Below are 56,752 nucleotides of genomic sequence, written 5' to 3'. Positions count from 1 at the left end.
GAGCGTGGGACGCTCGGCGACCGACCGTGCCTCCAGGTACGGATCGCAGCTGGTGAAGCACTTCACGCACAAGGACCTCGAAGGGTCCTGGGAGGACGATCGCGGGTTCGTCCGCTTCTCGGGCGGCCTGGCGGAGTTCGAGGCGGCACCGGACGCGTTGATCATGCGCGTGGTGGCCTCGTCCGAGGAGGACACAGCCCGTCTGCGCGACGTCGTGGAACGCCACCTCGTCCGCTTCGGCACCCGCGACGAGCTCTCGGTCACCTGGGACTCAGGTAGCGAGAACTGACGCCGCCAGCCCGATGAGAGCGGTCCCGCACGTTCTCTCGAACACCGTCCGCGTCCTCGGCCTGCTCAGCAGGTTCCCGAGCTGACGCGCCGACGGCACGACGACCGCCCAGAACGCCGCGAACACGCCGACCGTGACCGCGCTCAGCAGCGCCGCCTGCGGGAGGGGCGCGGCGTTCGGGTCCATCGCCTGCGGGATGAGGCTCAGGAACGTGAGCATCACCTTGGGGTTCAACAGATCGCACAACAACCCGCGCAGGAACGCGTGGCGCTGCCGCGGCTGCTCGTGCACGGGCTTGCTGGCCGACCTGATGGTCTGGAACCCGATGTAGGCCAGGTACCCCGCCCCGACCGCCTTGACCGCGAACAACGCCGTGGGCGCCGCCGCCACGAGCGCCGACAGCCCGACCGTCGCCAGCGTCGCGTGAACCAGCAGCCCGGTCATCACCCCGAGGGCCGCCTCGACACCCTTCTTCGTGCTCTTGGCGGCGTTGCTCATGATCAGCACGAAGTCCGGCCCCGGCACGATCATGATGACCAGGAGGGCGACCAGGAACGACGTCCACGCGATGTGCATGTCGCCGATCCTTTTCCGTCGTTCGCCTGTGTTCCAGCAGGTCAGTACGATGTTCGGTTATGCGCGAACAAGCCGAACTGGATTCGGTCGACTGGCACATCCTGGAGGAGTTGCAGAACGACGCCACCCTGCCGAACCGCACCCTGGCCGAGGTGGTCGGCCTCGCGCCCTCGTCGTGCCTGCAACGGGTGCGGCGGCTGCGCGACCTCGGCGTGATCACCGGGTGCCACGCGGTCGTGGACCCCGCGTTGACCGGGCTGCCGTTGGAGGCGGTGATCTCGGTGAACGTGCGTCCGCACACCCGTGTCGTGGTGGCCGGCTTTCGGGCGTTCGTGATGGCGCAGCCGGAGACTCGGTCGATCTTCCACGTCTCGGGGCAGGCGGATTTCCTGATCCACATCGCGGTGGCTGATTCGACGCACCTGCAGGCGTTCTTGATGGACAAGATCGCTTCGCGGACGGAGGTGCGGAACTTGACGTCTTCGGTGGTGTTGGAGCGGGTGGAGACTCGGGCTTTGACGCCGCCTTCGAACCTGCGGCCTGCGCACCGCCGCCGGAAGGTTTAGCGCCGGCGAGTCAGCGCGTCGAGGTCGAACGTCAGCGGGGCAGGCCGAGTCAGCTGCACCTCGCCCACACAGTCCCCGACGAGCTTGTAAATGCCGTCCACGAGTTCGAACGCCGTGAGGCTGATCGGGTCTCCGAGCTCCACCAGCCAGTAGTGCGCTATTCCCGCTTCGGCGTACTCCTTGGGTTTGGTGACGCTGTCGACGCGCCCCGACTCCTCGGACATGATCTCGACCACCAGCACCACGTCCTCAGCGGCGAACCGCGTGACGTCGTCGCGAAATGCCCGGCTCGACGCCACCACCACGTCAGGCTTACGCATCAATGGGCAGCCCCTGTCCGCGAGCACCACGTCGAACGAGTGCACTACGTCGAGCTCAGAGGGCAGCTGCCCGTCAAGTTGATGCGTGAACGCCATAAGCGCGCGTTGGTGGTGTGGCGTGCGCGGCGGCATCTCCACGAGAACACCGTGGACGAGTTCGTACCGCCTGCATTCGTCCTCGGCCATCGCGTCGTAAGCGTCCAGCGTCGTGATCACACCCGATCATCGACGCGCCCCGGTTCCGCCTTGATCACTCACATCGGGGTTCGAACGCTTAAGCGAACTCAGACCTCATCGGGTGAAGGTTTGATCACCCGGATCAACCCCTCCTGCACCACAGTCGCCACCAAAGCCCCGTCCTGCGTGAAGAACCGCCCGGTGGCCAACCCCCGATTCCCAGAGGCAGAAGGCGACGAGGTGTCGTACAACAACCACTCATCAGCCCGAAAAGCCCGGTGGAACCACATCGCGTGGTCCAACGAAGCCCCCAGAACCTTGTCCAGCCCCCAATAAACCCCGTGCCGGGCCAAAACCCCGTCCAGCAAGGTCATGTCCGACGCGTAGGTCATGACACAAAGCTGCAACATCGGATCGTCCGGCAGCTTGCCGTCCGCCTTCATCCACACCCGCGACGCGGCCTTGCCAGGACCGTCCTCACGCGACTCCCACGGCGGCTCCGTCACGTACCGCACGTCGATCGGGCGCGGGAACTTCAGGTTCACCAGCGGGTAGGTCGCGGCGGACTCCTGCCACGTCGGCAGCGACTCGGGGTCCGGCACGGAAGGCATCTCCGAGGTGTGCTCGACGCCCTGCTCCTTGATCTGGAACGACGCCGACAGCGAGAAGATCGCCTTGCCGTGCTGCACGGCCACGACGCGGCGCGTGGTGAACGAGCGGCCGTCGCGGATGCGGTCCACCTCGTACACGATCGGCACGCGCGGGTCGCCGGGGCGGATGAAGTACGAGTGCAGCGAGTGCACGCGGCGTTCGACCGGCACAGTGCGGCCCGCGGCCACCAGGGCCTGGCCGGCCACCTGGCCGCCGAACACGCGCACCGGCGACTCGGCCGGGGAGACGCCGCGGAAGATGTTCTCCTCGATGCGTTCCAGGTCGAGCAACGCGACCAGGTCGTCCACTGCGGATTGCCCGCTCAGCCCGGACGGGTGCGAAGCGGCGGCTCGGGCGGCCTCAGTCACGGCAGAACTCTCCTAGCGGAACGGACACGGCGACGGCCCCGCGTCCTCACACGAACAGTATGAGGGCGTGGGGCCGTCGGGCTGACTGAGAGGCCGACCACTTACGCGTGGTCGTCCTCCCCCAGCCTGTGCACGCGGATGAGGTTCGTCGACCCGATCGTGCCGGGAGGCGAACCGGCGACGACGACCATGAGGTCGCCCGCGGAGTAGCGGCCGATCTCGATCATGGCCACGTCGACCTGGCGGACCATCTCGTCGGTGGACTCCACCTTCGGGACCAGGAACGTCTCGGTGCCCCACGTCAGCGACAGCTGCGAGCGGACCGACGGCTCCGGCGTGAACGCCAGCAGTGGCAGGTGCGTGTGCAGGCGGGCGAGACGGCGGACCGTGTCGCCGGACTGCGTGAACGCGACCAGCGCCTTGGCGTTGAGGCGCTCGCCGATGTCGCGGGCCGCGTACGAGATCACGCCGCGCTTGGTGCGCGGGACGTGCGTCAGCGGCGGCACGACGACCGACTCGGTCTCGACGGCCTCGATGATGCGGCCCATGGTCTGCACGGACTCGATGGCGTACCGGCCGACCGAGGTCTCGCCGGACAGCATCAGGGCGTCCGCGCCGTCCAGCACCGCGTTCGCGACGTCGGACGTCTCGGCGCGGGTCGGGCGGGAGTTCGTGATCATCGAGTCGAGCATCTGGGTCGCGACGATGACCGGCTTCGCGTTCTCGCGGGCGATCTGGATCGCGCGCTTCTGCACGAGCGGCACGTGCTCCAGCGGGAGCTCCACGCCCAGGTCACCGCGGGCGACCATGACGCCGTCGAAGGCGAGCACGATGGCCTCGAGGTTGTCGACGGCCTCCGGCTTCTCGATCTTCGCGATCACCGGGAGGCGGCGGCTGCCCGAGCGGTCCATGACCTGGTGGACCAGGTCGATGTCCGCCGGGGAGCGCACGAACGACAGGGCGATGAAGTCCACGCCCAGCGAGAGCGCGAACTCGAGGTCCTCGATGTCCTTCTCCGACAGCGCCGGCACGGAGACGTCCATGCCGGGCAGCGAGAGGCCCTTGTTGTTGCTGACGGGTCCGCCCTCGGTGACCTCGCAGACGACGTCGGAACCCTCGACGTCGACGACCACGAGGCCGACCTTGCCGTCGTCGACGAGCAGGCGGTCGCCGACCTTGGCGTCCTTCGCGAGCTCCTTGTACGTCGTCGACACGCGGTCGTGCGTGCCCTCGACGTCCTCGACGGTGACGCGGACGACGTCGCCGGTGTTCCAGTCGACCGGACCCGCGGCGAAGCGGCCGAGGCGGATCTTGGGGCCCTGGAGGTCGGCGAGGATGCCCACGGCGCGGCCGGACTCGTCGGCTGCCGCGCGGACCATGTCGTAAACCTGCTTGTGGTCGGCATGGCTGCCGTGGCTGAAGTTCATCCTGGCCACGTCCATACCGGCCGCTACCAGGTCGCGGACCTTGTCCGGCGTGCCAGTGGCGGGACCGAGGGTACAGACGATCTTTGCGCGTCGACTCACGTCTAGAGAGAGTAGACCTGGTTCCTGGACCGATCCCGAACTACCCATCAGTAATGTTTTGACAATGGGACGAGTCCTTCCGTTCGTGATCGCGGCGTTGCTCAGTGTCGTCGTGCTGTTCACCCCCGAGTCAGGCGTGCCGAGCTCCCCACCTGGTACGGACAAGGTGGTGCACACCGCGCTGTTCGCGTTGCTCGCCTTCACGGGCCTCTACGCGAGGCTTCGTCACATTCTGGTCGCGCTCGTCGTCTATGCGGGCGTCTCGGAGGTCCTGCAGGCGCTGATCACGCCGTTGCACCGGAGTGGGGACGTGCTCGACGCCCTGGTGGACGTGCTGGGCATCGGCCTGGGCTGGGCTATCTACGCGGCTGTTCGCTCACGCCGACGTGGTCCTCGCACCACGCGTTGAAGTCCCGCAGCTGCCGCCACGACCTGCGCACCCGGTCCAGGCACTCCGGCTCGTGCAGTGCGTCGTCCGGCTCCCACACCTTCCGCACGTAGATCGACCGGTGCTTCAGCAGGTCGAGGTGCGGGTGGTCGTCGGCGAACCCGCGCGGCTTCGACTTCATCACGTCGCCGGCCAGCGTCCAGCCCTGCTTGACGAGCTTGTCCACGATCTTGCGCAGCAGCACGCCGTGGGCGCCGACCGAGGCGCGGTAGCGCGCCAGCTGGTCGGAGGCCATGTGGAACGAGCCGCCGCCGGTCATCAACCCCTCGGGACTGAGCTGCACGTAGTACGCGCCGCCGCCGCGGCCCTTCTCGATGACCGCGCCGCAGTGGTCCTTGTACGGCGTCTTGTCCTTGGCGAACCGCACGTCGCGGTACGGCCGGAACACCTTGCCCTCGCCGAACTCCTTCTCCAGCGCGAGCAGCAGGGCCTCCATCGGTGCCCGCACGTCGCGTTGGTAGGTCTCCTTGTTGTCGTCCCAGTACGCCTTCGTGTTGTCGAGGACGAGTCCGTCGTAGAAGTCGATGGCGTACTCGCCAAAACCGCTGAACGTCACCGAGTCAGCCTAGGCCGACCGCCCAAACGCGTGAAAATTCGTTTGAGGACACACAAGCGGGGCCATAATCCGGTGAATGCCACGCCGTATCAACGCGCTCGCGACCTGGCTCCTCCAACTCGGTCCGGACGAGGTGGCCACCGTCCTGACGCACCGCCGTGACGTGGCTGACCGGTTCCTACGCACGTTGAAGGACCTGGCGACCCAGCTGACCGACTCCGACTCCGTGCACGCCGCCGAGGACACGCTCGACCAGGGCGCTCTCGACGTGCTCGCCGTGATCGTCGCGCAGGGCAACTCCGGCACCATCGACACGGTCTGCACCGAGCTGCGGTGCGCGGTCGACGACTTCGAACGGGCCTTCGGGCAGCTCAAGGACCGCGCGCTGGCGTGGCCGGACGGGCCGCGGCTGGTCGCGGTGAACTCGGTGCGGGCGAGCGGGACGCACGGCCGGCTGACGGTGCGGCCGAGGACCCCGCGCACGCGCAGGGCGTTGGAGATCTCGCCGATCGTGCCCGCGATGTCCACTGTGGACGGAGTGGCGCGGCTGCTGGCGCACTGCGAGCAGGACACGTTCGACGCCCGCTACACCGGTGGCGTGGCGACCGTGGAGATCCGGCGGGTGGCCAAGGCGTTGCGGGTCACCGACGGGACGCTGCGGCTGTGGCTCGAGCTCGGGGTCGAGGCGCAGCTGCTGGGGGTGGACCGGTCGCGCCTGTTACCCACCGGGCGCGGTGACGAGTGGCTCGGCTCGCAGCCCGGCCGCCGGCTCGCCGCGCTCGTCGAGGCCTGGCAGCGGATGGACTGGCGGCCGGAACCGGACCAGGCACGGGCCGCGTTGCGCGACTACACCGGCGCCGCGGGGCTCGAGCTGCGGCGCGGCACCCTCGAACGGTTCTCGGCGCACGAGGCGTTCGCCGACCTGGGCGAGCTGGTGGACGACCTCGTCTGGGAACGTCCGGCCGTGCACGACCCGCGCGCGACGGCGGCGGTGATCGGCGAGATGGAGTCGCTGGCACTGGTGGCGGGTGGCGCGCTGACCGGGCTCGGCGTCGCGGTGCTGGAGGGTGGCGACGTCGAGTCGGCAGCCGCGGCGCTGATGCCGGCGGCGACGGAGAAGGCGGCGTTCCAGACGGACATGACGGCCGTGGTGAACGGCCTGCCGTCGCCGGAGCTGAGCGCGACGCTGAACCTGGTGGCGGACCTGGAGGACAACGACGCCGCCCGCGTGTGGCGGATGTCGCCGGGGTCGGTGCGGCGGGCGCTCGACACCGGGCTGTCCGCCGAGGCGGTGCTCGTGAAGCTGGCGGCGGTGTCGGAGGCCCCGCTGCCGCAGGCGGTCGGCTACCAGGTGCGGGACGTGGCGCGGCGGCACGGGCACCTGACGGTCACGGACGTGCGGAGCTGCGTGCGGGCGGCGGACTCCGCCCTGCTGCAGGAGATCTCGAAGTCGCGGAAGCTGACGGCGCTGAAGCTGCGGTTCCTCGCGCCGACGGTGTTGGCGTCGGACCGGCCGATGGCGGAGACGCTGGAAGCGTTGCGGCGCGCCGGGTACGCGCCGACCGGGGTGGACGGCGGCGACCAGTCCATTGTGGAACGGATCGAGAAGCCGCGGGCGCCGGCCAGGGGTGAGCGCCGGCCGGAGCGGTGGTGGCGGACCGACCTCGACGACGTGGAGCTGGCGCAGCTCGCGATCCGGCTGGTGGAGCAGGAACGGCCGAGCGTCGGGCGGGGGACGCCGCGGGCCGGCGCGGCGCGGATGCTGCGCGACCAGAACGTCTTCCTGCGCGACGAGGAGGTCGTGCTGCTGGCGTCGGCGCTGGTGGACGGCAGCAGCGTCGAGATCCTCTACGCGAGCGGGCCGCGCAGGACCGAGACGCACGTGGTCGTGCCGACCAAGCACCTCGAGGGCGTGCTGAGCGTGGCGTGCGCGGACGGCACGAGCAGGGAGTTCGACATCGGCCACGTCCGCGAGGTCGCCCTGCCCCGCTGAGCGAGGCCCGGTGAACAGCTGGTGAAGTCCCGCGACCCCCGGTGATCACGTGCTGATACTGGGAGGGTGGCCGACCCGATTTCCGCCGGACTGCTGATGGTGCTGGAGACCGTGCTGGAGCGCGTTCTCGTCGGGCTCTTCGACGTGGTCCACAAGGGCGCGCGGGACAAGAAGCGCCGGCGCGAGCTCACCAGGCCGGGGCCGCTGGTCGAACGGGTGTCGAGCGAGCTCGCCCGCGGTGAGCTGAGCTCGGTCGAGCAGCACGAGTGGCAGGCCGCCGTGGACGCCGTGCGCGAGTCGATCGAGGCCGCGCTGCCGCTGCGCGACGACGAGGCGCTGCGGGTGATGCTGACGCCGGAGTCGTTGCGCGCCCACGTGGTGTCCCGGTCGGCGAGGATCCGGCGGGCGGCGGGGCTGTCGGACCACGCGACGGCGGTCTACGACGCCGTGCTGGCGCGGGTCTGCGGCGCCGTGGTCGAGCTGGTCTGGTCGCAGCCGGAGTACGCGCGCCGGCTCGCGGTCGAGATGTTCCGCATGACCCGTGCCACGGCGGACGCCGTGGCGCGGCTCGCGGACCAGGGGCAACTGGCGCTGGCGGCGGCGCACCGCGACTTCGAGGACCGGTACGCCGACCAGGTCGCGCACTCGCTGGGCGGGCTGGAGCTGTTCGGCGTCTCGCGCGGGCGGGCTCCGCGTCGGCACTCGTTCGACACCTCGTACGTGTCGCTGGCGGTGGCGCGGGTCGGAGACACCGACGAGCTGACCGGGGCCGGACTGCCGGTGGGAACCGCGCTGACCGACACACCGCGCGTGCTGATCCGGGGCGGGGCGGGAGCGGGCAAGACGACGTTCCTGCGCTGGCTCGCGATGAACGCGCTGGGCGAGACGCGGACGTCGGGCAACGAGTGGCTGGGACTGGTGCCGTTCTTCGTGCCGCTGCGGCAGTACACGACCCTGCCGAAGCCGGAGGAGTTCATCTCGTCGACGGCCTCGATGATCGCGGAGGAGAAGCCGTCGGGCTGGGTCACCGCGCGACTCAGGGAAGGACGGGCGCTGGTCCTCGTTGACGGCGTGGACGAGCTGGTGTCCGAACGGCGCGCCGAGGCACGGCTGTGGCTCGAACAGCTGGTCAACGCCTATCCGGAGGCCCGCTACGCCGTCACGACCCGGCCCGCGGCGGTGCCGGAGGACTGGCTGGAGGACGTCGGCTTCGAGACGTTCGACCTGTTGCCGTTGAGCGACAAGGGCGTGCGCGACTTCGTGGAGGCCTGGCACACGGCCGCCCGCGACGAGCCGGGCCTGACGCGCGACGCACGGGTGTGGCTGACCGAGTGCGAGACGCGGCTGGTGGGGACGCTCGCGAAACGGCCGGATCTGCGCCGTCTGGCGTCGAGCCCGTTGCTGGCCGGGTTGCTGTGCGCGTTGCACCAGGACCGAAACATGCACCTGCCGCGTGACCGGCGCTCGCTGTACGAGGCCGCGCTGGACCTGCTGCTGGTGCGGTGGGACGAGGACCGCGGTCTCGCGCTGCCGTCGTTCTCGAAGGAGGAGCAGCTCGTCCTGCTGCAACGGTTCGCGTACTCGCTGGTGCGCAACCGGGAGCTTATGGTGCCGCGCGAGGAGGCCGTGCACCGGCTCGGCAACGCGATGCGCGGGCTGCGGTCGCACGAGATCGACCCGGACGACGCGATGCAGCGGCTGCTCGAACGCGCCGGGCTGCTGCGGGAGGTCTCGCACGACCGGGTGCAGTTCGTGCACCGGACGTTCCGCGACTACCTGGCGGCCAAGGAGGTCGTCGACGCGGGTGACCTGAACCTGTTGGTGGACAGGGCACATCTCGACGAGTGGCACGACGTCGTGGTCATGGCCGTAGCGCACGCACGTCCGCGCGAACGGGCCCGCGTGCTGATGGACCTGCTGGCGGGCAACGACGACACGCGCAAGGACGAGCGCGGACGCGACAAGCTGCGACTGCTCGCGCTGGCGTGCCTCGACCAGGCCGACGTGATCGAACCCGAGACGGCACGGGCGCAGGTCACCCAGGCCGCCGCCGCGCTGATCCCGCCGGCGAGCTTCGCGCACGCGGACGCGTTGTCCGAGGCCGGGTCGTTCGTGGTCGACCTGCTGCCCGGCCCGGAAGCCACCAGCGACTCGGCTGTGGCCGCGTACATCGTGCGGACGCTCGCGAACATCGGCGGTGAGGGCGCGTGGGAGCGGATCGCGGAGTTCGTGGCCGTGGACCACGCGATGGTCATCGACGAGCTGCTGCGGGCGTGGCGGAACACACCGGACGCGGAGCAGTACGCGCGCACCGTGTTGTCCAAAGTGGACTTCGGTGACCGCCGGGTGGACGTGCGCGGCTGGCACCGGATCCAGTTCATCCTGCACCTGGAGAAGCTGCGGTACGTGCGCTGCATCGGCAACATCAACCCGCTCGACCCGCTGGCCGCCATGCCGTCGCTGCACCGGCTGGAGCTGTGGCAGAACGAGGTCATGCGCGACCTGTCGCCGCTCGCGCTCTCCCGGTCGCTCAAGGAGCTGCACCTGAGCCGCTGCCGCCCGCTCGGACGGATCGACCTGGCACCGGTGAAGGACCTCGACGAGCTGCACCTGCACTTCAGCAGGGTCGACCTGGCCTCGCTGGACGGCGGCTCGCTGCGGCGGCTGCAGATCCGCGACTCGGCGACCGACGACGGCCTGGCCGCACTGCCGGCGCTGCCCGCGTTGCGCGAGCTGGCGATCGACCACCGCCCGCCCTACCCGCTGGCGGGGCTGGAGCGGTGGCCGACCGTCACGGCGCTGGAGGTGTTCGGCATACCGGCGGCGGACGACGTGCGCGCGTTGCCGGCGTTGGAACACCTGGTCGTGCACCAGCCGGAGTCGCCGGCACGGCTGGCGGAACTGCGTCAGCAGCTGCCGGGAGTCCGCGTCACCACCTGATGTCGGACAGGCTCTCCAGCGGCTCGCGCTCGGACTCGTCGAGCAGCTGGACCGACGCGGTGTCGGCGGCGTGCAGCTCGGCGGGGAAGGTGAAGCTCGTGCGCTTCTCCAGCTCGGTCAGCGACACCTGGAACACGCGGAACTCGTCGAGGTCGAGCGCCTCGGCCAGGACGAGGTTCTGGGTGAGCAGGAACGCGCTGCACCGCAGCTCGCCGTCGACGACGAACGCGATCGCCTTGTAGAACTCGCGCGGGATCGCGACGCTGCGGAAGACCCTGTCGTCGGCGTTGAACACCGGGCCGCCGTAGACGCTGACCTTGAGGTTGTCGACGTCGACGTCGGCGAGCACCGCGTCCTCGAGCCTGCCCCAGAGCCCTTCCTTGGTGCTCTGGTTGAAGTCGTCCATCTGCGGCGTGATGTTCGTGAAGAAGAACGAGTCCCTGTTCGCCTTCTGCGCCTCGGCCTTCGGGCCCCAGCACAGGTCGGCGCGGCGGGCGAGGTGCCCGCGGTCGAGCCGGTTGTCGCGGTAGAGCTCGTCCCCTGTCTGGAACTGCGCCGGGATCCGCGGGTCCTTGACGAACGGGATGTTGCTGCGGCTCAACGCCTTCAGCTCACCGCCGTCGATGTTCCACGCGACCCAGATCGCGAACTTGCGCGACTTGCTCAACGCGAGCGAGAAGTGCGTGTAGTCGATCGTGGTCGAGCCGTCGAGCTCGACGGCGTCGTCCGCGCCCGAGTCGTTCAGGACGGGCAGCCCCGCGGCGGTGCCGAGGAACTTCGCGTCGAATCCCGCACTGGTCATGTGTGTCGCCCCCTACTGGTTCACCTGCAGGGTCGACACATCTCACACCACCGTTAGCCGGGTGCACCCGAACGGCCCAGTGTTCACCGGGACTTCGCCGGGACGACGGAAAAGGCGCCGCGACCGGAGCGGCCGCGGCGCCTCCGTCCTACCTCCCGACCAGCTCGACGGTCCTGCCCGCGCGCCGGGACTCGTCGACCCACTGGTCGATCGCCTGCCCGCAGGCCTGGTCGAGGTGCCGGACCTCGCTCAGGTCCATCCGGACGTGCTCCCGGTCGACCCGCTCCAGCTCGTCGAGCAGCCTCGGCAGCCGCAGGAACGTCGCGTTGCCCCGCAACGCCACCCCGTCGGCCGTGACGACCACCGACAGCCGGGACACGTCCCAGGCCGTCTTCACGACCGCGGCCAGCAGGCCCACGATCGTGCCGGTCAGCAGGTCCGTGGCCACGATGAGGCCCGCGGTCAGCACCAGCACCGCGACCTCCATCCTGTCCTTGCGCCACAACGGGAGCAGCTGCCCGAGACCGAGCAGCTTCCAGCCCGCGTGCACCAGCACCGCCGCCAGCACGGCCACCGGGATCAACGTCAGCAGCCCCGGCGCCGCCACCACGAACACCAGCAGCCACACGCCGTGCAGGACCCTGGACGCCTTCGTGCGCGCCCCGGCCGACACGTTCGCGGAGCTGCGCACGATGACCGCCGTCATGGGCAACGCACCGAGCACACCGCAGATCGTGTTGCCGACGCCCTGCGCGACCAGTTCCTTGTTGTACTGCGTGCGCGGACCGTCGTGCATGCGGTCGACGGCCGCGGCGCTGAACATGCTCTCCGCCGACGCCACCAGCGCGAACACCACGGCCGTGCCGATGACCCCGGTGTCCAGCAACGACAGGTTCGGCAGGTGCACGTCCGCCGACAGCGTGCCGACCACGATCTTGTCGACGTCCGACGCGAACACCGCCGCCACCGCGGTGCTCACGACCACGCCCACCAGCATGCCCGGCACGACCTTCAGCGGAGTCCGCTGCCACCCCAGCATGATCACCACGGTCATCAGCCCGAGCGCGATCGCCACGGGCGACACGACGATCGGCTTGAGCTGGCCGAAGATCAGCACCAGCCCGATGCCCGCGAGCATGCCCTGCACGACAGCCGGTGAGATCGCGCGGAACCACCGGCCGCACCGGGCTAAGCCCAGTGCCACCTGCAAGAGCCCGGCGCCCAGCACGATCACGCCCAACGCCCCGATCCCGTGTCGGCCGACGGCGTCCGCCACCAGCACCGTCAGCCCGGCAGCCGGACCGCTCACCTGCATCGTGCTGCCCGGCAGCAGGCCGACGACGATGCCGCCGACCACCCCGGTCACGATGCCGAGCTCGGCCGGCACCCCGGACGCCACCGCCACGCCGACGCACAACGGCAACGCCACGAGGAACACGACGACCGACGCGCCCAGGTCAGCCCAGTACTTGTTCTTCATCCTGGACCCCTAGAGCGGAAGGAAGGCGTGCTCGTCGCACGCGGAGACCTCGCCGGTCTCGATGTCGTAGAACCAGCCGTGGACGCGCAGCTCGCCCGTCGCCACCTTCTCGGCGACGAACGGGTAAGCCAGCAGGACGTCCAGCTGCGCGCGAACGTGCTGCTGCCCCTCCTGCCGCATGGCCGGATCACTGACCTGACGCGGTTCCGTGGGCTGCAACCAGCCGCGCATCGCGGGCAGGTGGTCGATGCCGCCCCCGGTCAACGCGCCCACCGCACCGCAGTGGGAGTGACCGCACACGACGATCTCGCTGACCCCGAGCTGCAGCACGGCGAACTCGATCGTGGCCATCTCACTGCTCGGGGCGTGCAGCGAGTAGGCGGGGATGACGTTGCCGGCGGTCCGCAGCTCGAACAACGAGCCGGGCTCGGCCCCCGTGATCGCGGCCGTCACGATGCGCGAGTCGGCACACGTGATGAACATCGTGCTGGGCTGCTGCCCCGCCGCGAGCTTGCGGCCGAGCGCACGCGACCGTGAAGCGGCATGTGCGCGGGCATGCTGAACAAAGCGATGGAAGTCCATGGGAGTCCCTCACTGCATTGGAGATATGTGTTCGGTTTGATCGGGTGATGGGGACCGATCAGTTCCGGAACACCTGCAATGCGGGAGGTGTGCGCCAGACGCTTATGGGTTCGGCCGACGACACGGGCACGAAACCCGGCTTGTCCTGCGGCGCGATCGCCATGACCGACGACGGCCTGGCCAGACGTGCCTCGCGGTCCGGCGCGACGACGACGCGCAGCCGGTTCGTCTCACGCTCCTCGCGCGGCGCCTCTTCCTTCGGCACGGAGGTCTTCGACTTCGGCGGCGGCGCACTGACCGACGCGGTCGAGACGGCAGGGGTCAGCACGGCGCAGAGGGCGACCACGATCGCGAGCAGAACGCTGCGCATGGCTCACCCCCGACCGAGTTGATCTACCTTCAACCAGTTTTACCGGAGAAGATGACGCGGTGGTTAACACATGACATGTACCACCGTCTTAGACGCGAAGTTCACCCGAAAGTGTCTTCACTTCTCACTAGGTGGAGCGATTTGACGGTGTCGGGAAGTTCGAAGGCGTCGAGCAGCAGCCGGTGGGCGACCTGCCGGAACTCCTGATCAGGATGGCGCTCCTCGAAATCGGTGAGCAGCCGCCGAAGTGTCTCACTCGGAAACACGGCGTCGGCTATCTCCGCGATGTCCTGAGAAGAGCTCGAGTTTTGCCACGACCAGTCGAAGGTTCGCTGCAGATCCAGGGCGGCACACGCGCGGATCGCAGCGCTGCGAGCCCCTGCTGGACCCAGACCCCGGAGTTGGTCCAGGAGGTAGGGAACCGTGTCGTGTCCATCCTTCCAGCCCCTGACCAGGCTGGACGGTATGACGTGGCGGAGGAGGATGAGGTCCTCGGCCCCGAAATCGTGTTTCGCGAGCCCGAACACGACCTCGCGCGCTTGTGGATCGCCCGCCCACGCCACGGCTAAATGGCTGGCGATCCACCGCGCGTGCTTCATCGAAGTCTCGCGTTCGGCACGCAGTGCGATGGCATGCAGTACGTCACGGCGCCGTGGCCATCCTCGGTCGAGCGCGGCGATGAGCGGCTCGCGGACGCGACTGTTCCCCTCTTTGTACAGGCGGCTCAAGAAGGTCTCGTAGAGGACCTCATCACCGGACTCCCGTTCGAGTGAGGCGATCGCCGCCCTGCGCACGGCCTCGTCCCGGTCCGACAGCCCAGCGAGCGCTGCTTGTCGACGTTCGGCACGTGAGGCGATCGCAAGCTCCAACCGGAAGCCGACGATCCGCTCGCCAAGGGTTGATGAGGCCCGATACTTCTTGATGTCACGGCGCGTGAACTCAGATATGGGAATGCACACCGAGAGGGCTTCAAGAGCGGACACGATCTCGGAGAGGTATTCAGAGTAATAGTCAGCCTTGGGCGACACGAACTCCACGTAAATCACCAGCCGGTGCGCGAGCTCCGATGCCCAGTTCTGATCTGCCGGAGCGACCGAACCAGCCTCCGCGAGGCAACGGGCAGCAAAGGCCAGAGCCCTCACATCAGCGAAGCTCGAGAGGCTGTGCACGATCTCCCTGATCGGAGAGCCCTGACCAGACAGCATCGCCGAGAGCAACAGCAGGGGTTCCCGCCACCGGTCGTCCGACCAATTCAGCCGGAACACCTCTGTCTTGAGCCACTCGTAGTCCGCTCGCCGCTGGTTGAACTCCGATAGCACATGCTTCGCGACGAAGTACTCCATGAAAGTCCGGTGCACGAACCCGAAAACGCCGTCACCGGTCTCCGCCAGGACGAAAGTCCGCTCCCTCAAGTGGTTCAAGATCTCCACGGCGATGGCCCGCGCCTCCCCCGGAGGTTTGGCGTACTGCTTCTCCAGATAGGCCCCGATGATGTCCCGCAACGGCGCGTAGGCGATCGCGTTCAGCTCATGCCCCTCATCACGCCGGCTCGACAGCATGGTCATGGCGATGGACTGGAGGATCTCCGCCTTCTGCTCACCGCCGATGCGGAAGTCCAGCGGTAGCAGCTCCTTGCTGTCGATCTTCTTCCGCTTGACGTCCCAGTCTTCGAGCAGCACGGCGGTGCACCGGTCGTAGAGCTGCCACCGCTTCTCCGGCAGGTCCTGGTGCTTGTACAGGACCGCCATCATGGTGAGCAGCAACGGGTTCCCGGCCAGCTCCAAGAGCCTGGGGTTGTCGGCTATCCGGTGCACCAGGCCAGCGGCGTCGCGCTCGTCGTTGTCGAAGCTGTAGTGCTCGTACCACTTCGGCACAAACTCGCGGATCTCCCTGATCCCGAAGTCGAGCAGCGTGTAGTGCTCGAAGCCGGCCAGCCCCAGCTCGGTCTCGTCATAGCCGACAATCCGGGACGACACGACGACTCGCGCATCCGGATGCATAAGGGTGAACGCGCGGAACTGGTCGGTCACCCGGCTGCGGGCCGCCGGGTCGAAGACCTCGTCAAGTCCGTCGAAGAACACGACGGCGCCGTCGTCGAGCGCCTCCACCAATTGGGTGCCGTCCACCAGGAGGCCGAAGTTCTCCGAGATGCTCGCGATGAGGTAGGTCAGGAAGTCGGGACTGCCGCGCAGCACGTACTCGCGCAACTCCACGAGCAGCACCAGCGGCAAGTCCCGCAACTCGACCGGCACCCGGCTCGCGTCGCTCGCCCCGTCCGAGATCGCCAGCAACGACGCCTGGAAGAGCGTGCTCTTGCCACTGCCCGGCCCACCGAGGACCACCTGCTTCTGTTCCCGGCCGAGGACGACGACACTGTCCTCCGACGGCGCCGGGCCGCCCTCCCCGTCCTCCTCCGGCAGGTCGTAGTCGGGACGTCCGGCGCGGAGTTGCTGCGGCGTGAAGACGTCGAGCAGCGGGATTCGGGCCAACCGGTCGTGCTGGGCGCCGGCAATGACCGAGAGCCGGACGTAGCGGTACTTCTCGACGACCGCCCGGCGGTATGGAGCCCAGTCGACGTTGCTGTCGACGACGCTGTCGTTGCGCTCCCACTTCTGGATGCCCTCCGCCACCTGCCGGGCGAGGTCGTCCTTCGACCCGAAGACGCCCACGACCCGGCTCTCCATCAGCTCGGAGCGGAACTGGCGCACACGGTCGATCTTCTCCAGTTCCATGAGCTTGGGCGCCCACGAGTGGTCTTCGGACAACACGAAGGCCAGTACCGGGATATCCGCGTCGACGGCCGCGCGGTACTCCAGTTCGGTGATCGACTCGCTGTGGCCGGGCGGGATGAAGCCGTACCGCCACGCCATGACCACGACGTAAAGGTCAGCGGAACGCACGTCCGCCAGACAGCGGTCTACAGGTAGGGCGTCCTCCGCCACGTAGTGCTCCATGGCGACGACTTCGTGGTCCAGCCGCTTGAGCGCACGCAGCACGGCTTCGCGGTAGTCGGCCAGATCGCTGAACGTGGAGGAGACGTAGACGCGCGCCATCCACCTATGGTCTCAAACGACCCCGCCGACAACGGCGAACGCCCCGGCCGACGTCGTTGTCGGCCGGGGCGTCATGCTGCTCTCCTCTGACTGACCCCGTTGTCAGACCACAGCGAGCGGAAGCTGGTTCGGAATCACCGGCGACGGCAGGTTCGACGCCCCGGTGAGGAACTTGTCGACGGCGTTGGCCACCGACCGCCCCTCCGCGATCGCCCACACCACCAAAGAAGCACCACGGTGCGCGTCACCACACACGAACACGCCGGGCGACGAGGTCTGCCAGTCGGAGCCGCACGAGATCGTGCCACGCGCCGAAAGAGAGATCCCGAGGCCGTCCAGCAGGCTCATGTGCTCGACGCCCTCGAAGCCGATCGCCAGCAGCACCATGTCCGCGGGCAGCAGCTCGATCTCGTCGGACACCGGCACGACCGAGCGGCGACCGGACGAGTCCTTCTCGACGCGCACCTGCTGCAGCTCGATGAACCGCACGTGGCCCTCGTCGTCGCCCACGAACCGACGGACGGCCACGGTGAAGCGGCGTTCGCCGGCCTCCTCGTGCGCCGGGTAGGTGCGCAGGATGTGCGGCCACACGGGCCACGGCGAGCGGTCGTCGTCGCGCACCGACGGCGGCATCGGGTACTGGTCGAGCTGCGTCACCGACAGCGCGCCCTGGCGGGTCGCGGTGCCGTAGCAGTCGGCGCCCGTGTCGCCACCGCCGATGACGATGACGTGCTTGCCCTCTGCCGAGATCGACGACGGGCCGTCGCCCTCGCACGCGCGGTTCGCGGGCACGAGGTGGTCCATCGCGAGGTGCACGCCGTCGAGCTCACGGCCGGGCGTGGACTTGTCGTCACGGCCGCGCAGCGCGCCCACGGCCAGCACGACCGCGTCGAACTCGGCCTTGAGCTGGTCGACGGTGATGTCGACGCCGACCTCGCAGCCGGTGACGAACTTGGTGCCCTCCCGGCGCAGCTGCGCGAGCCGGCGGTCGAGGACCTTCTTCTCCATCTTGAACTCGGGGATGCCGTACCGCAGTAGGCCGCCGAGCCGGTCGTCGCGCTCGAACACCGTGACCTCGTGCCCGGCGCGGGTCAGCTGCTGCGCCGCGGCCAGTCCGGCGGGACCGGACCCCACGACCGCGACGCGCTTGCCCGAGGACACCGCGGCCTGGGACGGCTGCACGTAGCCGTTCTCCCACGACATGTCCGCGATGGTCTCCTCGACCCGCTTGATCGCGACGGCACCGCCGGCGTCGTGCGAGATCGACAGCACGCAGGCCGCCTCACACGGTGCCGGGCACAGCCTGCCCGTGAACTCCGGGAAGTTGTTGGTGGCGTGCAACCGGTCGGAGGCGAGCTCCCAGTCGCCGCGGCGCACCAGGTCGTTCCACTCGGGGATCAGGTTCCCGAGCGGGCAGCCCGCGGTTCCGCTGTGGCAGAAGGGGATGCCGCAGTCCATGCACCGCGTCGCCTGCGTGCGCACGGCGGCGTTGCGCTCCTCCGGGGACTCCTGGAGGTAGACCTCGTTCCAGTCCTGCAACCGGTCCGGCTTCGGACGCTTCGGCGCCTCGGAGCGGGAGTGCTTGAGAAAACCCTGTGGATCAGCCACGAGACGCCTCCATGACAGCCGCGTCAACGTCCCGGCCCTCGGCGCGGGCGAGGCGCATGGCCTCGAGAACGCGCTGGTAGTCGCCGGGCATGACCTTCGTGAACGCACCGGCCCGACGGGTCCAGTCACCGAGCAGCGACGCGGCGACGGCGGACCCCGTCGCCTGGTGGTGCTTGGTGACGGCGTCCTTGAGCCAACGCAGGTCCTCGGCGCTGAGGCGCTGCAGTTGCACCATCTCCTGGTTCACCGACAACGGGTCCAGGTCGAGCACGTACGCGATGCCGCCGGACATGCCGGCCGCGACGTTGCGCCCGGTCGGACCGAGCACCACCGCCCTGCCGCCGGTCATGTACTCGAACGCGTGGTCGCCCACGCCCTCCGCCACGAGCAGCGCGCCGGAGTTGCGGACGCAGAAGCGCTCGCCGACGCGCCCGCGCAGGAAGACCTCGCCGGACGTGGCGCCGTAGCCGATCACGTTGCCCGCGATCACCTGGTCCTCGGCGCGGAACGGCGCGTCGTCGTGCGGCCGGACGACGATCCGCCCGCCGGACAGGCCCTTGCCGACGTAGTCGTTCGCGTCGCCGACCATCTCCAGCGTGATGCCGCGCGGCAGGAACGCGCCGAGCGACTGGCCGGCCGACCCGGTCAGCTTCACGTGGATCGTGTCGTCCTCCAGGCCCTCGCCGCCGTAGCGGCGGGTGACCTCGGCGCCGAGCAGCGTGCCGACCGTGCGGTTGACGTTGCGGACCGGCAGTTCGAGGGTGACCTTGTGCGCGTCCTCCAGCGCCGCCTCGGCGAGCTGGATGAGCGTGCGGTCCAGGGCCTTGTCGAGGCCGTGGTCCTGGTCGCGGATCTTGCGCTTCGCCGTCGGGTACGGGGTCTCCGGCACCTCGAAGACCGGGTCGAGGTGCAGCCCCGCTGTCTTCCAGTGCTCGATCGCCTCGTTCTTGTCGAGCAGCTCGGCGTGGCCGACGGCCTCGTCGATCGTGCGGAACCCGAGCTCCGCCAGCAGCTCGCGGACCTCCTGCGCGATGAACTCGAAGAAGTTCACGACGTGGTCGGCCTGGCCGGTGTAGCGGGCCCGCAGGTCCGGGTTCTGGGTGGCGACGCCGACCGGGCACGTGTCCAGGTGGCAGACGCGCATCATCACGCAGCCCGCGACGATCAGCGGTGCCGTGGCGAAGCCGAACTCCTCCGCGCCCAGCAGCGCCGCGACGACGACGTCCCGGCCCGTGCGCATCGCGCCGTCGACCTGGACGGTGATGCGGTCGCGCAACCCGTTGAGCAGCAACGTCTGCTGGGTCTCGGCGAGACCGATCTCCCACGGCGTTCCCGCGTGCTTCAACGAGTTCATCGGCGAGGCGCCGGTGCCGCCGTCGTAGCCCGAGATCAGCACGACGTCCGCGTGCGCCTTCGCCACACCGGCGGCGACGGTGCCGACGCCGATGGACGAGACGAGCTTCACGTGAACCCGGGCCCGCTCGTTCGCGTTCTTCAGATCGTGGATGAGTTGCGCCAGGTCCTCGATCGAGTAGATGTCGTGGTGCGGCGGCGGCGAGATCAGACCGACGCCCGGCGTGGAGTGCCGGGTGCGCGCGACCCACGGGTAGACCTTGAAACCGGGCAGCTGGCCGCCCTCGCCGGGCTTCGCGCCCTGCGCCATCTTGATCTGGATGTCCGTGGAGTTCACGAGGTACTCGCTCGTGACGCCGAACCGTCCACTCGCGACCTGCTTGACCGCGGAACGCCGTTCCGGGTCGTACAGGCGCTCGCGGTCCTCGCCGCCCTCACCGCTGTTCGACCGGCCGCCGAGGCGGTTCATCGCGATGGCGAGGGTCTCGTGCGCCTCGGCCGAGATGGAGCCGTAGGACATGGCGCCGGTGTTGAAGCGCTTGACGATCGAGCTCACCGGCTCGACCTCGTCGATCGGGATCGGCGTGCGGCCCTCGGTGCGGAACTTGAACAGGCCGCGCAACGTGCCGCCCTGCCGGGAGATGCGCTCGACCTCCGCCGTGTACTGGCGGAAGACGTCCTCCTTGCGCGTCTTCGTGGCGTGCTGCAACAGGAACACCGTCTCCGGCGTGAACAGGTGCAGCTCGCCCTCGCGGCGGTACGAGTACTCGCCGCCGACCTCGAGGCGGCGGTGCTCGCGCGCGGTCGGGTTCTCCGGGTGCGCGCGGCGGTGGCGCACCGCGACCTCCTCGGCCAGCACGTCGAGGCCGGCGCCGCCGAGCTTCGACTGCGTGCCGGTGAAGTACTCGTCGAGCAGGTCGTTGGACAGGCCGACGGCCTCGAAGATCTGCGCGGCGGTGTAGGCGCCGACGGTCGAGATGCCCATCTTCGACATGATCTTCAGGACGCCCTTGACGAGCGCCTTGACGTAGTTGCGGACCGCCTTGTGCGCCGGGACGCCGGTGATGGCGCCCTGGCTGATCAGGTCCTCGATCGTCTCGAACGCGAGGTACGGGTTGACCGCGGCGGCGCCGTAGCTCAGCAGGGCGGCGACGTGGTGGACCTCGCGGCAGTCACCGGACTCGACGACGAGCGCGACGCGCAGGCGTTCCTTGGTGCGCACCAGGTGGTGGTGCACCGACGACACCAGCAGCAGCGACGGGATCGGCGCCATCCGGTGGTCCGAGTCGCGGTCGCTCAGCACCAGCGTCCGTGCGCCGTTCGCGATGGCCTCCGACGCCTCGCGACGCACGCGCTCGATCGCGGCGGTGAGCGCCTCGCCGCCACCGTCCACCTCGTACAGTCCGGACAGGACGGTGCAGGCGAAGCCGGGCAGGTCGCCGTCGTCGTTGATGTGGATGAGCTTCGCGAGCTCGTCGTTGTCGATGACCGGGTAGTCGAGCGTGACGTGGCGGCACGAGACGGGTCCGGGGTCGAGCAGGTTCTGCTCTGGGCCCATCACGCGCTTGACCGACGTGACGATCTCCTCGCGGATCGCGTCCAGCGGCGGGTTCGTGACCTGCGCGAAGTTCTGCACGAAGTAGTCGTAGAGCAGCCGGGAGCGCTGGCTCAGCGCCGCGACCGGGGTGTCCGTGCCCATCGACGCGAGCGGTTCCATGCCCGAGACCGACATGGGCGTGAGCAGGATCCGCAGCTCCTCCTCGGTGTAGCCGAAGGTGAGCTGGCGGCGCACGACGGACTCGTGGCTCTGCAGGACGTGCTCGCGGTCCTGCAGGTCGGCGAGGTCGAGCAGGCCGGCGTGCAGCCACTCGTCGTAGGGCTGCTCCGACGCGAGGTTCGACTTGAACTCCTCGTCGTCGATGATCCGGCCCTCGGTGGTGTCCACCAGGAACATGCGGCCGGGCTGCAGGCGGCCCTTCGCGACCACCTGGTCGGACGGCACGTCGAGCACGCCGGTCTCCGACGCCAGCACGACGCGGCCGTCGGCGGTCTGCCACCAGCGGGCGGGACGCAGGCCGTTGCGGTCCAGGACCGCGCCGACGAGCTCGCCGTCGGTGAACGTGACGCAGGCGGGACCGTCCCACGGCTCCATGAGCGACGCGTGGAACTGGTAGAACGCCCGGCGCTTCGGGTCCATCGTGGCGTGGTTCTCCCACGCCTCCGGGATCATCATCAGCACCGCGTGCGGCAGGCTGCGGCCGCCGAGGTGCAGCAGCTCCAGCACCTCGTCGAAGCTGGCGCTGTCGGAGCCGTCCGGGTTGCAGATCGGGAACAGCCGCGCGAGGTCGCCGGGGACGAGCTCGCTGTCCAGCAACGCCTCACGGGCGCGCATGCGGTTGCGGTTGCCGCGGACGGTGTTGATCTCACCGTTGTGCGCGACGAAGCGGAACGGGTGCGCGAGCGGCCACGACGGGAAGGTGTTCGTGGAGAAACGGCTGTGCACCAACGCGATCGCCGAGTAGAGGCGCTCGTCGTGCAGGTCGGGGAAGAACGCCGGCAGCTGCTCGGTCGTCAGCATTCCCTTGTAGACGATCGTGCGCGCCGACAGCGACGGGAAGTAGACGCTGCCCTCGTGCTCCACCCGCTTGCGCAGGCAGAAAGCCAGCCGGTCCAGGGCGATCCCCGCCTCGTCGCGGGTGCCCTTCACGAACAGCTGGGCGAAGTGCGGTGCCACCGACAGCGCGGTCGGGCCGACGCCGGCCTTCTCCGGGTCGACGGGAACGTCGCGCCAGCCCAGCACGACAAGGCTTTCCTCTTCGGCGATACGCTCGATCTGCGCCATCGCGTCGGCGCGTTCCTCGGGCTCGAACGGCAGGAAGGCGATGCCCGCCGCGTACTGCCCGCGCTCGGGGAGGTCGAACTCCACGACAGCGCGCAGGAACTCGTCCGGCAGCTGCAGGAGAATGCCCGCACCGTCACCCGACGTGGGCTCGGCGCCGGCCGCACCGCGGTGTTCCAGGTTCGCCAGCGCTGTCAACGCATCGCTCACGATGCCGTGGGAACGCCTGCCCTGGATGTCGGCCACCATGGCGACACCGCAGGCGTCGCGCTCGTCAGCGGGGTCGTACAGACCCTGGGGGCCGGGGATGGCGGAGAAGATCACTGCGCAGACCTCCTTCGTCGTCCTCGCGTAAAGAACTGATGTCCCTCGTGCTCAGACCTCGAACCAACAGGTGGGAGCACGGGACGACGATGGCCCGCGTGTTGACGCGACTTTAACAGCCGCGAAACCCAGGGACACCCGCCAATGGGTGATCTAGGTCATGGATGTGTAACGATTCCCCGCTGCGGAGCGACATTGCGGCCAACGTCGGCGTTCGTTACAGCCGGGTTAGCGTAACCGAACGTTCAACTCCGGCCACTCGGATGAGAGCTGCACGACATTCCCGGTCTACCAGTGGATGCGATGGGTGCACCGGCGTCATTGCTGGTCAGCGGCATATCGTCTCAGTTAGCGGACGCTCACGCACGTCTGCCTCCCAGCACCGTAGCACCGTCCACTGGGGTCCGACTCGATTGTTCCCCGCCAAACGAGAAACCGAGGCCCCGGTTCACCCCGCGCCGCATGCGGGGAGAACGGGACCTCGGCATTCGTGAGGTCTGAGGTCACGTGGCCGGAGGCGGGAAGAGCGCCTCCGGCCACGGACGGTTCAGTGCGCGGCCGCCACCTTGTCGGACTCCGCGTGCTGCTTCTCGAGCAGGTCGTCGACGTCGACGAGGTCGGGGTTGTCCAGGACCTCGGTCAGCCGCTCCTTGTCGAGGCTCTTCTGCCAGGCGGCGACCACGAGCGAGCCGACACCGTTGCCGATCACGTTGGTGATGGCGCGGGCCTCGGACATGAAGCGGTCGATGCCGACGATGAGCGCGATGCCGACCGCGGGGATGGCCGAGTGGGCCTCGAAGGCCTGCAGCGAGGCGGCCAGGGTGACGAGGCCGGCGCCGGTGACGCCCGCCGCGCCCTTCGACGCGATCAGCATGAACAGCAGCAGGCCGATCTGCACGCCGATCGACACGTCGTGCCCGGTGGCCTGGGCGATGAAGATCGCGCCCATGGTCAGGTAGATGCACGTGCCGTCGAGGTTGAACGAGTAGCCGGTCGGGATGGTGAGGCCGACGACCGACTTCTGCGCGCCCGCCGCCTCCAGCTTGACCATCATGCGCGGCAGCACCGACTCGGACGACGAGGTGCCGAGCACGATCAGGATCTCGTCCTTGATGTAGCGCAGGAACTTCAGCAGGCTGAAGCCCGCGATCCGGGCCACGACGCCGAGCACCACGATCACGAACAGCAGGCACGTGACGTAGAACGAGCCCATCAGCCAGAGCAGCTTGCTGAGGATGCCGCCGCCGAACTTGCCGACCGTGTAGGCGATGCCGCCGAACGCGCCGATCGGGGCCGCGTACATGACGATCTTGATGATGCCGAACATGACCTTGGACAGGGTCTCCATCGCGGAGACGACCTTGGCGCCGCGCTCGCCCATGCCCGCCACGGCGACCGCGACCAGGATCGCGACCACGAGCACCTGGATCAGCTGGCCGTCCGTGAACGCGCTGACGAACGACTTCGGCACCAGGCTCAGGATGAAGCCGGTGACACCGGTCTCCGCGGTGGACGCCGACTTGAGCGTGTCCTTGGCCGCGGCCTCGTTCAGCGCGATGTCGCCGCCGTGGTGACCGGGCGCGACGACGTTCACGACGATGAGGCCGATGGCGAGCGCCACCGTGGTCATCGCGGTGAAGTAGAGGATGGTGCGCAGCGCGAGCCCGCCTGCCTTGGCGAGGTTCCCGAGGCCCGCGATGCCGACGATGATCGTCGCGAAGATGGTCGGCGCGATGACGACCTTGACGAGGTTCACGAACAGGTCGGCGAGCCACTTCATCTCGGACGCCTGTTTGGGGAACAGGAAGCCGACGGCGGCGCCCAGCACGATGGAGACAAGCACCCAGAAGTAGAGGTGCTTGTAGATCGGTTTGCGGCCTGTGGTGGTGGTCGCCACGGTTCCTCCTTGAACTTCGCGTTGGGTGAGAGGGTGAGCCGCGCCACCCCGCGCGACAAGCCGACGTGAGGAAACTTCAGACAGGCCTGACGTAACAGCTAGGCTTCGCCGGTGTCGCTCAGCCGTCGCACGCTTCTGCTAGGGGCCGGTCTGGCTCTCGCGGGGTGCACCTCGCGCAGGGTCGACGCGCCCGCTGAGCTGGTGCTCGCGACCGGTCCGGAGGGCGCGGTCTTCCGCGAGGTCGGCGGCGCGCTGGCCGCTGCGGTGGCCGAGCAGCTGCCCGGCACGAAGGTCACCGCGATCCCGACCGCGGCGTCGGTGGAGAACCTCGCGCTGCTGCGCTCCGGCGACGCCCAGCTCGCCCTGTCCTCTTTGGACCCGATCGACGACCCGCGGAACTTCCGCGCGGTCGGCCGCCTCTACGACAGCTTCATGCAGATCGCCGTGCCGATCGCGTCGCCCATCCACACCTTCTCGGACCTGGCGGGCAAACGGATCTCGTTGGGCCCCACGGGTTCCGGCACCGAGTTCACCGCGAAGAGGATGCTGCGGACGTTCGGCGTGTCCGCTGTGGACGAACGCATGGCGCACTCGGAGGCCTCCCGCCGCGTCGCCGACGGGTCGCTCGACGCGATGCTGGCGCTGACGGGCATCCCGACGCCCGCGATCACCGACCTGCGCGGCAAGATCCGGATGATCGACATCACGCCGGAGGCCGTGGAGCTCGCGGACACCTACAAGGGCCCGTACATCCCGGCGACCATCCCCAGCACCACCTACGAGGGCGTGGCGGCGAACCACACGTTCGCGGTGCCGAACCTGCTGCTCGCTCGCGAGTCGCTGAGCGCGGACGTGGTCGAGGTCGTGACGCGCACGGTGTTCACCGAGACGGCGCGGATCGTCGAGGGGCACCCGGAGGCGTCGCGGATCAACGTCCGCACCGGCATCGCGACCGGCCTGGTGCCGCTGCACGACGGCGCTATGCGCTGGTTCCGTTCCGTGAAGCGCTGAGGGCGACCCGGACGTCGAGGCCCGGCCCCGCGTCGTGCAGGGTGAGCGTGCCGCCCGCCGACTCGATGAGCTCCGCGCAGATGGCGAGCCCCATGCCGGTGCCCGCGATGTTCTGGTGCTTGGTGGCGCGCCAGAACCGCTGCAGCGCGAGCTCGCGTTCCTCGCCGGTCAGCCCGTCGCCGTTGTCGACGACGTGCAGCTCACCGGCCTTGCCGGTGACGCGGACCTCGGTGGCGTTGGACAGCCGGACGGCGTTGCTGACCAGCTCGTCCAGCACGCTGCCGAGCCCGCCGGGCGGTTCCTGCATGGTGAGCCCGGCCGGCAGGTCGATGGTGAGGGCGACGTCGGCCTGGCTCGCGAGCGCCTGCCACGCCGGCCGGTGGGTGGCGAGGAGCTGGTCGATCTCGACGGGTTCGGCCTGCCGGGCGCTCTCGAGCCGGGTGGCCGCGAGCAGCGTGTCGAGCACGCGCCCCATCTCCTCGGCCTCCTCGACGGCGATCTGGTGCGCCTCCTTGGCGTGCTCGCCCTCGACGTGCGGCTCGAGGTTGTCGACGGCGAGGCGCAGGCTGGCCAGCGGGTTGCGCAGCTGGTGCGACGCGTCCGCGACGAACGCCCGCTGCCTGTTCAGCGCCCTGCCGACGACGTCGACCATGGTGTTGAAGCTGCGGGCGAGCCGGCGGAGCTCCGGCGGGCCGCCCACCTCGTCCGCCCGCACGTCGAGGTTGCCCTGCGCGACGGCGGCGGTGGCCTCGTCGAGCTTGCTGACCGGCCGGAGCACCCACCGCGACATCGGCCAGGCGGCGGCGACCACGGCGAGCATCGGCGCGAGCCCGGCCAGCGCCATCAGCCCCCACTGCCGCAGCACCTCGGTCCGCAGGCCGCGCGTCTGGGAGATCGTGACGACCGCGGCCACCACCTCGCTGTCGCGCCCGACCGGTTCGACGACGACCATCGGCCCGGTGCGCCACGGCCAGCCCGTGTAGTCGGGCTCCGGCCGGATGCCGCCGTTCAGCGCGGTGTCGAGCGCCTTGGTGACCTCGGGATCGTCGGTGGGGTCGAACCCGGACCGCGAGGCCAGCAGGATCCGCTTGTCCGCACTGACCAGGGCGACCGGCACGGCGTAGAGGGCGTCGTAGCGCTGGATCTCCTGGCTCAGCGCCTCCAGCCGGTCCGACTGCAGCGCGCTCTCGGCGAGCGAGGCGAACCTGCTCGCGTCACCGAGGCGGTCGAGGTAGGTGGTCTGCGTCTCGCGCTGCACGACCGCGGACGCCAAGGGGATGCCGAGCGCCGCGACCAGGGCGACGAGCAGCGGAACGGTGATGGCGAGCAGTCGGCGGAGCATCGGTTCAGATTGTTCCGCACGCGGGGCGCGGATGTCTCTCGGAGCCTCGTCACGTGGCCAGCCGGTAGCCGACGCCCCGCACGGTCTCGATCCTGACGTGCCCGCCGAGCTTCCCGCGCAACGCCGCGATGTGCGTGTCGAGCGTCCGCGAGGGCGCCTCCCAGTGCGCCTGCCACACCTGGTCGACGATGAAGTCGCGGCTCACCACCTCGCCCCTGCGGGTGGCGAGCAGGGCGAGCAGGTCGAACTCCTTGCGGGTCAGCGACAGCGGCTCCCCCGCGAGCGTGACGACGCGCGTCGAGGTGAGGATGTGCAACGGCCCGACCTCGACGGGCGCCTCGCTCTCGGGCCCTGCGCGGTGCGCTCTGGTCCTCCTGAGCACGGCCTCGATGCGGGCGAGGAGCTCGGACGTGCCGAACGGCTTCACCACGTAGTCGTCGGCACCCGCCCGCAGGCCGAGGACGCGTTCCCGTTCCTCACCGCGCGCGGTCACCGTGATGACGGCGGTACCTGGACGGTGCCGCAGCTCGCGCAACACGTCCAGGCCGTCGCCGTCGGGCAGGCCGAGGTCGAGCAGCACCACGTCGGCGGGCGCGGCACGCAGCGCGTCGGCGGCCGTGGCCACCCGATGCACCTCGTAGCCGGCGTGCCGCAACGCGGTCAGCAGGCCCCTGGCCACCCGGTCGTCATCCTCGACGACGAGCACGCGCACAGATCACTCCGGTGTGACGGACTCCGGGGAGCCCTTCTTGTCCTTCACGTCAGCGGTGTCCGCGGTGTCTCCGGCGTCCTCGGTCTTCGCGGCGACGACGGTCTCCTCGGCCACCGGTTCCCCAGCAGGCTCCGCGCCGGCCGGTTCGTCCGGGGTCCTGGTCCGCACCGCCGCGATGTCCTCGCGGTCACCCCGCGACCGCGCGAGGACGAAGTAGGCGACCGCGCCGAGGAACACCAGCGCGGACACGAACACGTTCACGCGCGTGCCGAGGATCAGCGTCGCCTCGTCGGTGCGCATCAGCTCGATCCAGAACCGCCCGGCCGTGTAGCCCGCGACGTAGAGCGCGAACACCCGTCCGTGGCCGAGCCGGAACCTCCGGTCCGCCCACACGATCAGCAGGGCGACGCCGAGGTTCCAGAGCAGCTCGTAGAGGAACGTCGGGTGCACGACCTGGATCGGCGTGTGGTCGACGGCGACACCGGCCAGCGCGTCCTCGCGCCCGTCCGGCGTGACGCGGCGGTAGATCTCCAGACCCCACGGCAGCGTCGTGTCGCCGCCGTAGAGCTCCTGGTTGAAGTAGTTGCCCAGACGCCCTATGGCCTGCGCGACGACGATGCCGGGCGCCAGCGCGTCCGCCATCGCGGGCAGCGGGATGCCCTTGCGCCGGCAGCCGATCCACGCGCCCACCGCACCGAGCGCGATGGCGCCCCAGATGCCGAGGCCGCCGTTCCAGATCTCCAGCGCCGCGAGCGGGTTCTTGCCCGGCCCGAAGTACTTCTGGTTGTCGGTGATGACGTGGTAGAGCCGCCCGCCGACCAGGCCGAACGGCACCGCCCACACGGCGATGTCGGTCACCTCGCCCTTGATGCCGCCGCGTTCGACCCACCGGCGCTCACCCCACCAGATGGCGACGATGATGCCGGCGATGATGCACAGCGCGTAGGCCCTGATGGGGAGCGGACCGAGGTGCCACACACCTTGGTCTGGGCTCGGGATCGTGGCCAGGACGGCGTTCAACCCGTTCAACACGACGCCCACCGTACCGGTGCCCCTGTGAGCGCCTCGTGGGGACGCGCGATCGTTACCGGCCCGAACCCCACCGGTGCCCGCAGGGCCACCCGCAAAAGTTGATCCGGACGACCTCGCTTTCCCCTGGTCGTCGGTGATCGCTTTCCCGACATACTCGGACCCGGTCTCTGGCGGACGCGCGAAAGGTCGGACATGACGGTCCTGGTGGTCGGCGGCGGCATCGGCGGACTGGCGGCGGCGCTCGGGCTCGCCCGCGCCGGGCAGCGGGTGACGGTGCTGGAGGCGGCTGCGGAGTTCGCGGAGATCGGTGCCGGCATCCAGGTGGGACCCAACGGGTTCCGCATGCTCGACTCCCTGGGGGTCGGAGGTGTGGTCCGGTCGCGCGCGGTGCACGTGGACGAGTGGCGGTTGCGGTGCGGGGTGTCCGGCGAGCTGATCGCCGGGCTGCCGATCGACGCGGGGTTCCACGAGCGGTTCGGCACCTTCGCGGTGGTGCACCGCAACGACCTGCTGGCGCCGTTGCTCGACGCCTGCCGCGAGCACGAGCTGGTCGAGCTCCGCGCGGACAGCGGCGTGCAGGCCTACACGCAGGACGCCGGCGGGGTCACCGTGGCGTTGCGGTCGGGCGATCTCGTGCACGGCGAGGCGCTGGTCGGCGCGGACGGGTTGCGTTCGGCGGTGCGGCGGCAGCTCGTCGGCGACGGCGAGCCGCCCGTGTCCGGGCACACGGCGTTCCGCGCGGTCATCCCCGCCAAGAACGTGCCCCGGTCGCTGAAGGAGAACGTCGTCACCCTCTGGGCGGGGCCGCGCTACCACGTCGTCTGGTACGTGATCGCCGGTGGGCGGTTCGTCAACCTCGTCGCCACGACGGACAACGGCGCCACCGAACCCGTGGCCGGCAAGCCCGTCGAGCACGCCGAGGTGGTGCGGCACTTCACGCCGTTGTGCGACGACGCGACACGGATCATGAACCTCGCCCGGGAATGGCGGGCGTGGGTGCTCTGCGACCGCGAGCCCATCGTGACCTGGCAGGACTCCCGCGTCGCGCTCCTCGGCGACGCCGCCCATCCCGTACTGCAGTACGCCGCGCAGGGCGCCTGTCAGGCGTTGGAGGACGCCGTCTGCCTCGCCTCGGTGTTCGACCCCCGCGACGTGGCCGGCTCGTTCGCGCACTACACGTCGCTGCGCTCGCCCCGCACAGCACGCGTGCACCACGCGTCACGGTTCATGGGCCGGGAGGTCTTCCACCCCGCCGGGGACGCGGCACGGGCCCGTGACGCGATGTTCGCGTCGTGGACCGTCGCCGACCTCCACGCCCAGCTGGACTGGCTCTACCGCTAGAACTTGATGGTGACGGGGAACGGCCGCTCGACCTTCAGCACGCCGTCCTCGCTCGTCGCGATCTCGACGTACTCCTCGCCCTGGAGCTCCAGCAGCGTGGCCTCGACCACGCGTCCGCCCGGGTCGACCATCAGGTAGTAGGGCACGCCCGCCCCGGCGTACAGGCCGCGTTTCAGGCCCTCGTCGTTCAGCCGGGTGCTGGGTGAGAACACCTCACCGACGAGCACCACGTCGGACACGGGGAACATGACGCCTGCTTCTCTGGGACGCACGACGGTGAAGTCGGGAATCACCAGACGTCCGCTCGACAACAGGACGTTCAGCTCGATCGTCGCTTCGAGGTCGACCGGACAGGCTCCGACCAGGGCACCGTACGCACGCCCCACCAGCTGCTGGTGGCGGTACGACCCGAGCGGGCTCACGAGGAGCATCCCGTCGACGAGCTCGATGCGCTGGCTGTTGTCCTCGGGCAACGACATGACGTCGTCGAGCGACCACGGGCCCACGTGCCGCGGCAACAGGTAGCCGGCTGGCGCCGCTTCTGCTGGAGCTGCCACAGGGCATCACCTCCGAAAACCGCCCGGCGAGTACCAGTGTGGCACGCCGGGCGAAGGGCTGGCTTGTGCATACGGCCACCATCGCAGGTCAGACCGACGGCAAAAGGGGATCCGAGCGCCCAGCACCAGAGATTCACTCGATCAGGTGTTCGAATCCATGTCATGCTGATGGAGGAGCCTCACCACCATGGAAGGAGCACGAGAAAGCCGCCCGACCCGAAGGCCGAGCGGCTCACGACTACGACGTCAGACGGTCGCGGCCGCCGAGCGCACGCCCTTGGCGAGGTCCGCGGCAAGGGCGCGCACGGCACCGTCGCCCTCGGCCACGGCGGACACGAAGGCCGAGCCGACGATCACCCCGTCCGCGAACCCGGCGATCTCCGCGGCCTGCGCGCCGGAGCGCACGCCGAGGCCGACACCGATCGGCAGCGAGGTGTGCTCGCGCACCCGTGCGACGAGCTCGGGAGCGGCGGAGGACACCACGTCACGGGCACCCGTCACGCCCATGACGGCGGTGGCGTACAGGAAGCCGGAGGACGCGCGCGCGGTCATCGCGATGCGTTCCTCGGTCGACGACGGCGCCACCAGGAAGGTCCGGTCGAGGCTGTGCGCCTCGGACGCGGCCATCCAGTCGGCGGCCTCGTCCGGCACGAGGTCCGGCGTGATCAGCCCGAGGCCACCCGCGGCGGCGAGGTCGCGGGCGAACGCGTCCACGCCGTACTTCAGCACGGGGTTCCAGTACGTCATCACGACCGCACGCCCACCGGCGTCGGCCACGGAGGCCACCACGTCGAACAGGTCGCGCACCCGGAAACCGGCGGACAGCGCCTGCTCGGCGGCGGTCTGGATCGTCGGGCCGTCCATCACGGGGTCGGAGAACGGCAGGCCGACCTCGACCAGATCGCAGCCCGCCTCGACCATCGAACGGAGGTGGTCCTTGGACCCGTTCACCGTCGGGAAGCCCGCCGGCAGGTAGCCGATCAGCGCGGCCCGCGACTCGGCGCGCGCGGTGGAGAACACCTCGGACAACGACATCAGGCCTGTCCCCCGTCAGCGAGGCCGAAGTACTTCACGGCCGTGTCCATGTCCTTGTCGCCGCGGCCGGAGAGGTTCACGACCAGCAGGCCGTCCTGGCCGAGCGACGGGCCGAGCTTGAGCGCGCCCGCGAGGGCGTGCGAGGACTCGATCGCCGGGATGATGCCCTCGGTGCGGGAGAGCAGCGCGAACGCCTCCATCGCCTCGGCGTCGGTGACCGGGAAGTACTCGGCGCGGCCGATGTCCTTGAGGTGCGAGTGCTCGGGACCGACGCCGGGGTAGTCGAGACCGGCGGAGATCGAGTGCGCCTCGGTGATCTGGCCGTCCTCGTCCTGCATGACGTACGACATCGCGCCGTGCAAGGAGCCGGGCGTGCCCGCGGTCAGCGTCGCGCCGTGGCTGCCGCTGTCCAGGCCGGACCCGCCGGGTTCGACGCCGACGAGGCGGACCTCGGGGTCGTCGATGAAGCCGTGGAAGATGCCGATCGCGTTCGAGCCGCCGCCGACGCAGGCGACGACGGCGTCGGGGAGGCGGCCCGCCTTCTCGAGGATCTGCTCGCGCGCCTCGATGCCGATGACGCGGTGGAAGTCGCGGACCAGCAGCGGGAACGGGTGCGGGCCCGCCGCCGTGCCGAGCAGGTAGTGCGTCTCGTCGACGTTGGTGACCCAGTCGCGCAACGCCTCGTTGATGGCGTCCTTGAGGGTGCGCGAGCCGGACTTCACGGGGATGACCTCGGCGCCGAGCAAACGCATGCGCGCGACGTTGAGCGCCTGCCGCTCGGTGTCGACCTCGCCCATGTAGACGACGCAGTCGAGGCCCAGCAGCGCGCAGGCGGTGGCGGTGGCGACGCCGTGCTGGCCGGCGCCGGTCTCGGCGATCACGCGCTTCTTGCCCATGCGCTTGGTCAGCAGCGCCTGGCCCAGCACGTTGTTGATCTTGTGCGAGCCGGTGTGGTTCAGGTCCTCGCGCTTGAGGAACACGCGCGTGCCGGCGTGCTCGGCGAACTTCGGGGCCTCGGTCAGCAGCGACGGGCGGCCCGCGAAGTCCTTCAGCAGCCGCTGGAACTCGTTCACGAACTCCGGGTCGAGACGGGCCTTGTCGTACTCCGCGGCCAGCTCGTCCACCGCCGCGATCAGGGCCTCTGGAACGAATCGGCCACCCCACGGGCCGAAGTGGCCCCGTGCGTCGGGATCGTGCGGCGTGGGCGTGAACTGGCCCATCGGGTAACTCCTCCAGCGCCGTTATCGGCAGCGCTTCATCGACTGGGCCGCGGGCACGCGGGGTGCGAACCGGCGGTCACGAGCTTGTTCACGGCGGCCTTGGGGTCGCCGCTGGTCACGAGGCTCTCGCCGACGAGCACCGCGTCGGCGCCCGCACCGGCGTAAGCCATCAGGTCGCCGGGTCCGGTCACGCCCGACTCGGCGATCTTGATCGTCTCGAAGGGTAGCCCCGGCGCGATGCGGCCGAACACGTCCTTGTCGACCTCCAGCGTGTGGAGGTTGCGCGCGTTCACCCCGATGACTGAGGAACCCGCCTCCAGCGCGCGGTCGGCCTCCTCGGCCGTGTGCACCTCGACCAGCGCCGTCATGCCGAGCGACTCGACGCGGTCGAGCAGCGACACGAGCGCGTTCTGCTCCAGCGCGGCCACGATCAGCAGCACCAGGTCGGCGCCGTGCATGCGCGCCTCGTGCACCTGGTACGGCGACACGATGAAGTCCTTGCGCAGCAGGGGGATCTTCACCGCTCTCCGGACCGCGTCGAAGTCCGCCAGCGACCCGCCGAAGCGGCGCTGTTCGGTCAGCACGCTGATCACCGACGCGCCCCCCGCCTCGTAGGAGGCCGCGAGCTCCGCCGGCTCGGGGATCTCCGCCAGCGCGCCCTTGGAGGGGCTGCGGCGCTTGACCTCGGCGATGACACCCACGTTGGGCCCGCGCAGCACCGACATCACATCGAGCGGAGGGGCGGCCTTGGCCGCGCGCTCCTTGACGACGTCGAAGGACAACTGAGCCTCACGAGCGGCGAGATCCTCACGCACACCTTCGAGGATCGACTCGAGAACCGTCACAGTCTTGCTCCCCTTCCCGCTACGGGGATGCTAACCCCGCCGGAGTAACGCCTCAGCCACCGGGGGTTGGCTGTCCACGCAGCTGACCGAGGCCGTGCCCGTGTCACATGCGCGAACGCGGATGGATGATCTTCACTCGTTCGAGGAAGGACCGGCGGCCTTTCCGTCCTCGGTGGGATCGTCTCCCCGCTCCAGCGCGCGCCACATGTCCGCGTCCGGGTCGCTCGCGCGAGCCTTCTGCCCGCCCATCCCGATCTTCGGCATGCGGCCTCCCAGGACGGCCATGAGCGCGCCGGAGCCCGCCACGAGCACGCCGCCGGCGATCGCGAGCCAGTGACCGGAGAACGCGGCCACGACCCCCACGACGACCAGCAGCGCGCCGAGGACCCGGCGGACGACCCCGCTCAGCGCGACGACCGCCGCGACGGCCGCGAGGCTCAGCAGCGCCACCGGCACCGAGCCCGCGCCCCAGAACGCCCCCGCCGAGCCCACCAGCAGGAGCGCGGCGATCCACAGTGGACGGCTACCGGTCAACAGCCGGGGCCATCGTCTGCGCGGTGGCGATCGCGGCCAGCACCGCGCCCGCCTTGTTCAGGCACTCGTTGTCCTCGGCCAGCGGGTCCGAGTCGGCCACGATGCCGCCGCCGGCCTGCACGTACGCCACCCCGTCGCGCACGAGCGCGGTGCGGATGGCGATGGCGGTGTCCGCGTCGCCGGCGAAGTCGAAGTAGCCGACGACGCCGCCGTAGAGGCCGCGGCGGGTGGGTTCGAGCTCCTCGATCAGCTCCATGGCGCGCGGCTTGGGCGCGCCCGACAGCGTGCCGGCGGGGAAGCACGCGGCGACGGCGTCGTAGGCCGTCTTGCCCTCGGCCAGCTCACCGGTCACGGTCGACACGATGTGCATGACGTGGCTGTACCGCTCGACCTTGAAGAAGTCGACGACGTGCACGGATCCCGGCTTGCAGACGCGGCCCAGGTCGTTGCGGCCGAGGTCGACGAGCATGAGGTGCTCGGCGCGTTCCTTGTGGTCGGCCAGCAGGTCCTTCTCGAGCAGCGCGTCCTCCTCCGGGTCCTCCGCGCGCCAGCGGGTGCCCGCGATGGGGTGCGTGGTCGCCTTGCCGTCGCGCACGGTGACCAGCGACTCCGGGCTGGACCCGACGATGTCGAACCCGTCGAGGCGCAGCAGGTACATGTACGGGCTGGGGTTCGTCGCGCGCAGGACCCGGTAGATGTCGAGGGCGTCGGCGTCGGTGTCGATCTCGAACCGCTGCGACACCACGACCTGGAACGCCTCGCCGGCCCGGATGGCCTCCTTGGCCTTCTCGACGGCGGCGAAGTGCTCTGCCTGCGACCGCCGGCGGCGGAACTGCGGCTTGGGCCGCGAGAACACGGCGGCCGTCGGCGGCGCCGGCGTGTGCAGCGCCGTGGTCATCTCGTCGAGTCGGCGCACCGCGTCGTCGTAGGCGGCGTCGACCCGCTCGGCCGAGTCGTCCCAGTTGATCGCGTTGGCGATGAGCGTGACGGTGCCCTCGTGGTGGTCGAGCGCGGCCAGGTCGGTCGCGAGCAGCATGACCATCTCGGGGAGCTTCAGGTCGTCCTCGGCGATGACGGGCAGCCGTTCCAGGCGCCTGACGGCGTCGTAGCCGATGTAGCCGACCATGCCGCCGGTGAGGGGCGGGAGACCCGGCAACGGGTCCGTGCGCAGCACCTCGACGGTCTCGCGCAGCACCTGCATCGGGTCACCGCCGTCGGGCAGGCCGACCGGGCGCGTGCCCGTCCAGAACGCCTCGCCACCGGTCGCGGTCAGCGCGGCGGACGACCGCACGCCGATGAACGACCACCGCGACCACGAGCGCCCGTTCTCCGCCGACTCGAAGAGGAAGGTCCCGGGCTGGTCGGCCCCGAGCTTGCGGTACAGGCCGACCGGGGTCTCCGCGTCCGCGAGCAGCTTGCGCACCACCGGGATGACCCGGCGGTTGACCGCGAGCTCGCGGAACTCCTCACGCGTGGGGCTCACGGCCCCCAGACCAGCGGCGGCTACAGCCCCGATGACGCTCACCATGCACCGATTGTTGCATAAATTCAACATTTGTTGAAATATGGGCCGTGTGGAGCAAGTGAACCAGAAACGCCGAGGCCGCCGTGCCGCGGGCGAGGACACGAGGTCCGCGCTCGTGGCCGCCGCGCGCGAGGTGTTCGTGGAGAAGGGCTACGACGGCGCGACCGTCCGCGCGATCGCGGCCAAGGCCGGCGTCGATGCGGCCATGGTCAACCACTGGTTCGGCGGCAAGGAGGGCCTGTTCGCCCAGGCCGTGCTGCAGCTCCCGTTCGACCCGACCGAGATCCTCAAGCGCCTGCTCGACGGCCCCGCCGAGGAGGCGGGCGAGCGCATCATCCGCACGTTCGTCACGGTCTGGGACGCCACCGGCGGCGGCACGTTCGCCGCGCTGATCCGCAGCGTCACGAGCCAGCCCGAGGTCGCGACGGCGCTGAAGTCGTTCTTCGTCAACGCGATCTTCAAGAACGTGCTGACGGAGTTCGGCGCCGAGAACCTCGAGCTGCGCGCCACCCTCTGCGCCACGCAGATGGTCGGGCTCGGCATCGTCCGCTACGTCGTCCGGTTCGAGCCGCTGGCGTCGGTCGACATCGACACGGTCGTCAAGGCGATCGGCCCGAACCTGCAGCGCTACCTCACCGGCGACCTGGACTAGGCCTCCGGGAGCAGCACCGTGGCGTCGAAGCACGTGCGGTCGCCCGTGTGGCAGGCGGCGCCGACCTGGTCGACGACGAGCAGCAACGTGTCGCCGTCGCAGTCCAGCCGCACCTCGTGCACGTGCTGGGTGTGCCCGGAGGTCTCGCCCTTCACCCACAGCTGCTGACGGCTGCGCGAGTAGTAGGTCGCGCGGCGGGTGGTGAGGGTGCGGTGCAGCGCCTCGTCGTCCATCCACGCCACCATGAGCACCTCACCGGTGCCGCGCTGCTGCGCGACCGCGCAGACCAGGCCGTCCGGCGTGCGCTTGAGCCTGTTCGCGACGGCGGGGTCGAGCGGGCTGCTCAACGGGGACCTCCCAGGTGTTCACGAGCGGGTCCGGTGTTGAGCAGGACCACTCCGTAGATGTGCACGGCGGACAGCACGCCCGACGCGACGCGAGCCCACGCCGGCCCGTCGGCCAGCACGATCACGAGGTGCAGCAGGGCGACCAGGATGAACACGATCATCGCCGGGTAGTGCGTGAACCGCAGCCGCAGCAGCAACGCCGCCGCGACCGGCAGCTCGACCACCGCGATGAACGACGGCAGCTTCAGCACGTCCGCGTCCCCCGTCGAGCGCCACAGCACCAGCCCGACCGCGAAGAACACCAGCGCCCCGCCGAACGCGACCGCCGAGGCCACCCGCACCTCGACGGGCTTCACCGCACCACGACACCCGCCTGGCGCAGGCCGTCCTTGACCTCGCCGATGCGCAGCTGCCCGAAGTGGAAGACGCTCGCGGCCAGCACGGCGTCCGCCCCCGCGGCGACCGCCGGCGCGAAGTGGTCGACCGCGCCCGCGCCACCGCTCGCGATGAGCGGCACGTCGACCTCGCGCCGGACGAGCTCGATCAGCTCGATGTCGAAGCCCGCCTTGGTGCCGTCGGCGTCCATGGAGTTCAGCAGGATCTCGCCGACGCCCAGCTCCTGCCCCTTGGCGGCCCACTCGACGGCGTCGATGCCGGTGCCGGTGCGACCGCCGTGCGTGGTGACCTCGAACCCCACGCCACCCGGCACGCGCCGCGCGTCGACCGACAGCACGATGCACTGCGCGCCATACCGCTCGGAGCACTCCTTGAGCAGCTCGGGACGCGCGATCGCGGCGGTGTTGAGACTGACCTTGTCCGCGCCGGCCCGCAGGAGCTTGTTGACGTCCTCGGGGCTGCGCACGCCGCCACCGACCGTAAGAGGGATGAACACCTGCTCAGCCGTGCGGCGCACCACGTCGTACGTCGTCTCGCGGTCGCCGCTGCTGGCCGTCACGTCGAGGAACGTCAGCTCGTCGGCACCCTCGGCGTCGTACGCCCTGGCCAGCTCGACCGGATCGCCCGCGTCGACGAGGTTCGTGAAGTTGACGCCCTTCACCACCCGGCCCCGGTCGACGTCGAGACAGGGGATGACACGGACCGCGACTGACATGCGGGAAAGCCTACAAGGGCCCTTTCCGGACTACGCTGCGGCGCCATGATCACCGAACTGGGCCGAGGCGACTACCTGCTGCTGACGACGTTCCGCAAGGACGGCACCCCGGTGCCCACCCCGGTCTGGGTCGCGCCGGGCCCGGCCGACGGCGTGATCTACGCCTGGAGCGCCAAGGACACCGGCAAGGTCAAGCGGATCCGGCGCAGCGGCGACGTCGAGATCGGCGCGTGCGACTTCCGCGGCAACCCGAAGGGCTCGTCGATCAAGGCTCGCGCTCGGTTGCTGGACGACACGGCCAGCGACGACGTGCGCTCCCGGATCGTCAAGAAGTACGGGTTCATGGGGTGGCTGACGATGACCGGCAGCAAGCTGCGTCGTGGCCGGACCGGGACGGTCGGCATCGAGATCACGTCCGCAGGTTGACCAGTCAACGTTGATCCGTCCGATCAACATTGACGACCCGCATCCACATTGACTCAACGTTGACGCCGCCGAATCAACATGAACAGCGGCAAATCAACGTGCACACGCCCCGGTCAACATGCACGCGCTCAATCAACGTGCACGCGCCCGGTCAATGTGGACAGACCCGCGCTCAACGTTGACGCGCCCACTCAACGTGCATGCCCACTCAACGTGTACGCGGCAGGCCAACCCGCCAGCATCAGGCGTCAACCCAGCCTCGACGCATCCACGGCCATCAACGCGACGACCTGTCGCCGACCTCCGCAACCATCCGTGCCGGTGACAACGTTGTCATCTGTACATGTTGACATGACCTGTCCACGTTACTTAGCTGCGTCAATGTTGATCTGCGCCAGTCAACGTTGAGTCAACATGGACCAAACGCGTCAACATTGACTCAACATGCACACGTCAACCCGAGGTTGACCGAGCCCAAAGCGTCAACCTAAAGTTGACGCATGATCCAGTTGACCGACCTCATCGTCACGGTCGCCCAGGAGGCCGACGACGCCCTCACGCGCCTGGCGAGGGCCGTCGAGATGAGCGGTCAGCTGAACGAACTCGGCGACCACCTCATCGGCCACTTCGTCGACGAGGCGCGGCGCGGCGGCGCGAGCTGGGCCGAGATCGGCGAGAGCCTCGGCGTCACCAAGCAGGCCGCGCAGAAGCGGTTCGTGCCCAGGGAGTCACCCGAGCTCAGCAAGCCGTCGATGGACCGCTACACCCAGCGGTCGCGCCGGGTCATCGCGCTGGCCCGCCACCACGCGCGGTTCAGCGAGCGCATCGGCACCGAGCACCTGCTGCTGGGGCTGCTCGACGAGTCCGGCGGGCTCGCGGCCAAGACCATCGCGAAACTGGAGTCGGGCGACGGCAGCACGCGCATCGCCGTGCTCAACCGCCTCGACACCGAGGCCAAGCAACGGCCCGAGAAGCAGCCCTACACCGCGCACTGCAAGAAGGCCCTCGAACTGACCGTGCGCGAGGCGCTGCGGATGGGCCACATGTTCATCGGCACCGAGCACATCCTGCTCGGCGTGCTGCTAGAGAAGGACGGAACCGCGGCCGACGTGCTGCACAACACCGGTGTCACGCACGCCGCCGCGGCCGCTCACATCGAGAAGGTCGTCAACGCACCGCAGCAAGCGCTTCCGGGAGCGTGAACGCACCCGCGTACAGGGCCTTGCCGATGATCGAGCCCTCGACGCCGTCGCGCGACAGCTTCGACAGCGCGACCAGGTCGTCCACAGTGGACACGCCACCGGAGGCGATCACCGGGGCGTCGGTGCGGGCGCAGACCTCGCTCAGCAGCTCCAGGTTCGGGCCGGTCAGCGTGCCGTCCTTCGACACGTCCGTCACCACGTAACGCGCGCACCCGTCGCGGTCGAGCCGGTCGAGGACCTCCCAGAGGTCGCCGCCGTCCGACGTCCAGCCGCGGCCCTTGACCCGGTGGCCCTGCTCGGTGATGCGGACGTCGAGGCCGACGGCGATCTTCTCGCCGTGGGCGGCGATCGCCTTGGCGCACCACTCCGGGTCTTCCAGCGCAGCGGTACCCAGGTTCACGCGGGCGCAGCCGGTGGCCAGCGCGGCCTCCAGCGACGCGTCGTCGCGAATGCCGCCGGACAGCTCCACCTTCACGTCCAGCTCGCCGACGACGCGCGCGACGAGCTCGCGGTTCGAGCCGCGCCCGAACGCCGCGTCGAGGTCGACGAGATGGATCCACTCCGCTCCGTCGCGCTGCCACTGCAGGGCCGCGTCGAGCGGCTCGCCGTAGTTCGTCTCGGTACCGGCTTCGCCCTGCACGAGGCGCACGGCACGACCGTCGGCCACGTCAACAGCGGGGAGGAGTGTGAACGTCACCTGGGAAGCCTAGCGTCCCCGAGCACGAGGGCGGCCACGCGCTCCTGGGCGTCGGTGGTGCGCGGGAACTCCGCCGGCACCGGCGTGCCCGGCCCCGTCGCGGCAGGTCCGACGCCCGTCCACGGCCCGAAGACCAGGATTCCGACGAACTTCGGGTGCTGCCGCGCCAGTGCCATGTGCAGGTACTGGGTGCTTTCGAGGTCCGCGTCGGTCGTGCCGGCGCATCCCGGCTGCGGCGCGGCTTCCGGCAGCAGGAACAACTCCCTGCCCGGCGCGCGTGCCTCCAGCTCGGTCATCCGCGCGGTCAACGCCTCGTAGCCGGCGCAGTACTCGCTGAAGCCCACCCAGTCGACGTCGGCGGGCACGTCACCGGCCTGCGCGCCGGATTCGACCAGCATGACCTTCTTGCCGGGGAACGTGTCCTTGATCTGCCGTGCGGACAGCTCGACGTCACCGTCCACCACGAACGCCTCCACCCGATCGAGGTACGGACGTACCTTCTCGGCGAGCACCGACCAGGGCTCGCCGTCCGTGAGCACGACGCATCCGGCAGGCGCGCAGTCCCGCAACACCTCGGGTGCGTCGCCGATCCGGACCGAGTTGAGGTTGCTGCGACCGCGCACCTCCGGCAGGTGGTTGCCCCCAGCGGCGCTCAGCCGCGCGCCGGAGTAGCCGAAGTAGCGCAGCCGGGAACCCGGCGGTTTGCGCAGGTCGTCGGAGTTGAGGCGCTCGATCCGCAGGTCGTCGACGAGACTCACCGTCTTGTCTCTTTCGGAGTGACGTCCGAGGTACACCCACAACCGCTCCGTCGGCACCGGCGGGGTCAGCGCGATCGTCGTGTGCTTCCCGTTGACCTCGATGCCGAGTTCCGCACCATCGAGCTGCAACGACACGTCGAACGAACCGTCGTCGTGAGCAGCGGCGAACACGAGCATCGTCGCGATCGGACTGCCCGACCGGGACACCTCGACATCACCGTTGGCACGCACCAGAAACCCGAGGTCAGCGTCCTGATTGGACACATGTCCCCTGCTGTTGGCCGAACGGCTGAGGACGATCGACGACCAGTCACCGGACGTGCGGTCACCCACGACCGGAGTCAGCCGCGCCGAGATCGACGACCCGGTGGACGGTGCGTCGAGCCGCACAGCCGTCGTGCCGTGGCGCAGTGACAGCGCGCCAAGATGCTGGTTGACCTGCGCGAACGACGAGGGCGGCACGTCACCGGTGTCCCGCCTGCCGGACACACGGCTGTACGTGACGGCGCCAGTCCCCTGGCGCTGCTTGAGGTTGTCGTTCAGTCCGTACGTCGGGGCGGCATCCAGAGCACCGTCGAAGGTGTCGTGGAACGGCGCCGGCGCGGCGTGTGCGCCCGAAGGCACGGCGACGGGAGCAGCCACCAGTGCGGCTACCGTCAGCAGTCGTGTGATCACGACAAGTGAGTCAACCAGTTCTTCAACAGGTGTGCTCCGGCGTCCCCGGACTTCTCCGGGTGGAACTGGGTCGCCCACAGCGGCCCGTTCTCCACGGCCGCCACGAACTCGTCACCCGCGTGGTCTGCCCACGTCACGAGCGGCGGCTTGATGTGGTCGGCCGCTTCCAGCTCCCACTTGCGCACGCCGTAGGAGTGCACGAAGTAGAACCGGGTGTCCTTGTCGAGGCCCTCGAACAGCTTCGAGTCCTCCGGCGCGCGGACGGTGTTCCAGCCCATGTGCGGCACGATCGGCGCGTCGAGACGCTCGACGGTGCCGGGCCACTCGCCACAGCCCTCCGTCAGCACGCCGTGCTCGATGCCGCGCTCGAACAGGATCTGCATGCCCACGCAGATGCCGAGCACCGGACGGCCGCCGGCGAGGCGCTCGCCGATGATCCGGGCGCCCCGCACGGAGTTCAGGCCCTCCATGCACGCCGCGTACGCGCCGACGCCGGGCACGACCAGACCATCGGCCTCGCGAGCCGCCTTGGGGTCCGACGTCACCTCGACATGGGCGCCGACCCGCTGGAGCGCGCGCTCGGCCGAGCGCAGGTTGCCGGAGCCATAGTCAAGTACGACGACACGTGCCACGACCACCAGGTTAGTCGGTCGGGACCGCGCCCTGCGTCACGGGGATGACCGGCAACACGGTGTTGATCGGTTTGCTGCGGACGAGCTGCCGCCGCAGTGACACCATCAGCCCCGCCGTCAGCACCAGCAGCGCACCCGCGACGAGGTAGTACACGACCATCCCGACGTTGAGCAGCACCGTCACCAGCGCGGTCACCAGGATCAACGGGAAGATCAGCGCGAGCGGCCACTTCTGCGTGTGCGGCGGCTGGAGCGTCTCCAGCACGAAGTCCGCCCTGCCCTGCTCCGTGAGCTCGGCGACCTGCGCGACCTCGGGTAGTCCAGCCGCGCGGAAGAAGTCGGGGATCGCCCCGCCGGCGTTGTGGAAGTCGCGGATGCGCTCGAGAGGCCCCTTGCGGCCGGCCGCCGGGTACAGGGCGGTGAGCTTGTCGATGGCGTCGGCCTGCCACTTGTCCTTCTCGCGCAGGTTGATCAGGCCCGCGGTCGAGCGGTCGAAGAGCCTGCCGACCGGACCCGACTGCTTCGCCTGCTCCGACAACCGCAGCACCGCCTCGCGCGAGCCCCACATCGAGGCGCGGCCGAGCGTCGTGGTGAAGAGGTAGAGCAGGGCGGCGTCGTCGTTCCACACGGCGAGCGCGGCGCCGTTCCCGAGCTTGCGCACCCTGTTCGTCATGTACGCGGCCTCGTTGAGCTTCGTCGCCGGAGGCGGCAGCAGCACCGTGCCGGACTGCACCGGGACGAGCGCCGCGGGTCCCACGTTGCCGCTGTGCATGGCCTTCTGCAGCTCGGCGGCGTTCAACGGGGTCCAGATCAGCATTCTCACGACCAACATCATTCCTCGTCGGCCGCGCGAGTCCGTGCAGACATGCCAAGATCTTCGTGTTCCGGAACGGACGGACGTCCGGAAAGCGGTGCGCGACGGGGCATCTGGCCCAGTCGCGCAGCCGCTTCACCTCTACACGGCGCGAGACGGCGCGCCGGTCCAGTCATCCCCCATGACTGCGAACATGTTTCTTCACCCCCTGAAGAAACTCCGCACAGCGCTCCCCAGCCCGACCACGTCAAGGTCGTGCGCGGCGTCGTGGTCCTCGGCCGTGCCGTAGTTGCGGAGCTCTGCGTGTCGTTTGACGCCTATAGAACGCACACGGTGCGGGATTTGTTGCAGCGACTCGGACACAAGATGAGATGAAGTTCCCTCGAGGTACGGCTCCACCACCATGACGTCGGCGTGGTCCGTCTCCCGCACGGCCTTGCACAGCCCGTCCGTGTCGAAAGGCCGGACCGTGGCCGCGTACAACACCGTGACGTCGGCGTTCTCCGATTCCACTGCCTTGAGCACACGGTCGAGCATCGGACCCACGGCGAGCACGACACCGCGCTTTCCGTGACGCAGCGCGGTGAATCCCGCACCGACCGGATGCGGTTGCGTGTTCGCATGCAGCGAAAGCCTGATGTAGACCCGGTTGTCGTCCTTCAACGCCTGACGGAGCAACGGCGTGACCTCGTCCGCATGCCCCGGCACGTGCACAGTCCAGCCGGGAAGCGTGTCGAACAACGCCACGTCACCCGGCGACTGATGCGTACGTCCCCACGCCGGGTCGTCGTAGGACGCGCCGATGCTCACGAACACCGCACCCACGTCCTGATGGCCGATATCGAGCTTGATCTGCTCGTAGGGCCGTTCGACGAGGAATGGCGCGTAGCTGTGCACGACCGGCCGTAGTCCGGCCAACGCCAGACCGCTCGCCACGCCCACCATCGTCTGCTCGCGGATCCCGACGTCGACGACGCGTTCGTTCTCCTGCGGGAACTCGTTGCTGGAGATCACCGCGGTGACCACGGCGATCCGCGGGTCGTGCCCGATCTCCTCGTTGACCGTCCTGACGAACGCCTGGCGCATCGTGGTCATGGTTCAGCTCCTCTCGATCTTGGCGACGACCGCGTACGGGCGGTCGTGCGGCGTGGTCAGTGCGGCGAAGAGGGCGTCGTGGTCACGGCCGTCGACCTCGTCGGTCTGCCAGCCCTCGACGGCGAAGCGCCGGGCGATGCCACCGGGCCAGCCGTACACGGCAGACCGGTTGTCGATCACCACGGCGGTGAGGTTGGCGACATTCAGCCGGGCGGCCACGGCGATGGCCTCGTGGTTGCTGCCCTCGTCGAGCTCACCGTCGCCGACCAGCACGATCGTGCGTCCGGCGCTCTCACCGATCCGCTGCCCGAGCGCTGTCCCGACCGCGATCGGCAGGCCGTGCCCGAGCGAGCCGCTGCTGATCTCCACACCCCGCAGCAGCACCCGGTCGGGGTGCTGGCCGAGCGGGCTGTCCCACGACGTCCAGTCGTCCAAAGTGGACTCGTCGATGAACCCCTTCTCCGCCAGGACCGCGTAGTAGGCCATCGGCCCGTGCCCCTTGGACAGCAGGAACCGGTCGCGGCCGGGGTCGTCGACGGTGGCGGGCGTGACGTTCAGGACGCGGTCGTACAGGACCCAGAGCACGTCGATCGTGGAAGCCGCCGCCCACTCGTGCTTCTCGTCCCCGGTCATCCTCGCGAAGAGCTCCGGTATCCGTTGCATGGCACCAACTGTTCAACCTCGACCATGCTGGAGGTCAAGCGGTTACCATGATCGGGTGAGCAAGCTGCCGGAAATGCTGACCATCGGCCAGGTAGCCGAACGCAGCGGCGTCCCCCACACCACGCTGCGCTTCTACGAGGACAGAGGCCTGATCGCCTCCGTCCGCACCACGGGCAACCAACGGCGCTACCAACGCTCGGTGCTTCGCCGCCTGGCCTTCATCCGCACCGCGCAACGAGTGGGCCTCACCCTCGAGGACGTCCGCGACGCCCTGGCGCAGCTCCCCGACAACCGCACCCCCACGAAGTCCGACTGGGAACGCCTCTCCCGCGCGTGGAAGACGGAGCTCGACGCGAGGATCGACGCCCTGTTCCGCCTGCGCGACAGACTGACCGGCTGCATCGGCTGCGGCTGCCTGTCCCTGCGCAGCTGCTCGCTGCAGAACATCGACGACGAACAAGCCTCACACGGCCCCGGCGCCCCCAAGCTCAAGCCGGCCACCGAGGGCGGCACCCTCTAGAAATTTGCCGATTGCAAGCACATACCCATCGGGATCGTCGATGTGCAACATGTGACCTGCATCTTCCAACACGACAGCCCTCGCGCCGGGCACAAGCTCCAACGTCGGCTCAACCAGCCCAACGGGAAACGTCATGTCGTACCGCCCGTGCAACAACAGCACCGGAATGCCCAGCTCCGCGATCCGCTCAGCCGCACCGGGAAGCCGCGGCGACACCAACCCGCCGCCCTGCAACTGCCGAACCCACTCTCCCCCGAACCTGATCTCCGCCAGCCGCTCGAGGTAACCGGCCATCGCCTCAGCCCGCCGAATGTTGGCCGGAGCAGCCGCGAACGCCTCGGCCCGCACACACTCCTCCGCCGTCAGATCGCCCCGCTCCCACGGATCGCCCTGACGCGCGAGGACCTCATCACGCTCCGCCCACCCGTCAAACGCACCCGCCGGCACAGGCAACACACTGCTGCCCGACACGATCAAGCTGCGCACCCGCTCCGGCCGCATGATCGCAAACCGCTGCGCCACCATGCCGCCGTACGAATGCCCCAGCACATCCGCCCGCTCAACCCCGAACGCATCGAGCACCCGCACAAGATCATCCACCACACTGTCGGGGTGGTACTCGGGCACGCGCCCCGACCGCCCGCATCCGCGCAGGTCAGGCAGCAGCAGGCGGCTGTCGAGGCGCTGCAGCGGGTCGCGGAGGTAGCTGTGGTCCCAGTCCGGGCCGCCGTGGATGGCGAGCAACGTGCGGTCTGCGGGCCCCTCCTGCCATGCCACGAAGATCTCGGGTTCGCCGGGCACCATCCGCTCTCGCCACACGGCCTCCATCCAAGCGCACGACAGGCGGCGGGGTGCGAGCTTTGCTGGATCGAGCGGGGGTTGGGGGTCGCGGACTTGCCGCGGGGTCGTGCGGTCACCGGGCGGGACGGGGCACGTGGGACGGTAGGACGAGGCCACGGTGGGACGATCACGCGCCAGTCGACTCGCCGCTCACCTCAACACGACGGGCAACCAAGCTCTCCAATGTTGTCCGGCCACCCCAGCCTCAGCAGCCAGGCCACCCAGGCCGGTCCCACCAATCCAGCCGCCAATCCAGCACAGCTGACCCAATCGCCCAGCCGCACAAACCGCGCGCTTCCTCACCACCGCGCACATCCACATCCTGCGTGCCACGCGAGTGGGGGGCGATCCCGTTCCCCCCGCGCGCGACGCCCAGCCGGTCCGACCACGTGCCGGCCCCAGCCACCGGCCCTCACCCAACCGTTCCTCCTGAACCCCTGACCGTCCGCCCCGACTCCAGTCGTCCGCATCACCGCGCTCCTCATCCTTGCGGGAGGCGGCCGATCATGAGATCCGGACGTCGAACAGACGGACTCACGCCTGAATCAGGACAAGGACCACCCGTTCGAGTGAGTTCCGGCCAAGAACCGAAGCAGCCAAAACCGCTGGACACCCTGTGGTTTGCTGGGCGGCAAATGGAACAAGACAGAATGATCCGCCTCTCGAAGCGGATGTCCAAGGCGCTCCGGCACCAGCCCGAGCGCGTCGGCCTCACGCTGGACCCGGCCGGGTGGGTGCCGGTGGCCGCGTTGCTCGACGCGCTGAAGATCTCGGCTGAGGACATGCTCGAGGTGGTCGAGCGCAACGACAAAAAGCGGTTCACGGTCGACGGGGATCGCATCCGGGCCAACCAGGGCCACAGTGTCGAGGTCGATCTCGGCTTGCCCACGGCGGTGCCGCCGGACGTGTTGTTCCACGGCACGGTGGCGGCTTACCTCGACGAGATCATGCGGAACGGGCTTCGGCCGATGTCGCGGCATGACGTGCACCTGTCGCCTGATCGTGAGACCGCGACGCGGGTGGGGGCTCGGCGGGGCAGGCCGGTGATCCTCGCGGTCGATGCCAAGGCGATGCATGGTGATGGGCACGAGTTTCGGCTCAGTGCCAACGGGGTGTGGCTCACGCAGCACGTTCCTGCGCGGTATCTCCACAGCTAGCAGGTGAAGTGGGCTGGGGGTTCGGTGCCCACGTAGCGGTGCCACTCGTCGGCGGTCAGGGGGCGGGCGGCTGCGGTGCAGGCTGTGCGCACCCAGTTGTCGGCGGACAGGTCCCAGGCGGTCAGGGGTGTGTCGGAGACGGCTGTGATCAGGCGGTGGGGGCCGTCGAAGGCGGTGCCGATTCGGCCGAAGCGTCCGCCGGGTGGGGCCAGGGGGACTTGGCCCAGCAGGTCGCCTGTCGTCAGGTCCGTGAGGACCATGGACTGGTCGCGGCGCAGGTGGACGGCCAGGTCCGCGGTGGCGGTGAGTCCTGGTAGAGCGGAGCCTTCCACCTGGATGCTGCGGTGGGTGGTGCCCGCGTGGTCCCAGATTTCCACGGTCCCCGGGCGCTGGATCAAAAGGGCGTTGTCGGTGAACGTGACGGCGTCGGCTTGGCCGGTCAGGGTTCGGCGGGTGCCGGTTCTGGTGTCGACCAGTTCTACCGCGCTGGAGGTCACGATCGCGGCGATGGAGGTGTCGGGGCTGATGGCGGCCAGGGCTGCCGAGGGTGGCCAGCCTGCCTGGTCCAGGCGGCGGGTCAGCGGGATGGTGCGTTCCAGGGCGAAGTCCTGGCCGGCGAAGACTTGGACGTCGCCCTGTTCGTTGATGGTGACCAGGCGGCTGTCGTCCGGTGCGGCGCGCAGCGCCACCAGGTGGTCGGCCGTCACGTCGCCCTTCCAGCGCGACAGGCGGCGCAGGACCGGTTGGGTCTGCCAGGTTTCGCCGATGCCCTCGGGCAGGGTGACCAGGTAGAGCTTGTCGCCGGCGGAGTTCCAGGCGACCGGGCCGAAGTCGCTGTCCGGGCCCACCGACTCGGAAGACGTGCCGAGGGACAGGTCGGGGCCCGCGGTCACGGCGGCCTTGCCGTGGGAGACGGCCAGCCACGGGGCCGGGCAGGCGTTGCAGGACAACGGGGTGCGGGTCGGCAGTGCGGAGCTCAGGCGGGTGTTCTTGCGGAGGTCCCACAGCACCAGGCGGTCGTGGGAGGCCGACACCAGGCGGTCGGAGGAGCCGAGGAACTCGACGAACGGCGTCTCGCTGTTGCCCTCGAGCCTGGCGACCTCTCCCGAGCCGGAACCGAAGCCAGAAGCAGTCATGTCGTAGACGTAGATCGTGCCCGTGTCCGCGACGGCGGTGCGGGCGCCGTCGTCGGTGATCGCGACGTGTGACGGAGTGGGACGGCCGAGGCGCAGTTCGGCGTCCTGGGAGTTGTAGGCGAACGTCGGGTTCGTGGTGTGCCACAACCTGGTCAGGCCGTCGGTGGACCAGCCGAACTGGGCGCCGTTCGGGGAGGCGCCGAACCACGAACCGGTGGCGGGCAGCACCTCGCCGCGTGCGGTGGACACGGCCTCCTGCGAGGCGAGCGAACGGCGCACCCACTCGGTGTCGGAGAGCTCGACCAGGGTCTCGTCGTCGGGCAGGCGCAGCACCAGCAACGGGAAACCGGTTCCGTCGCGCTGGGTGCGGCGGTCGTTCTGTCCATCGTGGACGATCGACAGGAAGCGGTCGGACGCCATGGCGTGGAACGCGGTGAACCGGCCGGACGGCGACACCGCGGCCAAGCCGGACGTCAGGTCGGCCGGGACCTCGAAGCGTCGCACGGTGGAGGCGCCGTCCCAGCGCACCGCCCAGCCGACGGAGAACGCGGCGATCATGCCGCCATTGGCACTCACCGACACCGACGTCACCGGCTGCGTTCCGACCCCGATCTCGGACCGCGTGGACCGCGACAGGTCCAGCCGCACCACGCGGCCGTCGGAGGTGCCGGCGACTGCGACCTTGCCGTCGGCAGAAGCGGCCAGCGCGGTCACCTCGCCGCCGACCTGCACGTACCGGTCGAGGTGCGGGGAAGCGGTCAGAGAGGCGAACAGCGCTGACCGGGTCTGCGCGTTCGGCTCGGTGCGGTAGGCCTCGGCGGCGAGCGCCTGTGCCAGGCCGAGGTCGGTGCGCAGGTTCGCGACGGCCGCCGACGCCAAGCCGCGGGCCGTGGCGGTGCGGGCGTCCGCACCCCCTCCCGGCACAACGGCCGCGACGAGCCCCACGACGAGAAGAGCCGCCAACGCCATGGCGACGCCCCGAGCGAGCCGCACCGTGCGGCGGTGCTGACGGACGTGCTCGCCGATCAGCTCATCCCGGGGAACGTCGCGCACCACGCTCGCGATGCCGGCGACGGACTCCCGGAAGCGCGGGTTCGACTCGTCGGCGAGAGCAGCCGAGCGCAACCAGCGGAGGTCGACCCAGCGCGGGTCCTCACCGAGCGCCTTCCGCACGGCAGCGGGCACCGACCGCGCGTACTCGCCCGAGGTGAGCACGACGAGGATCCGCTGCGGCGACCGGTGTTCCAGCCACCAGTCGAGCGCGCGCGTGACCTGCTCGGACGGCTCCGGTGAGGCCAGCAGGACCAGCCGGCGCGACCGGGCCAGAGCCTCGGCCGACGCCGACGAGCCGGTGTCGACGAACACCCGTGTGGCGCGCAGGCGGTACCAGGGTTTGGCGAACCGCTGCACGCCACGCCGCAGAGCGGGGGCGAGTGTGCCTTCCAGAGCACCGCTGTGCGAGAGGAAGGCGTCGTACTCGTGCTCGGTCACGCGCGAGATCTTGTCGGTTCGGAGCTAAATGAGCCAGAGCACCGCGCCGCCGACCGCAAGAACGGTCAGCACGAGGAGGATGACCGCCAGCACCCTGGCGGTCTTCCACGTCGTGTACACGCCACCGCCCAGGAAGCCCGCGAGGGCCAGCAGGCCGATGACGACGACTTCCTTCGGCATCTACAGCACGCCCTTGGTCGACGGGACCACGCCGCCGACGCGCGGGTCGGGCTCCACGGCGGCGCGCAGGGCACGGGCGATCGCCTTGTACTCGGCCTCCGCGATGTGGTGCGGGTCGCGGCCGTACTCGACGCGCACGTGCAGCGCGATCTGGGCGTGGAAGGCCAGCGACTCGAACACGTGCCGGTTCAGCACGAACGGGTAGTTGCCGCCGATCACGAACGAGTTGAACTGCTCCGGCTCGCCGCGGTGCACGGTGTACGGGCGGCCCGAGACGTCGACGGACGCGTGCGCGAGGGTCTCGTCCATCGGGATCCAGCAGTCGCCGAACCGGCGGATGCCCTTCTTGTCCCCCAACGCCTCGCGCAGCGCCTGGCCCAGCACGATCGCGATGTCCTCCACGGAGTGGTGGGCGTCGATGTGCGTGTCGCCGGTGGCGCGGACGATCAGGTCGAAGCAGCCGTGCACGCCGAACGCGGTGAGCATGTGGTCGTAGAACGGCACGCCGGTGCTGATCTCGACCTGGCCGGTGCCGTCGAGGTCGATCTCGACGTAGACCGACGACTCCCTGGTGGTGCGCTCGACCTTGCCCACACGACTCACCGGCTGACCTCCTTGCTGGCCGCGAGGAAAGCGTCGTTCTCCTCGGGCGTTCCGATGGTCACCCGCAGGTGACCCGTGATTCCGACGTCCCTGATGAGCACACCGTGGTCCAAATAGGACTTCCAGGTCTCGCGCGCGTTCTCGAACCAGCCGAACAGCACGAAGTTCGCGTCCGAGGGCACGACCTGGAAACCCAGCTCCCGCAACGACTCCACGACCCGGTCGCGTTCGGCGGCGAGCAGGGCCACAGAGCCCAGCGTCTCCGATGCGTGCCGCAACGACGCCCGTGCGGCCGCCTGCGTCAGCTGCGACAGGTGGTACGGCAGGCGCACCAGCTGCAGCGCGTCGACCACGGCCGGCGCCGCCGCCAGGTAGCCGAGGCGGCCGCCCGCGAAGGCGAACGCCTTGGACATCGTGCGCGAGACGATCAGCCGCGAGCCGAACTCGTCGAGCAGCTCGATCGCGCTGCGCTGCGGGGAGAACTCCGCGTACGCCTCGTCGACGACGATCACGCCGGTGGCGGACGCGATCAGCAGCCGCAGGTCGTCGAGCGGGATCGACTGGCCCGTCGGGTTGTTCGGCGACGTCACGAAGACGACGTCCGGCCGCGTCTCGGCGATCACCGCGGCCGCCTTCTCCACGTCCAGCGAGAAGTCGGGACGGCGCGGGGTAGGCGACCACTCGGTGCGCGTGCCCGCGGCGATGATCGGGTGCATCGAGTACGACGGCTCGAAGCCCAGCGCGACCCGGCCGGGGCCGCCGAACGCCTGCAGGACCTGCTGGAGGATCTCGTTGGACCCGTTGGCGGCCCAGACGTTCTCCGCCGTCAGCGTGACCGACGTGGCCTCCGTCAGGTACGCCGCCAGGTCGTCGCGCAACGCCACCGCGTCACGGTCCGGGTACCGGTGCAGGTCCGCCGCGATCTCCGCGACGGCCGCCACGACATCCGCCGCGAGAGCGTCCGTCGGCGCGTACGGGTTTTCGTTGGTGTTCAAGCGGTACGGCACGTCGAGCTGCGGCGCGCCGTAGGGCGTGCGGCCGCGCAAGTCCTCACGCAGGGGCAGGTCGGACAGCTCCACACGCGCACCCACAACAGGCTTCATCAGGAAAACCTCCCAGAAAACCTCGCGGTGACGGCCTGCCCGTGCGCGGGCAGGTCTTCCGCGTTGGCCAGCGCGACGACCTTGTCCGCGACCTCCCGCAGTGCTTCCTCGGAGTAGTCGATCAGGTGGATGCCGCGCAGGAACGTCTGCACGGACAGCCCGGACGAGTGCCGCGCGCAGCCACCGGTGGGCAGCACGTGGTTCGAGCCCGCGCAGTAGTCGCCCAGCGACACCGGGGCGTACGGACCGACGAAGATCGCGCCCGCGGACCGGATCCGCGCGGCGACGGAGCGGGCGTCGCGGGTCTGGATCTCCAGGTGCTCGGCGGCGTAGGCGTCGACGACCCGCACGCCCTCGTCCACAGAGGACACCAGGACGATGCCGGACTGCCTGCCCTCCAACGCCGTGCGCACGCGCTCGCTGTGCTTGGTGGCGCCGACGCGCTTCTCCACCTCGGCGTCCACCGCGTCCGCGAGCTCCTCGGAGTCCGTCACCAGGACGGACGCGGCCAGCGGGTCGTGCTCCGCCTGGGAGATCAGGTCGGCGGCCACGTGCACCGGGTCGGCCGAGGAGTCGGCGAGGACCGCGATCTCGGTCGGGCCTGCCTCGGAGTCGATGCCGATCAGGCCGCGCAGCAGGCGTTTGGCCGCCGTCGTGTAGATGTTGCCGGGGCCGGTGACGATGTCGACCGGCGCCAGCTCGGCGCCGTCGGTGTCCACGCCGCCGTGCGCCATCAGCGCCACTGCCTGCGCGCCGCCGGCCGCCCACACCTCGTCGACGCCGAGCAGCTCGGCGGCGGCCAGGATCGTCGGGTGCGGCAGGCCGCCGAACTCGGCCTGCGGCGGGGAGACCACCACGAGCGACTCGACGCCGGCGATCTGGGCGGGCACGACGTTCATGACCACGGTCGACGGGTAGACGGCGAGCCCGCCGGGCGCGTACAGGCCGACGCGCGCGACCGGCACCCACTTCTCCGTGACGGTGCCGCCGGGCACGACCTGCGTGGTCGTCTCGGTGCGGCGCTGGTCGGCGTGCACGCGCCGGGTGCGCGCGATGACCTCTTCCAGCGCCGCGCGCACGGCCGGGTCCAGCGAGGCCAGCGCGGACGTGAGCTCGGCCGCCGGCACGCGCACGGAGGCGGGCCGGACGCGGTCGAACTTCTCGGTGTACTCGAGCACGGCCTCGACGCCGCGGTCCGCGACGGCGTCCACGACCGGGCGGACGTGATGCAGCACCGCGTCCACGTCCACCTCGGCGCGCGGCACGATGGCGCGCAACTGAGCGGGGGTCGTGGTGCGACCTCGCAGGTCGATGCGGTTCAGCATGCCCACCAGCCTAGTTGCCGCCGAAATCTGTCAACGGTCACCCCGCTATCGGCGCTACTGGTCCCGTGACGCCCCGGCCACGCTCGGTCAGGCACAACTCCGTCGCAAACCCCTGCTGATGATGGAGGAACGATGTTCAGCAAGAGCCGCGGCAAGATCGCCGCAGTGCTCGCCGTCTGCCTGCCCGTGCTGGTGGCGGGCATGGCGTCGCCCAGCACCGCCGACTCCGGCCGTTATCTGCTGGAAGTCACGGCGAACACGTCCGCAGAACGCACGCAGGTCGCCCGCACCGGCGTCGACGTGCTCGGCGCGACCGAGCTCAAGACCGTGTCCGTGGTCGCGGACAAGTCGCAGTACCAGGCGTTGAAGGCGACCGGTCTGCCGATCAAGTACCTCGGCGACTTCGAGCAGCAGCTCAAGAGCCTCGGCAAGGTGGACTTCACGGACCCCAAGCCCGGCGAGGTCGGCACGCAGGACTTCCCGTCCGGCTACACCGGCTACCACAACTACGCGGAGATGACCGCGGAGCTGCAGCAGACCGTCACCGACCACCCGACGCTCGCGAGCCTGCGCAGCATCGGCAAGAGCTACCAGAACCGGGACATCTGGGCGCTCAAGGTCAGTGACAACGTCGCGACCGACGAGAACGAGCCGGAGGTGCTGTTCACCTGCAACCAGCACGCCCGCGAGCACATCACGGTCGAGCAGTGCCTGCAGATCATCAAGCGCTACACCGACAACTACTCGAACTCGGCCATCAAGAGCCTGGTGGACAGCCGTGAGGTCTGGTTCGTCCCGATGGTGAACCCGGACGGCGTCGAGTACGACATCGCGACCGGGTCGTTCCGCGGCTGGCGCAAGAACCGCCAGGGCAACGGCACCGACCTCAACCGCAACTGGGGCTACCAGTGGGGCTGCTGCGGCGGTTCCAGCGGCAGCTCGACGAGCGACACCTACCGCGGCACGGCGGCGTTCTCGGCGCCGGAGACCAACGTCGTCAAGAACTTCGTGAACTCCCGCGTCGTCGGTGGCGTCCAGCAGATCAAGACGAACATCGACTTCCACTCGTTCTCGGAGCTCGTGCTGTGGCCGTTCGGCTACACCACCGCGAACACCGCGCCGGGCCTGGACGCGACGGAGGAACGCGCGTTCCGCACGCTCGGCCAGCAGATGGCCGCCACCAACGGCTACACGCCGGAGCAGGCGAGCGACCTGTACATCACCGACGGCAGCATCGACGACTGGATGTGGGGCACTCACAAGATCTGGTCGTACACGTTCGAGATGTACCCGACGAGCGGTGGCCTCAACAGCTTCTACCCGCGGGACACCGTCATCGCGGCGCAGACGTCGCGCAACGACAGGGCCGTCGACCTGTTCGTCGGCTACTCGGACTGCGTGAAGCGGGTCATCAGCGTGTCCTGCTGACCCTCTCCAGGGCCTGGTCGACCTCGTCGAGGGTGACGAAGTAGTGCGGGGAGGCCCGCACTACCTCGTCCAGGCCCCTGCGGGTCATGTCGATCCTGGTCGACTCGAGCTGCGAGACCGTGACGGCGACGTTCTCGTTCCACAGCCGGTCCTTCAGCTCCACGGGCGGCACCCGGTCGCTCGTGAACGTGACGATGCCGGACCGCCGTTCGCCCAGGTCGTGGACCGTGATGCCGGGCAGGCTCGCGAGACCCTCGCGCAAGCGCCGGGCGCGTTCCCCCACCTCGGCCTCGATCACGTCCAGGCCCTTCGCGAGGGCGTGCTTGGCGGCGGCGATCAGGCCGAGCCGGTCCGCGACGCTGAACTCCCACAGCTCGAACACCCGCGCGTCGTCCCGCGGCTCGAACCGGTCCACGTCGGTCCACTCGGCGGCGCTGTGGTCCATCAACCGCGGCCGCAACCGCCTGCGGACTTCGTCGCGGACGACCAGCGCGCCCGTTCCGCGAGGCCCCCGCAGCCACTTGCGGCCGGTGCAGACGAGCATGTCGTAGTCGACGGCACTGAGGTCGAGCTGACCCGTGGACTGGCAGGCGTCGAGCAGCACCAACGCTCCCACCTCACGGGCCTTGGCGGTCACCTCGTTGACCGGGTTGACCAGGCCGCCGTTGGTCGGGACGTGCACCAGCGAGATCAGCTTGACCCGGTCGTCCAGGTCGAGCGCGCCGACGTCGACCTGGCCGTGCCGGTCGGACGGGATGACCTCGATCGTCGCACCGGTCTCCTCCGCGCGGCGCAGCATCGGCACGGCGTTGCCGCCGTACTCGACCTCCGTGACGAGGACGCGGTCGCCCTTCGCGAGCGGGACGGCGTCGAACGCGGTGAGCCACGAGCGGGTCGCGCTGTCGGTGAAGGCGACCTCCGACGGCTCGCAGCCGAACAGCTCGGCCAGCACGCCGTAGCCGGCTTCGAGGTCGTCGTGGCGTTCGGCGGCGGCGCGGTACCCACCGATCTCGGTCTCACGGCGGAGGTGCCCGACGACCTCGTCCACGACCTCGGCGGGCGGGATCGACGAACCGGCGCTGTCCAGGAAGATCAGGTCGCTCACGGACGGCACTCTGCCACGAAATAGGCTGGTCGCCATGGTGGAGATCCCCTACGGCAAGCGCATGCGGCCGCGCTACTGGCGGTTCCTGATCATCACGGCGGTCGGGATCGCCCTGGTCGCGTTCGCGCTGGACATCCCGTGGCTGCTGATCACCCTGAGCGTGCTCGGCGTGCTGAACGCGGTCGTGTGCGTGGGCGCGCTGTACGTCCTGCACAAGCAGCCGCACACGATCTCCGCCGACGAGCTGCGGCTGCGGCAGCTCGGGTTCTTCGACTGGCGCATCCCGACCGAGGACCTGGGCGCGGCGCAGGTCGCCGAGCGGTCGCACAAGGGGCAGCGCAGCGTCGAGGTGATCGGGGACGCGCTCGTCATCCAGTCGCTGACCAAGACCAACGTGTCGGTGCCGTTCCACGAGCCGCAGCTCGTCAACCTCGGCAAGACGGGCGTCCAACGGGTCGAGCGGGTCGAGTTCTGGGCGGACGACCCTCAGCAGGCCGTCCGGGACATCAACGCCCGAACCACGTGACGAGCTACTTGGGCTCCCACTTGTCCAGGTTCCACCACGGACCCCAGGCGAGCGCGCCGTAGGAGTTCGGGTCGACCACGGGCGCGTAGCCGGTCCACGAGTCGCGCAGCACGTACGCGTGCTCCGGGAAGACCAGGACCACCATCGACGGCGCCCCGACGAACGCCTGCTGGAAGAGCTTGTACGCCACGGCGCGCTGGGCGGGGTCGATGAGCTTGCGGCCGTTCTCCAGCGCGGCGTCGGCGGCGGGGCTGCCCTGACCGCGCAGGCCGTAGAGCATCAGGTCCGGGTCGAACGGCGAGCCCTCGCCGTAGAGCAGCGCGTCGGTGCCCATGCGCGGGCGGATGGCCTCCCACGACAGGCCGGCCAGTTGCACGTCCACGCCCACGGCCCT

The 56,752-nt window shown here is 69.7% G+C and carries 53 protein-coding genes (2 of these 53 only partly in view); 14 read left to right on the top strand and 39 right to left on the bottom strand.

The window, feature by feature from the left end:
- Window positions 1–289, top strand: partial view of a DUF2218 domain-containing protein gene (locus ACFWV3_RS11435; protein ID WP_382410836.1) — the 3' portion only. 14 nt of this gene lie to the left of the window's left edge; the window shows 289 of its 303 coding nt (coding positions 15–303); its start codon lies off the left edge, out of view; it ends in the stop codon at window positions 287–289.
- Here the strand turns inward: ACFWV3_RS11435 and ACFWV3_RS11430 are convergent.
- Complete coding sequence (locus tag ACFWV3_RS11430) at window positions 272–865, bottom strand: LysE family translocator (RefSeq protein ID WP_382410834.1); 594 nt, start codon at window positions 863–865, stop codon at window positions 272–274. The two genes, ACFWV3_RS11435 and ACFWV3_RS11430, sit on opposite strands and share 18 nt — an antisense overlap.
- A 59-nt stretch (window positions 866–924) precedes the next feature.
- On the opposite strand from ACFWV3_RS11430, the gene ACFWV3_RS11425 reads away from it, so the two are divergent.
- Window positions 925–1,431 (top strand): Lrp/AsnC family transcriptional regulator, encoded by a 507-nt coding sequence (locus tag ACFWV3_RS11425; protein ID WP_382410832.1) that lies wholly within the window; start codon window positions 925–927, stop codon window positions 1,429–1,431.
- On the opposite strand, the gene ACFWV3_RS11420 is transcribed toward ACFWV3_RS11425, so the two are convergent.
- The 3 genes from ACFWV3_RS11420 to pyk all read right to left on the bottom strand — a co-directional run bounded on the left by ACFWV3_RS11420 (window position 1,428) and on the right by pyk (window position 4,473).
- Window positions 1,428–1,967, bottom strand: a complete 540-nt coding sequence (locus ACFWV3_RS11420) for a Uma2 family endonuclease (protein WP_382410830.1) — start codon at window positions 1,965–1,967, stop codon at window positions 1,428–1,430. The genes ACFWV3_RS11425 and ACFWV3_RS11420 overlap by 4 nt on opposite strands.
- Window positions 1,968–2,035: 68 nt before the next feature.
- The gene (gene tesB / locus ACFWV3_RS11415; RefSeq protein ID WP_382410828.1) at window positions 2,036–2,947 is read right to left on the bottom strand and encodes an acyl-CoA thioesterase II; all 912 of its coding nucleotides are present in this window, start codon (window positions 2,945–2,947) and stop codon (window positions 2,036–2,038) included.
- A gap of 101 nt (window positions 2,948–3,048) precedes the next feature.
- Complete coding sequence (pyk, locus tag ACFWV3_RS11410) at window positions 3,049–4,473, bottom strand: pyruvate kinase (protein WP_382410826.1); 1,425 nt, start codon at window positions 4,471–4,473, stop codon at window positions 3,049–3,051.
- 64 nt (window positions 4,474–4,537) lie between these two features.
- Between pyk and ACFWV3_RS11405 the strand changes: the two genes are divergently transcribed.
- Window positions 4,538–4,882 carry a VanZ family protein gene (locus ACFWV3_RS11405; protein ID WP_382410824.1) on the top strand — a complete coding sequence of 115 codons (345 nt, stop codon included), beginning with the start codon at window positions 4,538–4,540 and terminating at the stop codon, window positions 4,880–4,882.
- Here ACFWV3_RS11405 and ACFWV3_RS11400 read toward each other — a convergent pair.
- Window positions 4,830–5,477 carry a DUF2461 domain-containing protein gene (locus tag ACFWV3_RS11400; protein WP_382410822.1) on the bottom strand — a complete coding sequence of 216 codons (648 nt, stop codon included), beginning with the start codon at window positions 5,475–5,477 and terminating at the stop codon, window positions 4,830–4,832. The genes ACFWV3_RS11405 and ACFWV3_RS11400 overlap by 53 nt on opposite strands.
- Window positions 5,478–5,553: 76 nt before the next feature.
- Between ACFWV3_RS11400 and ACFWV3_RS11395 the strand changes: the two genes are divergently transcribed.
- A complete protein-coding gene (locus ACFWV3_RS11395; RefSeq protein WP_382410820.1) occupies window positions 5,554–7,470 on the top strand; it encodes a helicase-associated domain-containing protein in 1,917 nt (638 codons plus the stop codon).
- A 66-nt stretch (window positions 7,471–7,536) separates the two neighbouring features.
- Complete coding sequence (locus ACFWV3_RS11390; RefSeq protein ID WP_382410818.1) at window positions 7,537–10,410, top strand: NACHT domain-containing protein; 2,874 nt, start codon at window positions 7,537–7,539, stop codon at window positions 10,408–10,410.
- Here the strand turns inward: ACFWV3_RS11390 and ACFWV3_RS11385 are convergent.
- The 8 genes from ACFWV3_RS11385 to dctA form a co-directional block, all read right to left on the bottom strand.
- A complete protein-coding gene (locus ACFWV3_RS11385; protein ID WP_382410816.1) occupies window positions 10,400–11,212 on the bottom strand; it encodes a DNA/RNA non-specific endonuclease in 813 nt (270 codons plus the stop codon). The genes ACFWV3_RS11390 and ACFWV3_RS11385 overlap by 11 nt on opposite strands.
- 148 nt (window positions 11,213–11,360) lie before the next feature.
- The gene (locus ACFWV3_RS11380) at window positions 11,361–12,692 is read right to left on the bottom strand and encodes a SulP family inorganic anion transporter (RefSeq protein WP_382410814.1); all 1,332 of its coding nucleotides are present in this window, start codon (window positions 12,690–12,692) and stop codon (window positions 11,361–11,363) included.
- Between the two features lie 9 nt (window positions 12,693–12,701).
- Window positions 12,702–13,175, bottom strand: coding sequence for a carbonic anhydrase (locus ACFWV3_RS11375; protein ID WP_382410812.1), 474 nt, complete (start codon window positions 13,173–13,175; stop codon window positions 12,702–12,704).
- A gap of 157 nt (window positions 13,176–13,332) precedes the next feature.
- The gene (locus tag ACFWV3_RS11370; RefSeq protein WP_382410810.1) at window positions 13,333–13,644 is read right to left on the bottom strand and encodes a hypothetical protein; all 312 of its coding nucleotides are present in this window, start codon (window positions 13,642–13,644) and stop codon (window positions 13,333–13,335) included.
- Between the two features lie 101 nt (window positions 13,645–13,745).
- A complete protein-coding gene (locus ACFWV3_RS11365; RefSeq protein WP_382410808.1) occupies window positions 13,746–16,697 on the bottom strand; it encodes a DUF4062 domain-containing protein in 2,952 nt (983 codons plus the stop codon).
- 102 nt (window positions 16,698–16,799) lie between these two features.
- Window positions 16,800–18,305, bottom strand: coding sequence for a glutamate synthase subunit beta (locus ACFWV3_RS11360; RefSeq protein ID WP_382410806.1), 1,506 nt, complete (start codon window positions 18,303–18,305; stop codon window positions 16,800–16,802).
- The gene (gene gltB / locus ACFWV3_RS11355; protein ID WP_382410804.1) at window positions 18,298–22,821 is read right to left on the bottom strand and encodes a glutamate synthase large subunit; all 4,524 of its coding nucleotides are present in this window, start codon (window positions 22,819–22,821) and stop codon (window positions 18,298–18,300) included. The genes ACFWV3_RS11360 and gltB overlap by 8 nt, the downstream gene beginning before the upstream one ends.
- Window positions 22,822–23,368: 547 nt before the next feature.
- Window positions 23,369–24,718: a C4-dicarboxylate transporter DctA gene (gene dctA / locus ACFWV3_RS11350; protein WP_382410802.1), complete on the bottom strand. Its 1,350-nt coding sequence runs from the start codon at window positions 24,716–24,718 to the stop codon at window positions 23,369–23,371.
- Between the two features lie 111 nt (window positions 24,719–24,829).
- Here dctA and ACFWV3_RS11345 point away from each other — a divergent pair, with 111 nt between their 5' ends.
- The gene (locus ACFWV3_RS11345; RefSeq protein ID WP_382410800.1) at window positions 24,830–25,729 is read left to right on the top strand and encodes a TAXI family TRAP transporter solute-binding subunit; all 900 of its coding nucleotides are present in this window, start codon (window positions 24,830–24,832) and stop codon (window positions 25,727–25,729) included.
- Here the strand turns inward: ACFWV3_RS11345 and ACFWV3_RS11340 are convergent.
- Genes ACFWV3_RS11340 through lgt form a run of 3 tightly spaced genes read right to left on the bottom strand, consistent with a single transcriptional unit; the run spans window position 25,698 to window position 28,803 of the window.
- Entirely contained in the window at window positions 25,698–27,071 is a 1,374-nt protein-coding gene (locus ACFWV3_RS11340; protein ID WP_382410798.1) for an ATP-binding protein, read from the bottom strand. The genes ACFWV3_RS11345 and ACFWV3_RS11340 overlap by 32 nt on opposite strands.
- A gap of 49 nt (window positions 27,072–27,120) precedes the next feature.
- Complete coding sequence (locus tag ACFWV3_RS11335) at window positions 27,121–27,783, bottom strand: response regulator transcription factor (RefSeq protein ID WP_382410796.1); 663 nt, start codon at window positions 27,781–27,783, stop codon at window positions 27,121–27,123.
- A gap of 3 nt (window positions 27,784–27,786) precedes the next feature.
- On the bottom strand, window positions 27,787–28,803 hold the full coding sequence (lgt, locus tag ACFWV3_RS11330; protein WP_382411329.1) for a prolipoprotein diacylglyceryl transferase: 1,017 nt from the start codon (window positions 28,801–28,803) through the stop codon (window positions 27,787–27,789).
- A 204-nt stretch (window positions 28,804–29,007) separates the two neighbouring features.
- Here lgt and ACFWV3_RS11325 point away from each other — a divergent pair, with 204 nt between their 5' ends.
- Window positions 29,008–30,156, top strand: coding sequence for an FAD-dependent monooxygenase (locus ACFWV3_RS11325; RefSeq protein ID WP_382410794.1), 1,149 nt, complete (start codon window positions 29,008–29,010; stop codon window positions 30,154–30,156).
- On the opposite strand, the gene ACFWV3_RS11320 is transcribed toward ACFWV3_RS11325, so the two are convergent.
- The 6 genes from ACFWV3_RS11320 to ACFWV3_RS11295 form a co-directional block, all read right to left on the bottom strand.
- Window positions 30,153–30,713 (bottom strand): Uma2 family endonuclease, encoded by a 561-nt coding sequence (locus ACFWV3_RS11320; protein ID WP_382410792.1) that lies wholly within the window; start codon window positions 30,711–30,713, stop codon window positions 30,153–30,155. The two genes, ACFWV3_RS11325 and ACFWV3_RS11320, sit on opposite strands and share 4 nt — an antisense overlap.
- 246 nt (window positions 30,714–30,959) lie before the next feature.
- Window positions 30,960–31,748 (bottom strand): tryptophan synthase subunit alpha, encoded by a 789-nt coding sequence (gene trpA, locus ACFWV3_RS11315; RefSeq protein ID WP_382410790.1) that lies wholly within the window; start codon window positions 31,746–31,748, stop codon window positions 30,960–30,962.
- Complete coding sequence (gene trpB, locus ACFWV3_RS11310; RefSeq protein WP_382410788.1) at window positions 31,748–32,968, bottom strand: tryptophan synthase subunit beta; 1,221 nt, start codon at window positions 32,966–32,968, stop codon at window positions 31,748–31,750. The genes trpA and trpB overlap by 1 nt, the downstream gene beginning before the upstream one ends.
- 35 nt (window positions 32,969–33,003) lie before the next feature.
- Complete coding sequence (gene trpC / locus ACFWV3_RS11305; protein ID WP_089950526.1) at window positions 33,004–33,813, bottom strand: indole-3-glycerol phosphate synthase TrpC; 810 nt, start codon at window positions 33,811–33,813, stop codon at window positions 33,004–33,006.
- A gap of 132 nt (window positions 33,814–33,945) precedes the next feature.
- Window positions 33,946–34,347 (bottom strand): Trp biosynthesis-associated membrane protein, encoded by a 402-nt coding sequence (locus tag ACFWV3_RS11300; RefSeq protein ID WP_382410786.1) that lies wholly within the window; start codon window positions 34,345–34,347, stop codon window positions 33,946–33,948.
- The gene (locus ACFWV3_RS11295; protein ID WP_382410784.1) at window positions 34,337–35,875 is read right to left on the bottom strand and encodes an anthranilate synthase component I; all 1,539 of its coding nucleotides are present in this window, start codon (window positions 35,873–35,875) and stop codon (window positions 34,337–34,339) included. The genes ACFWV3_RS11300 and ACFWV3_RS11295 overlap by 11 nt, the downstream gene beginning before the upstream one ends.
- 46 nt (window positions 35,876–35,921) lie before the next feature.
- On the opposite strand from ACFWV3_RS11295, the gene ACFWV3_RS11290 reads away from it, so the two are divergent.
- Window positions 35,922–36,524 (top strand): TetR/AcrR family transcriptional regulator, encoded by a 603-nt coding sequence (locus ACFWV3_RS11290; protein WP_382410782.1) that lies wholly within the window; start codon window positions 35,922–35,924, stop codon window positions 36,522–36,524.
- Here the strand turns inward: ACFWV3_RS11290 and hisI are convergent.
- Genes hisI through hisF form a run of 3 tightly spaced genes read right to left on the bottom strand, consistent with a single transcriptional unit; the run spans window position 36,521 to window position 37,982 of the window.
- Window positions 36,521–36,871, bottom strand: coding sequence for a phosphoribosyl-AMP cyclohydrolase (hisI, locus tag ACFWV3_RS11285; RefSeq protein WP_382410780.1), 351 nt, complete (start codon window positions 36,869–36,871; stop codon window positions 36,521–36,523). The genes ACFWV3_RS11290 and hisI overlap by 4 nt on opposite strands.
- A complete protein-coding gene (locus tag ACFWV3_RS11280) occupies window positions 36,868–37,227 on the bottom strand; it encodes a hypothetical protein (protein ID WP_382410778.1) in 360 nt (119 codons plus the stop codon). Before ACFWV3_RS11280 ends, hisI begins: the two co-directional genes overlap by 4 nt.
- Window positions 37,224–37,982, bottom strand: coding sequence for an imidazole glycerol phosphate synthase subunit HisF (gene hisF, locus ACFWV3_RS11275; protein ID WP_382410776.1), 759 nt, complete (start codon window positions 37,980–37,982; stop codon window positions 37,224–37,226). Before hisF ends, ACFWV3_RS11280 begins: the two co-directional genes overlap by 4 nt.
- Window positions 37,983–38,027: 45 nt before the next feature.
- On the opposite strand from hisF, the gene ACFWV3_RS11270 reads away from it, so the two are divergent.
- Window positions 38,028–38,408, top strand: a complete 381-nt coding sequence (locus tag ACFWV3_RS11270; RefSeq protein WP_382410774.1) for a PPOX class F420-dependent oxidoreductase — start codon at window positions 38,028–38,030, stop codon at window positions 38,406–38,408.
- Window positions 38,409–38,908: 500 nt separating this feature from the next.
- Window positions 38,909–39,610 (top strand): Clp protease N-terminal domain-containing protein, encoded by a 702-nt coding sequence (locus tag ACFWV3_RS11265; protein ID WP_382410772.1) that lies wholly within the window; start codon window positions 38,909–38,911, stop codon window positions 39,608–39,610.
- On the opposite strand, the gene priA is transcribed toward ACFWV3_RS11265, so the two are convergent.
- From priA to ACFWV3_RS11235, 6 genes are all read right to left on the bottom strand, one after another.
- Complete coding sequence (priA, locus tag ACFWV3_RS11260) at window positions 39,576–40,307, bottom strand: bifunctional 1-(5-phosphoribosyl)-5-((5-phosphoribosylamino)methylideneamino)imidazole-4-carboxamide isomerase/phosphoribosylanthranilate isomerase PriA (protein ID WP_382410770.1); 732 nt, start codon at window positions 40,305–40,307, stop codon at window positions 39,576–39,578. The two genes, ACFWV3_RS11265 and priA, sit on opposite strands and share 35 nt — an antisense overlap.
- On the bottom strand, window positions 40,304–41,740 hold the full coding sequence (locus ACFWV3_RS11255) for a hypothetical protein (protein WP_382410768.1): 1,437 nt from the start codon (window positions 41,738–41,740) through the stop codon (window positions 40,304–40,306). The genes priA and ACFWV3_RS11255 overlap by 4 nt, the downstream gene beginning before the upstream one ends.
- Complete coding sequence (gene hisH / locus ACFWV3_RS11250; RefSeq protein WP_382410766.1) at window positions 41,737–42,372, bottom strand: imidazole glycerol phosphate synthase subunit HisH; 636 nt, start codon at window positions 42,370–42,372, stop codon at window positions 41,737–41,739. The genes ACFWV3_RS11255 and hisH overlap by 4 nt, the downstream gene beginning before the upstream one ends.
- Window positions 42,373–42,382: 10 nt before the next feature.
- Window positions 42,383–43,195 (bottom strand): hypothetical protein, encoded by an 813-nt coding sequence (locus ACFWV3_RS11245; protein ID WP_382410764.1) that lies wholly within the window; start codon window positions 43,193–43,195, stop codon window positions 42,383–42,385.
- 192 nt (window positions 43,196–43,387) lie between these two features.
- Complete coding sequence (locus tag ACFWV3_RS11240) at window positions 43,388–44,281, bottom strand: transketolase family protein (protein ID WP_382410762.1); 894 nt, start codon at window positions 44,279–44,281, stop codon at window positions 43,388–43,390.
- A gap of 3 nt (window positions 44,282–44,284) precedes the next feature.
- Window positions 44,285–44,944, bottom strand: a complete 660-nt coding sequence (locus ACFWV3_RS11235) for a thiamine pyrophosphate-dependent enzyme (protein ID WP_382410760.1) — start codon at window positions 44,942–44,944, stop codon at window positions 44,285–44,287.
- Between the two features lie 73 nt (window positions 44,945–45,017).
- Between ACFWV3_RS11235 and soxR the strand changes: the two genes are divergently transcribed.
- Window positions 45,018–45,464: a redox-sensitive transcriptional activator SoxR gene (gene soxR, locus ACFWV3_RS11230; RefSeq protein ID WP_382411328.1), complete on the top strand. Its 447-nt coding sequence runs from the start codon at window positions 45,018–45,020 to the stop codon at window positions 45,462–45,464.
- On the opposite strand, the gene ACFWV3_RS11225 is transcribed toward soxR, so the two are convergent.
- Window positions 45,408–46,292, bottom strand: a complete 885-nt coding sequence (locus tag ACFWV3_RS11225; protein WP_382410758.1) for an alpha/beta fold hydrolase — start codon at window positions 46,290–46,292, stop codon at window positions 45,408–45,410. The two genes, soxR and ACFWV3_RS11225, sit on opposite strands and share 57 nt — an antisense overlap.
- Before the next feature lie 647 nt (window positions 46,293–46,939).
- Here ACFWV3_RS11225 and ACFWV3_RS11220 point away from each other — a divergent pair.
- The gene (locus ACFWV3_RS11220; protein WP_382411327.1) at window positions 46,940–47,461 is read left to right on the top strand and encodes an RNA 2'-phosphotransferase; all 522 of its coding nucleotides are present in this window, start codon (window positions 46,940–46,942) and stop codon (window positions 47,459–47,461) included.
- Here the strand turns inward: ACFWV3_RS11220 and ACFWV3_RS11215 are convergent.
- From ACFWV3_RS11215 to hisD, 5 genes are read right to left on the bottom strand one after another with little or no spacing between them, the layout of a single operon-like run.
- Entirely contained in the window at window positions 47,458–50,088 is a 2,631-nt protein-coding gene (locus ACFWV3_RS11215) for a WD40 repeat domain-containing protein (RefSeq protein ID WP_382410756.1), read from the bottom strand. The two genes, ACFWV3_RS11220 and ACFWV3_RS11215, sit on opposite strands and share 4 nt — an antisense overlap.
- Window positions 50,089–50,112: 24 nt before the next feature.
- Window positions 50,113–50,268 (bottom strand): hypothetical protein, encoded by a 156-nt coding sequence (locus ACFWV3_RS11210; RefSeq protein ID WP_330853690.1) that lies wholly within the window; start codon window positions 50,266–50,268, stop codon window positions 50,113–50,115.
- Complete coding sequence (hisB, locus tag ACFWV3_RS11205; protein WP_382410754.1) at window positions 50,269–50,871, bottom strand: imidazoleglycerol-phosphate dehydratase HisB; 603 nt, start codon at window positions 50,869–50,871, stop codon at window positions 50,269–50,271.
- Window positions 50,868–51,974, bottom strand: a complete 1,107-nt coding sequence (locus tag ACFWV3_RS11200) for a histidinol-phosphate transaminase (protein WP_382410752.1) — start codon at window positions 51,972–51,974, stop codon at window positions 50,868–50,870. The genes hisB and ACFWV3_RS11200 overlap by 4 nt, the downstream gene beginning before the upstream one ends.
- Complete coding sequence (hisD, locus tag ACFWV3_RS11195) at window positions 51,974–53,299, bottom strand: histidinol dehydrogenase (protein WP_382410750.1); 1,326 nt, start codon at window positions 53,297–53,299, stop codon at window positions 51,974–51,976. Before hisD ends, ACFWV3_RS11200 begins: the two co-directional genes overlap by 1 nt.
- Before the next feature lie 132 nt (window positions 53,300–53,431).
- Here hisD and ACFWV3_RS11190 point away from each other — a divergent pair, with 132 nt between their 5' ends.
- On the top strand, window positions 53,432–54,727 hold the full coding sequence (locus ACFWV3_RS11190) for a M14 family metallopeptidase (protein ID WP_382410748.1): 1,296 nt from the start codon (window positions 53,432–53,434) through the stop codon (window positions 54,725–54,727).
- On the opposite strand, the gene ACFWV3_RS11185 is transcribed toward ACFWV3_RS11190, so the two are convergent.
- Complete coding sequence (locus ACFWV3_RS11185) at window positions 54,711–55,832, bottom strand: aminotransferase class V-fold PLP-dependent enzyme (protein WP_382410746.1); 1,122 nt, start codon at window positions 55,830–55,832, stop codon at window positions 54,711–54,713. The genes ACFWV3_RS11190 and ACFWV3_RS11185 overlap by 17 nt on opposite strands.
- Window positions 55,833–55,866: 34 nt before the next feature.
- Here ACFWV3_RS11185 and ACFWV3_RS11180 point away from each other — a divergent pair, with 34 nt between their 5' ends.
- Window positions 55,867–56,358 (top strand): hypothetical protein, encoded by a 492-nt coding sequence (locus ACFWV3_RS11180; protein WP_382410744.1) that lies wholly within the window; start codon window positions 55,867–55,869, stop codon window positions 56,356–56,358.
- A 4-nt stretch (window positions 56,359–56,362) separates the two neighbouring features.
- On the opposite strand, the gene ACFWV3_RS11175 is transcribed toward ACFWV3_RS11180, so the two are convergent.
- Window positions 56,363–56,752 carry the 3' end of an ABC transporter substrate-binding protein gene (locus ACFWV3_RS11175; RefSeq protein ID WP_382410742.1) on the bottom strand. 1,113 nt of this gene lie beyond the right edge of the window, so only the last 390 of its 1,503 coding nucleotides appear in the window; its start codon lies off the right edge, out of view — the gene reads right to left on this strand; it ends in the stop codon at window positions 56,363–56,365.

Origin of the sequence: Lentzea sp. NPDC059081 (assembly GCF_042738015.1) — a bacterium.
Classification (GTDB): domain Bacteria; phylum Actinomycetota; class Actinomycetes; order Mycobacteriales; family Pseudonocardiaceae; genus Lentzea.
The sequence above is the reverse complement of the archived record's forward strand: the minus strand, read 5'-3'. Positions and strand labels throughout refer to the sequence as shown.

What these genes read in the sequence shown, in the direction of transcription:
- ACFWV3_RS11295 (WP_382410784.1), bottom strand. Translation starts at nt 35,875, where the DNA reads ATGGTGAGCGTCATCGGGGCTGTAGCCGCCGCTGGTCTGGGGGCCGTG.
- ACFWV3_RS11430 (WP_382410834.1), bottom strand. Translation starts at nt 865, where the DNA reads ATGCACATCGCGTGGACGTCGTTCCTGGTCGCCCTCCTGGTCATCATG.
- ACFWV3_RS11180 (WP_382410744.1), top strand. Translation starts at nt 55,867, where the DNA reads ATGGTGGAGATCCCCTACGGCAAGCGCATGCGGCCGCGCTACTGGCGG.
- ACFWV3_RS11395 (WP_382410820.1), top strand. Translation starts at nt 5,554, where the DNA reads ATGCCACGCCGTATCAACGCGCTCGCGACCTGGCTCCTCCAACTCGGT.
- ACFWV3_RS11235 (WP_382410760.1), bottom strand. Translation starts at nt 44,944, where the DNA reads ATGCAACGGATACCGGAGCTCTTCGCGAGGATGACCGGGGACGAGAAG.
- soxR (WP_382411328.1), top strand. Translation starts at nt 45,018, where the DNA reads ATGCTGACCATCGGCCAGGTAGCCGAACGCAGCGGCGTCCCCCACACC.
- hisD (WP_382410750.1), bottom strand. Translation starts at nt 53,299, where the DNA reads ATGCTGAACCGCATCGACCTGCGAGGTCGCACCACGACCCCCGCTCAG.
- ACFWV3_RS11225 (WP_382410758.1), bottom strand. Translation starts at nt 46,292, where the DNA reads ATGGAGGCCGTGTGGCGAGAGCGGATGGTGCCCGGCGAACCCGAGATC.
- ACFWV3_RS11190 (WP_382410748.1), top strand. Translation starts at nt 53,432, where the DNA reads ATGTTCAGCAAGAGCCGCGGCAAGATCGCCGCAGTGCTCGCCGTCTGC.
- trpB (WP_382410788.1), bottom strand. Translation starts at nt 32,968, where the DNA reads ATGGGCCAGTTCACGCCCACGCCGCACGATCCCGACGCACGGGGCCAC.
- ACFWV3_RS11270 (WP_382410774.1), top strand. Translation starts at nt 38,028, where the DNA reads ATGATCACCGAACTGGGCCGAGGCGACTACCTGCTGCTGACGACGTTC.
- hisF (WP_382410776.1), bottom strand. Translation starts at nt 37,982, where the DNA reads ATGTCAGTCGCGGTCCGTGTCATCCCCTGTCTCGACGTCGACCGGGGC.
- ACFWV3_RS11375 (WP_382410812.1), bottom strand. Translation starts at nt 13,175, where the DNA reads ATGTTCATCACGTGTGCCGACTCGCGCATCGTGACGGCCGCGATCACG.
- ACFWV3_RS11220 (WP_382411327.1), top strand. Translation starts at nt 46,940, where the DNA reads ATGGAACAAGACAGAATGATCCGCCTCTCGAAGCGGATGTCCAAGGCG.
- ACFWV3_RS11380 (WP_382410814.1), bottom strand. Translation starts at nt 12,692, where the DNA reads ATGAAGAACAAGTACTGGGCTGACCTGGGCGCGTCGGTCGTCGTGTTC.
- ACFWV3_RS11265 (WP_382410772.1), top strand. Translation starts at nt 38,909, where the DNA reads ATGATCCAGTTGACCGACCTCATCGTCACGGTCGCCCAGGAGGCCGAC.
- ACFWV3_RS11200 (WP_382410752.1), bottom strand. Translation starts at nt 51,974, where the DNA reads ATGAAGCCTGTTGTGGGTGCGCGTGTGGAGCTGTCCGACCTGCCCCTG.
- ACFWV3_RS11365 (WP_382410808.1), bottom strand. Translation starts at nt 16,697, where the DNA reads ATGGCGCGCGTCTACGTCTCCTCCACGTTCAGCGATCTGGCCGACTAC.
- ACFWV3_RS11340 (WP_382410798.1), bottom strand. Translation starts at nt 27,071, where the DNA reads ATGCTCCGCCGACTGCTCGCCATCACCGTTCCGCTGCTCGTCGCCCTG.
- trpA (WP_382410790.1), bottom strand. Translation starts at nt 31,748, where the DNA reads ATGTCGTTGTCCGAGGTGTTCTCCACCGCGCGCGCCGAGTCGCGGGCC.
- ACFWV3_RS11210 (WP_330853690.1), bottom strand. Translation starts at nt 50,268, where the DNA reads ATGCCGAAGGAAGTCGTCGTCATCGGCCTGCTGGCCCTCGCGGGCTTC.
- ACFWV3_RS11370 (WP_382410810.1), bottom strand. Translation starts at nt 13,644, where the DNA reads ATGCGCAGCGTTCTGCTCGCGATCGTGGTCGCCCTCTGCGCCGTGCTG.
- ACFWV3_RS11240 (WP_382410762.1), bottom strand. Translation starts at nt 44,281, where the DNA reads ATGACCACGATGCGCCAGGCGTTCGTCAGGACGGTCAACGAGGAGATC.
- ACFWV3_RS11425 (WP_382410832.1), top strand. Translation starts at nt 925, where the DNA reads ATGCGCGAACAAGCCGAACTGGATTCGGTCGACTGGCACATCCTGGAG.
- ACFWV3_RS11325 (WP_382410794.1), top strand. Translation starts at nt 29,008, where the DNA reads ATGACGGTCCTGGTGGTCGGCGGCGGCATCGGCGGACTGGCGGCGGCG.
- ACFWV3_RS11385 (WP_382410816.1), bottom strand. Translation starts at nt 11,212, where the DNA reads ATGACCAGTGCGGGATTCGACGCGAAGTTCCTCGGCACCGCCGCGGGG.
- ACFWV3_RS11405 (WP_382410824.1), top strand. Translation starts at nt 4,538, where the DNA reads ATGGGACGAGTCCTTCCGTTCGTGATCGCGGCGTTGCTCAGTGTCGTC.